General features: G+C 44.3%; 49 protein-coding genes and 1 tRNA gene (1 of these 50 running past the window's edge). 28 read left to right on the top strand and 22 right to left on the bottom strand.

From position 1 onward, the window contains the following. Positions 1–178, bottom strand: the start of a protein-coding gene (locus JHD45_RS16125) for a 4-oxalomesaconate tautomerase (RefSeq protein ID WP_199477547.1). 884 nt of this gene lie to the left of the window's left edge; the window shows 178 of its 1,062 coding nt (coding positions 1–178); its start codon is at positions 176–178; its stop codon lies beyond the left edge, outside the window. Between the two features lie 114 nt (positions 179–292). Between JHD45_RS16125 and JHD45_RS16120 the strand changes: the two genes are divergently transcribed. After that, positions 293–1,198 (top strand): LysR family transcriptional regulator, encoded by a 906-nt coding sequence (locus JHD45_RS16120; protein WP_199477546.1) that lies wholly within the window; start codon positions 293–295, stop codon positions 1,196–1,198. Between the two features lie 70 nt (positions 1,199–1,268). On the opposite strand, the gene ggt is transcribed toward JHD45_RS16120, so the two are convergent. Next, on the bottom strand, positions 1,269–3,026 hold the full coding sequence (gene ggt, locus JHD45_RS16115) for a gamma-glutamyltransferase (protein ID WP_199477545.1): 1,758 nt from the start codon (positions 3,024–3,026) through the stop codon (positions 1,269–1,271). 552 nt (positions 3,027–3,578) lie between these two features. Between ggt and JHD45_RS16110 the strand changes: the two genes are divergently transcribed. The 3 genes from JHD45_RS16110 (at position 3,579) to JHD45_RS16100 (ending at position 4,875) form a co-directional block, all read left to right on the top strand. After that, the gene (locus JHD45_RS16110) at positions 3,579–3,881 is read left to right on the top strand and encodes an antibiotic biosynthesis monooxygenase family protein (protein WP_199477544.1); all 303 of its coding nucleotides are present in this window, start codon (positions 3,579–3,581) and stop codon (positions 3,879–3,881) included. A gap of 92 nt (positions 3,882–3,973) precedes the next feature. Continuing rightward, positions 3,974–4,438, top strand: a complete 465-nt coding sequence (locus tag JHD45_RS16105) for a carbonic anhydrase (RefSeq protein WP_199477543.1) — start codon at positions 3,974–3,976, stop codon at positions 4,436–4,438. A gap of 227 nt (positions 4,439–4,665) precedes the next feature. Beyond that, positions 4,666–4,875: a cold-shock protein gene (locus JHD45_RS16100; protein WP_067013201.1), complete on the top strand. Its 210-nt coding sequence runs from the start codon at positions 4,666–4,668 to the stop codon at positions 4,873–4,875. 158 nt (positions 4,876–5,033) lie between these two features. Here JHD45_RS16100 and JHD45_RS16095 read toward each other — a convergent pair whose 3' ends face one another. Continuing rightward, on the bottom strand, positions 5,034–6,368 hold the full coding sequence (locus JHD45_RS16095; protein ID WP_199477542.1) for a YdgA family protein: 1,335 nt from the start codon (positions 6,366–6,368) through the stop codon (positions 5,034–5,036). Positions 6,369–6,523: 155 nt separating this feature from the next. Between JHD45_RS16095 and JHD45_RS16090 the strand changes: the two genes are divergently transcribed. Next, on the top strand, positions 6,524–7,366 hold the full coding sequence (locus tag JHD45_RS16090) for a hypothetical protein (protein WP_199477541.1): 843 nt from the start codon (positions 6,524–6,526) through the stop codon (positions 7,364–7,366). 8 nt (positions 7,367–7,374) lie between these two features. Here the strand turns inward: JHD45_RS16090 and JHD45_RS16085 are convergent, their stop codons facing one another. Next, entirely contained in the window at positions 7,375–8,124 is a 750-nt protein-coding gene (locus tag JHD45_RS16085) for an SDR family oxidoreductase (protein WP_199477540.1), read from the bottom strand. A gap of 101 nt (positions 8,125–8,225) precedes the next feature. On the opposite strand from JHD45_RS16085, the gene JHD45_RS16080 reads away from it, so the two are divergent. From JHD45_RS16080 to JHD45_RS16020, 13 genes are all read left to right on the top strand, one after another. After that, entirely contained in the window at positions 8,226–8,579 is a 354-nt protein-coding gene (locus tag JHD45_RS16080) for a winged helix-turn-helix transcriptional regulator (RefSeq protein WP_199477539.1), read from the top strand. A gap of 334 nt (positions 8,580–8,913) precedes the next feature. Next, on the top strand, positions 8,914–10,488 hold the full coding sequence (locus JHD45_RS16075; protein ID WP_199477538.1) for an L-lactate permease: 1,575 nt from the start codon (positions 8,914–8,916) through the stop codon (positions 10,486–10,488). A gap of 249 nt (positions 10,489–10,737) precedes the next feature. Further along, positions 10,738–12,306: a galactarate dehydratase gene (garD, locus tag JHD45_RS16070; protein WP_199477537.1), complete on the top strand. Its 1,569-nt coding sequence runs from the start codon at positions 10,738–10,740 to the stop codon at positions 12,304–12,306. A gap of 149 nt (positions 12,307–12,455) precedes the next feature. After that, on the top strand, positions 12,456–13,367 hold the full coding sequence (locus tag JHD45_RS16065; RefSeq protein WP_199477536.1) for a 5-dehydro-4-deoxyglucarate dehydratase: 912 nt from the start codon (positions 12,456–12,458) through the stop codon (positions 13,365–13,367). Between the two features lie 124 nt (positions 13,368–13,491). Continuing rightward, positions 13,492–14,817 (top strand): enolase C-terminal domain-like protein, encoded by a 1,326-nt coding sequence (locus tag JHD45_RS16060; protein ID WP_199477535.1) that lies wholly within the window; start codon positions 13,492–13,494, stop codon positions 14,815–14,817. Positions 14,818–14,911: 94 nt separating this feature from the next. Beyond that, the gene (locus JHD45_RS16055; protein WP_199477534.1) at positions 14,912–15,670 is read left to right on the top strand and encodes a FadR/GntR family transcriptional regulator; all 759 of its coding nucleotides are present in this window, start codon (positions 14,912–14,914) and stop codon (positions 15,668–15,670) included. Between the two features lie 76 nt (positions 15,671–15,746). Next, entirely contained in the window at positions 15,747–17,336 is a 1,590-nt protein-coding gene (locus JHD45_RS16050) for an aldehyde dehydrogenase (NADP(+)) (protein WP_199477533.1), read from the top strand. Positions 17,337–17,401: 65 nt separating this feature from the next. Next, a complete protein-coding gene (locus JHD45_RS16045) occupies positions 17,402–18,343 on the top strand; it encodes an AEC family transporter (RefSeq protein WP_199477532.1) in 942 nt (313 codons plus the stop codon). Positions 18,344–18,381: 38 nt separating this feature from the next. Further along, positions 18,382–19,332 carry a 2-hydroxyacid dehydrogenase gene (locus JHD45_RS16040; protein WP_199477531.1) on the top strand — a complete coding sequence of 317 codons (951 nt, stop codon included), beginning with the start codon at positions 18,382–18,384 and terminating at the stop codon, positions 19,330–19,332. Positions 19,333–19,522: 190 nt separating this feature from the next. Then, complete coding sequence (locus JHD45_RS16035) at positions 19,523–20,524, top strand: TRAP transporter substrate-binding protein (RefSeq protein WP_199477530.1); 1,002 nt, start codon at positions 19,523–19,525, stop codon at positions 20,522–20,524. Positions 20,525–20,631: 107 nt separating this feature from the next. Continuing rightward, positions 20,632–21,159 (top strand): TRAP transporter small permease, encoded by a 528-nt coding sequence (locus tag JHD45_RS16030; protein ID WP_199477529.1) that lies wholly within the window; start codon positions 20,632–20,634, stop codon positions 21,157–21,159. 1 nt (position 21,160) lies between these two features. Next, a complete protein-coding gene (locus JHD45_RS16025; protein ID WP_199477528.1) occupies positions 21,161–22,444 on the top strand; it encodes a TRAP transporter large permease in 1,284 nt (427 codons plus the stop codon). A 75-nt stretch (positions 22,445–22,519) separates the two neighbouring features. After that, positions 22,520–23,317, top strand: a complete 798-nt coding sequence (locus tag JHD45_RS16020) for an NAD-dependent epimerase/dehydratase family protein (RefSeq protein ID WP_199477527.1) — start codon at positions 22,520–22,522, stop codon at positions 23,315–23,317. Positions 23,318–23,441: 124 nt separating this feature from the next. Here JHD45_RS16020 and JHD45_RS16015 read toward each other — a convergent pair whose 3' ends face one another. From JHD45_RS16015 to JHD45_RS15990, 6 genes are all read right to left on the bottom strand, one after another. Next, positions 23,442–25,055: a TRAP transporter large permease gene (locus tag JHD45_RS16015; protein ID WP_199477526.1), complete on the bottom strand. Its 1,614-nt coding sequence runs from the start codon at positions 25,053–25,055 to the stop codon at positions 23,442–23,444. A 15-nt stretch (positions 25,056–25,070) separates the two neighbouring features. Continuing rightward, positions 25,071–25,751: a TRAP transporter small permease gene (locus tag JHD45_RS16010; protein ID WP_199477525.1), complete on the bottom strand. Its 681-nt coding sequence runs from the start codon at positions 25,749–25,751 to the stop codon at positions 25,071–25,073. Positions 25,752–25,907: 156 nt separating this feature from the next. Continuing rightward, complete coding sequence (locus JHD45_RS16005; protein ID WP_199477524.1) at positions 25,908–26,909, bottom strand: TRAP transporter substrate-binding protein; 1,002 nt, start codon at positions 26,907–26,909, stop codon at positions 25,908–25,910. Positions 26,910–27,236: 327 nt separating this feature from the next. Continuing rightward, entirely contained in the window at positions 27,237–29,474 is a 2,238-nt protein-coding gene (locus tag JHD45_RS16000; RefSeq protein WP_199477523.1) for a GNAT family N-acetyltransferase, read from the bottom strand. Positions 29,475–29,615: 141 nt separating this feature from the next. After that, positions 29,616–31,646 (bottom strand): methyl-accepting chemotaxis protein, encoded by a 2,031-nt coding sequence (locus JHD45_RS15995; protein WP_199477522.1) that lies wholly within the window; start codon positions 31,644–31,646, stop codon positions 29,616–29,618. Positions 31,647–31,909: 263 nt separating this feature from the next. Next, positions 31,910–33,940, bottom strand: coding sequence for a methyl-accepting chemotaxis protein (locus JHD45_RS15990; RefSeq protein ID WP_199477521.1), 2,031 nt, complete (start codon positions 33,938–33,940; stop codon positions 31,910–31,912). A 543-nt stretch (positions 33,941–34,483) separates the two neighbouring features. Here JHD45_RS15990 and JHD45_RS15985 point away from each other — a divergent pair. Both JHD45_RS15985 and JHD45_RS15980 read left to right on the top strand, forming a co-directional pair. Next, positions 34,484–34,744, top strand: coding sequence for a DUF5062 family protein (locus tag JHD45_RS15985; RefSeq protein ID WP_199477520.1), 261 nt, complete (start codon positions 34,484–34,486; stop codon positions 34,742–34,744). A gap of 166 nt (positions 34,745–34,910) precedes the next feature. Then, positions 34,911–35,579 carry a DUF1826 domain-containing protein gene (locus tag JHD45_RS15980; protein ID WP_199477519.1) on the top strand — a complete coding sequence of 223 codons (669 nt, stop codon included), beginning with the start codon at positions 34,911–34,913 and terminating at the stop codon, positions 35,577–35,579. A gap of 32 nt (positions 35,580–35,611) precedes the next feature. On the opposite strand, the gene JHD45_RS15975 is transcribed toward JHD45_RS15980, so the two are convergent. The 3 genes from JHD45_RS15975 to JHD45_RS15965 all read right to left on the bottom strand — a co-directional run bounded on the left by JHD45_RS15975 (position 35,612) and on the right by JHD45_RS15965 (position 37,434). Further along, positions 35,612–36,331, bottom strand: coding sequence for an SDR family NAD(P)-dependent oxidoreductase (locus JHD45_RS15975; RefSeq protein WP_199477518.1), 720 nt, complete (start codon positions 36,329–36,331; stop codon positions 35,612–35,614). Positions 36,332–36,533: 202 nt separating this feature from the next. After that, positions 36,534–36,929 carry a thiol-disulfide oxidoreductase DCC family protein gene (locus tag JHD45_RS15970; protein ID WP_199477517.1) on the bottom strand — a complete coding sequence of 132 codons (396 nt, stop codon included), beginning with the start codon at positions 36,927–36,929 and terminating at the stop codon, positions 36,534–36,536. A gap of 61 nt (positions 36,930–36,990) precedes the next feature. After that, entirely contained in the window at positions 36,991–37,434 is a 444-nt protein-coding gene (locus JHD45_RS15965) for a DUF3429 domain-containing protein (protein ID WP_199477516.1), read from the bottom strand. A 294-nt stretch (positions 37,435–37,728) separates the two neighbouring features. On the opposite strand from JHD45_RS15965, the gene JHD45_RS15960 reads away from it, so the two are divergent. Next, positions 37,729–39,105, top strand: a complete 1,377-nt coding sequence (locus JHD45_RS15960) for a glycine--tRNA ligase (RefSeq protein WP_199477515.1) — start codon at positions 37,729–37,731, stop codon at positions 39,103–39,105. Positions 39,106–39,188: 83 nt separating this feature from the next. Here JHD45_RS15960 and JHD45_RS15955 read toward each other — a convergent pair whose 3' ends face one another. Next, entirely contained in the window at positions 39,189–39,653 is a 465-nt protein-coding gene (locus JHD45_RS15955) for a DUF2867 domain-containing protein (protein WP_199477514.1), read from the bottom strand. 147 nt (positions 39,654–39,800) lie between these two features. Between JHD45_RS15955 and JHD45_RS15950 the strand changes: the two genes are divergently transcribed. After that, on the top strand, positions 39,801–41,432 hold the full coding sequence (locus JHD45_RS15950; RefSeq protein WP_199477513.1) for a tannase/feruloyl esterase family alpha/beta hydrolase: 1,632 nt from the start codon (positions 39,801–39,803) through the stop codon (positions 41,430–41,432). 223 nt (positions 41,433–41,655) lie between these two features. Next, positions 41,656–43,344, top strand: coding sequence for a carboxylesterase family protein (locus tag JHD45_RS15945; RefSeq protein WP_199477512.1), 1,689 nt, complete (start codon positions 41,656–41,658; stop codon positions 43,342–43,344). Positions 43,345–43,519: 175 nt separating this feature from the next. Here the strand turns inward: JHD45_RS15945 and JHD45_RS15940 are convergent, their stop codons facing one another. Continuing rightward, on the bottom strand, positions 43,520–46,063 hold the full coding sequence (locus tag JHD45_RS15940) for a plasma-membrane proton-efflux P-type ATPase (RefSeq protein ID WP_199477511.1): 2,544 nt from the start codon (positions 46,061–46,063) through the stop codon (positions 43,520–43,522). A 434-nt stretch (positions 46,064–46,497) separates the two neighbouring features. Then, positions 46,498–47,625, bottom strand: a complete 1,128-nt coding sequence (locus tag JHD45_RS15935) for an MBL fold metallo-hydrolase (protein ID WP_199477510.1) — start codon at positions 47,623–47,625, stop codon at positions 46,498–46,500. A 193-nt stretch (positions 47,626–47,818) separates the two neighbouring features. Here JHD45_RS15935 and JHD45_RS15930 point away from each other — a divergent pair, with 193 nt between their 5' ends. After that, on the top strand, positions 47,819–48,232 hold the full coding sequence (locus tag JHD45_RS15930; RefSeq protein WP_199477509.1) for a GNAT family N-acetyltransferase: 414 nt from the start codon (positions 47,819–47,821) through the stop codon (positions 48,230–48,232). A gap of 113 nt (positions 48,233–48,345) precedes the next feature. Here the strand turns inward: JHD45_RS15930 and JHD45_RS15925 are convergent, their stop codons facing one another. Genes JHD45_RS15925 through JHD45_RS15915 form a run of 3 tightly spaced genes read right to left on the bottom strand, consistent with a single transcriptional unit; the run spans position 48,346 to position 52,447 of the window. Beyond that, positions 48,346–50,241, bottom strand: a complete 1,896-nt coding sequence (locus JHD45_RS15925) for a methyl-accepting chemotaxis protein (RefSeq protein WP_199477508.1) — start codon at positions 50,239–50,241, stop codon at positions 48,346–48,348. 53 nt (positions 50,242–50,294) lie between these two features. Then, positions 50,295–51,596: an SLC13 family permease gene (locus tag JHD45_RS15920; protein WP_199477507.1), complete on the bottom strand. Its 1,302-nt coding sequence runs from the start codon at positions 51,594–51,596 to the stop codon at positions 50,295–50,297. 32 nt (positions 51,597–51,628) lie between these two features. After that, positions 51,629–52,447, bottom strand: a complete 819-nt coding sequence (locus tag JHD45_RS15915; RefSeq protein WP_199477506.1) for an amidohydrolase family protein — start codon at positions 52,445–52,447, stop codon at positions 51,629–51,631. Positions 52,448–52,684: 237 nt separating this feature from the next. Here JHD45_RS15915 and JHD45_RS15910 point away from each other — a divergent pair, with 237 nt between their 5' ends. Continuing rightward, complete coding sequence (locus tag JHD45_RS15910) at positions 52,685–53,416, top strand: GntR family transcriptional regulator (RefSeq protein ID WP_199477505.1); 732 nt, start codon at positions 52,685–52,687, stop codon at positions 53,414–53,416. A gap of 70 nt (positions 53,417–53,486) precedes the next feature. On the opposite strand, the gene JHD45_RS15905 is transcribed toward JHD45_RS15910, so the two are convergent. Continuing rightward, entirely contained in the window at positions 53,487–54,017 is a 531-nt protein-coding gene (locus JHD45_RS15905) for a peroxiredoxin-like family protein (RefSeq protein ID WP_199477504.1), read from the bottom strand. A 124-nt stretch (positions 54,018–54,141) separates the two neighbouring features. Between JHD45_RS15905 and JHD45_RS15900 the strand changes: the two genes are divergently transcribed. Beyond that, positions 54,142–54,984: an AraC family transcriptional regulator gene (locus JHD45_RS15900; RefSeq protein WP_199477503.1), complete on the top strand. Its 843-nt coding sequence runs from the start codon at positions 54,142–54,144 to the stop codon at positions 54,982–54,984. A gap of 1 nt (position 54,985) precedes the next feature. On the opposite strand, the gene JHD45_RS15895 is transcribed toward JHD45_RS15900, so the two are convergent. Further along, on the bottom strand, positions 54,986–55,939 hold the full coding sequence (locus JHD45_RS15895) for a GlxA family transcriptional regulator (protein WP_199477502.1): 954 nt from the start codon (positions 55,937–55,939) through the stop codon (positions 54,986–54,988). A 108-nt stretch (positions 55,940–56,047) separates the two neighbouring features. On the opposite strand from JHD45_RS15895, the gene JHD45_RS15890 reads away from it, so the two are divergent. After that, positions 56,048–56,569 (top strand): isochorismatase family protein, encoded by a 522-nt coding sequence (locus JHD45_RS15890; RefSeq protein ID WP_199477501.1) that lies wholly within the window; start codon positions 56,048–56,050, stop codon positions 56,567–56,569. Positions 56,570–56,752: 183 nt separating this feature from the next. Continuing rightward, positions 56,753–56,829: transfer RNA gene (locus JHD45_RS15885), tRNA-Ile, on the top strand. A gap of 63 nt (positions 56,830–56,892) precedes the next feature. Here the strand turns inward: JHD45_RS15885 and JHD45_RS15880 are convergent. Next, on the bottom strand, positions 56,893–57,671 hold a 779-nt coding region (locus JHD45_RS15880; RefSeq protein ID WP_199477500.1), incomplete at its 5' end, for a hypothetical protein.

Genomic DNA, 57,671 nt, shown 5'->3' with positions numbered 1-57,671 from the left:
TGCTTGTTAGGCTATTGCCCCCACCGATGCCATCTATCTGAAGTTCATGACCAGATCCCATTATTTTCAAAAGAACATCCGCACAGGCCTCTCTCTCTTTGGGTAGGTCAGAAATGTTCAGGTATGGGCCTCGAGAGGTGCCACCACGCATAATCATGCAGGATATGGTTTGTGACATTATAAAAAACCTTGTTGTTATTGGTACTGGCGCTAAGATCTCATAAGGTGGATTGGTGCATCAAATGCAAAAATAAGTTATAAATGATGCAAAATTGTTATCAGTGGTGAGATCATGCATCAAATAGAGTTCAAAGATTTGGTTATTTTTATTCGGGTTGCGGAGACGGGAAACTTTCATGATGCAGCGGAATTAACCTTTCTTTCGCAGCCTGCATTAAGCCGAAGAATGCAAAAATTAGAGTCTTTGCTTGGGGCACAATTGTTCGAAAGAACAACGAGAAAAACCTGGTTAACATCGGTCGGCAGAGAGTTTTTACCCAAGGCCAGAAGGATGGTAGAAGAGTTTGAAATGTCCATTTTGGGCATTAAAGACATGGCATCCCAGCAAAAAGGTAAGGTCATTATTGCGTGCATTCCAACTGCTGCGTTTTATTTTTTGCCCAGTGTTATTAATGTGTTTAACGAACGTTATCCTGGCATTCGTATTCAAATATTAGACGAAAGTGCCAATCAGGGGCTGGAATCCGTTATTCGAGGGGATGCCGATTTTGGCATCAACATGGCTATTGCACAGCACCCTGAGGTGGTTTTCACACCGCTTCTCGATGATCCTTTTGTGGTTTGTCTGAGGAAAGATCACCCATTGTGCGAGTTGGATGAAGTGTCTTGGGCTGATATGGAACCCTATAAATTAATCAGTGTTGGACGAGCCAGCGGTAATCGTATTTTATTGGATAAATCGTTAGCCAGAGATCAGGTGAAATTAAACAGTTTTTATGAGGTTCAACACCTTTCAACCTCATTGGGGTTAGTGGAAATGGGATTAGGCATCTCCATTGTACCGAAATTAGCCATGCCGTTGAGTTCGGCATCAACGCTGACTTTCAGGCCGCTCAAAGGGCAGAAAATTGATCGTTCAATTGGCTTGGTCAAGCGTAGTTCTACTTCCGTATCGCCTGCCGCTGAGCTATTTATCAATATACTGTTAGAACACTGGAAAGCCGTTGATCTTATTTAGAGATCACTCCCCCCATTATGACGGCTCGTCATTATGGGGGGAGTGTAAGTAAGGGAAGGAGCGTTTTTCATTAATCTCCTAAAACCAAGCCCTCACGTCTTGGGTCTGCTCCGCCGTAGAGCTTACCCGATTGGATTTCAATGCCTTGCGCCCCGGAATTCAAATCTTTTATGGCGACTTTATAGCCCATTTTCTCTAATGGCCCTTTTAGAGCTTCTGCTTTTGTGCCTTCCTCCAGTTCAAAAGTACCAAAACGATTGATGGCGTTGGGCAAAGAAATGGCTTGCTGAATGTTCATGCCCCATTCAAGATTCGCAATCAGCGTTTTAACGACATAACCAATGATGCTGGAGCCTCCTGGTGAGCCGATCAGCAAGTAAGGTTTATCCTCTTTCATAACGATGGTAGGCGACATGGAAGAGCGTGGGCGTTTACCAGGTTCTAATCGATTGGCGATTGGGTAACCATTTTCGTATGACTTAAAAGAGAAGTCTGTTAGCTCATTATTGAGTAAAAAGCCATCGACCATCAGCTTTGAGCCAAAGGCGCTTTCAATGGTGGTGGTGATAGAAACGGCGTTGCCATCTTTGTCGATAATGACAATATGACTGGTACTGGGAAATTCAATAGCGATATCGTCTGCCTGCTTGATCGGATGGCGCCATTCAGGTTCTCCCGCTGCAACGTGATCAAGCGCTTTGCCAGGGGTGATAAGTTGGGCACGGGCCTTTAAATAGCTCGGGTCTAGTAGGCCCTGTGGCATAGGGACATAATCCGTATCAGCCATATATCGACCTCGATCCGCAAACGCTAAACGTGACGCATCGCCTATAATTTGCCAAGCTTCGGGTGAGTTGGGACCCATTTTAGCGAGATTAAATTGTTCGGTGATGCCCATTATTTGTCCAACGGTTAAGCCGCCTGAGCTGGGAGGCCCCATGCCGCAAATATCATATTGTTTATAGGGCAGACACACGGGCTTTCTTTGTTTGACTTGGTAGTTAGCCAAGTCCGCTTCGGACAGAACCCCTGGATTATCCACCACATGGTTGACCTGCCGAACGATGTCCTTGCCAATTTTCCCATGATAAAAAATATCAGGGCCATGCATGGCTAATTCACTTAAGGTTCTGGCATAGGCCAAATTTTTCAGGCGTTGTCCTGCTTGGATGGGGCTGTTATCCAAGTTGAAAAAGTACGCTTTGGTTTCTGGGTAACGGGACAAGTGTGCTTTGTTGCTTTCAACAGAGTGGGCGAGTCGAGGCGAAACAATAAAGCCATCGAGGGCTATTTTTTCTGCCGGTTTTAATAGGTCTGACCAAGGTTTTCGACCATAGCGTTTGTGCAATTCGGCCATCAATTTAATGGTGCCAGGCGTCCCAACAGAGCGCCCTCCGACTACTGCATCATAGAATTTGAGCGGCTTGCCATTGTTGTCTTGAAATAGTTCTGGAGTGGCTTTCATGGGGGCGGTTTCGCGCCCATCAAAGGTGGTGAGCTGTTTGTTTTTGGCATCGTAGTAAACGGCGAAAGCGCCACCACCTAAACCAGAAGACTGAGGTTCTACAAGGCCCAATGTCATTTGCACGGCGACCAGTGCATCAATGGCAGAGCCTCCCGATTTGAGCACATTGTAACCCACTTGAGTGGCGATAGGGTTGGCGGTTGCTACCATCTCGTGTTGAGCTGTGACCAGTTTTTTTTCAGAGATGGCACTCGTTTGCTCTGGAGCAACGGCATCGGTCACTTGACCAGAGGCAAAGAGGCTCTGACTAAGAAAGAGTGATGAAAGCAGTAACAATCGTTGCGGTGTCTGTCGTTTGTACATTTGGCTGTCCTTATGTATACAGTTGAGAGAGTGTTTTTTATCTGTTTGTCATTTATTTGTTGATACACGTTTTTAAACCGTACTCAAATCAGAACAAATAATGTGGATAATAGAAAGACCATAAGCGCTCTTTTATGTTTCGTATATTTGATGAATATTGGGGCCAGGGAAGGTGTGAATAAGTCGTCTAAGACTCAGGCTTTAAGAGAAATCGTCAATTAAGGCGCGATACTGAAGGAATGTAGGCACCTTTCGAAGTATCGCAACGCAGAGTGACGTTTTCTCTTAAAGCCCCATAGGGCATGGTCTAAAACCCCGTATTCTTTGTTAAGCATCTCGTCAATAGGTTCACTATTCACATTCGATGCTTGCCGCAAATAGCAGGCTTTTATCTCCATGCTGAGTCAAGAGGACTTATTAACACCTTCCCTAATGGGTAATGAATTGGACTTTTGACTAGACAGTCTTGTCAGATGGCAGATCATTTTGTTAACTATAACCTTGGTAAGACTGATTACTTGATAGAATGCATTATGTTGCAGGAGAGTCACTATGTACGTAGCAATGAACCGTTTTCGTATTGCAGTAGGACGTGAAGAAGAATTTATTAATATTTGGCGTAGCCGAGATACCCATTTAAAAGACGTGCCAGGCTTTGATTCATTTAATTTATTGCAAGGCGAAACCCATGAGGAGTTCACTCTGTTCGCTTCTCATACCATTTGGGAAAGCGAGCAGGCGTTCCGCGACTGGACTAAATCTGAGGCCTTTCGTAAGGCCCATGCGAATGCAACGTCATCTAGGGGCCTGTACCTTGGTCCACCAAAGTTTGAAGGCTTTTCAACCGTTCTTTAACAAAAGTTACTTGGTTGCGTGTGTCTGGGGGAGGGGATTAGTTGACCGCTACAGCATATGTCTAAGGAGTAGGTGGTTGCATTCCCTCTAAAATGCTTCGGGTGTTATTGACGCTGGCGGGCCATCACTATGAATTAAGGCAATTTCATTTTCATGCGCCGAGTGAAAATACCATAGAAGGCCACTCCTATCCGATGGAAGCGCATCTCGTTCACGCCGATAAAGAGGGCAATCTTGCGGTTGTTGCCGTAATGTTTAAGCAAGGAAAAGCCAATCCCACCTTGGAAAAAATTTGGCGTGAAATGCCAAAGAAAATGCTACAAGAAAAACACTTACCGCAAAGTGTGAACGCGATGGGGTTGTTACCCAAAGACAAAACCTATTATCGATTCAATGGCTCCTTGACGACGCCCCCTTGCTCTGAAGGCGTTACTTGGTTAGTCATGAAACATTATATAACCGCATCCAAAGCTCAGATAGAGGCATTTGAACGTACCGTTGGCGTACCCAATAATCGTCCGGTACAGCCTATAAATGCACGGGTTATTCTAAAATAAAATTGGGTCAACGGAACATAAGATTACAAAATAAAAGGAATAAAGATAGCTATTCCTTTTATATGTCTATAGTATGCACTTTCCAGCTAGAAAGAAGTCTCTAATTATTAACTCTGATCTACGTAGTTTTATTCATAATTCTCGTCCTGAAAGTTTTTAAGTAACAGTCTATTTTTTGCATTTCCAGCCATCATATGTGGCTATTACTAATATATCAGGTGATTATTATGTCTACCCCTATTCAAGGTACTGTTAAGTGGTTCAATGAAACAAAAGGCTTTGGCTTTATCGAGCAAGAGTCTGGCCCAGATGTGTTCGCACATTTTAGCGCTATTGTCAGCTCAGGTTTCAAAACCTTGGCTGAAGGCCAAAAAGTAGAATTCATTGTGACGACTGGCCCTAAAGGCCCACAAGCAGAAAATATTACTGCGCTATAATATTTAGCGAATTTTATTTTAAAAAAGAGCAAGTCTTTTCAAGACTTGCTCTTTTTTTGTAAGGTTGAATTTGATTGAAAGGCGAAATGCATTTTGCCTTTTATAAAAAATGCCACTCATATTTTTGGGTGGCATTTTTTATTGAACTGCTTGCTGTATTACATCGGTAAAGGAATATTGTTAACGCTGAGCTGTCCATCTTTAATGGATATCTCTGTTCTATACTGGTCTTTCTCTTTTTTGATCAAACCTTGTTGTACGAAATTCCCTATTATCATCTGTGCTTGTTGTTTGACTTGTGGTAATTGGACTGGCACTTGCGCTTGCTTGGCGACAAATTGTTGCGCTAGTTTATCGGCAAGTGGTGCATCAACCAGAATATTTGCTGTAGAAATGGTGTAATACTTCCAAAATTGTGGGTTAAATAAGTCCTCTACTTTAGGATCATTAATATCGGCAAGCTTACTGGTTAGGCTAGATTTAAAACTGCCTTCGGGCAAAGTACCACTGAAATCAGAAATGTTGAATTCAGGCTTACTGGCTAAAAATGGACCAAGATTGTCTTGTAAAACCGCAATGGTTTTTTGGTTGGTAGGGTCCGTTCCGTCTGGAGCGTTATTAAGCTCTTTGTAGATTTTGGTTAAGACAGCGTTGTTTAAGTTTTTGAGCTCTGTAACAAGCGAGAGATTGGTAACTTGAACCGAAGGGAGACTAAACGAGTCTGCGCCATAGCTGATTTTTATGTCACCTAGCTGTGTTTTCTTATCCAGATCTGAGTGGGTGTTAATAGAGAGACCTTTTATTGCCATCTTTGATGCTACTTGGATGTCTCCGACTTTCAATGTCATATCGCTATCACGCAAACCACCATTATTCAGGTCGACACTGGTATCCATTGCTAATTTAACGGAAAGGTCTTTTAACGACGCCGGTTGTTGGTCATCAATATTGATATTTTTTAGTGCACCTTGATAGTGAAAGGTGTTGTTTTTATTCTCGCCTGACCCAGAATACCCGCTAAATAACAGGGTTTTTGCCTTGTCGGTAAAGCTTGGAATGGCATCCGCCATGGTTAAATTACCTGTTAAACCACGGGTTATATTAAGCTGATATAAGGGCTTGTTATCATCCCAAACCAAGGTGTCGCGTGCTTTGTCGGCTGGGATGCTGGCCTGTGTTGAATACAGTCCGATAAGACTTTGTTTATTGAATAATAGCGGGCCATAGTGTGTATCGAGAATGATATTGGCTTTTATGGAGCCGATTGGACTATTAGGATCAATCGTTGATGGATCAACTTCCACTGAAATATTGGCCTTTGAGCCAAACCAGGAGTTATCCATTGATTCGATTTTAGCATGATAACCTGCTGATTGATTTAGGTAGGCAATAAAGCTTTCTAGCTGTTTCTGATATTGACCCGCAATAATTTTGGGAGAAATAATACACACAGCGGCAAGCACAATAACGAGTATACCAAGTAGCTTTTTCACAAAGACTTCCTTTTCTAAATTAATGAGTTGATTGCCATTGTACAGAGAATCAGCAATTAAATGAATGCTAGTAGACTCTATCCCCCTTGTATTTTACAGTGTGTTCTTTGTACAACAGCTTACCTGTCGTACCATTTTTGTGGAGTGGTAACAAAATGAATCAAGCTATCACCCTTAGGGTTGAATTTGCGCGAAAATTGCTCTCTCGTCTGTGCGTTATGGATTACCATACGGCTCTTATTGGCGGTTCTGTCGCCAAGGGGTGGGCGGATGATTATTCAGATATTGAAATAGGTCTGTTTTATACAAGCTTACCTTCTCTTAGTGATAGACAGGAGATGGTAAAAAGGACGGCGGGCACCGATACTACTTTTTCAAAGCCTGATGGGAATGGTGTGATAACCGACTATTTTTATGTTGATGGCTTAAAAGTCGATCTTTGGCATTGCTCGGAGGAAGTCATTGATGGTTTTATTCGTTGTATCGACACGGCTCCACTGACCAACGCCATTCAGGAAACCTTATGGGTTATTCAAAATGGTATGGTACTAAAAACTTCCTCGCAATTAATACAATGGCGTAATGATCTGCATTTTCCACTGAAAAAACGCCAAGAAGTGGTTGCTCTACATTTAGCCGCTATTACTTCACCAGATTTGAAATTATATGCCCATCGTCAAGACTTACCCATTTATTATGGTTTGATCTCAGGTATTCAAAAACGCATTGGGCTTTTGCTCTTTGCCCTAAACGGTATGTTCTCTGTTGATTTTAAGAGCCTTGAACAGAGTTTAAAGGGGTTGCCTATTCAACCTGAAAACTGTTGGCAGCGTTTTGAGGCGATTTATAAAGCGCCTTTTTTAGAAGGCGCTGAAATGATGGAAAGTTTGATTGCCGATACAGTAGCTTTAATTCAACAGCATATGCCTGAAATGAGAGTGGAGAAAAAGCACGTTTTTGATAGGTATCGAAGACGACGTTGGGTCGGGCCTGTTTAAGTGGCTACTCAGACATTGCCAATGTCGCCATCCATCAATAACTCAGAGCCGAGCATATAAGCGGATTCGTCTGAGGCTAAAAACACGGCCGCTTTTGCCAGTTCGATTGCCGAACCCATGCGTTTTAAAGGAATAAGATTGCTTACCTCCGCTCGCAGAGCGTTCTCCTCTTCTTGTTCTAGACCAAATTTTTTAAAGGCATCGGTTTGTGTTGGACCTGGGCTAAGGGCGTTAACTCTGATTCCTCGATCTTTTAATTCGCCGGATAATGTCCTGGCTAAAGAGATGAGTCCGGCTTTGCTGGCTGCGTAAACGCTACTTTGTGGCAAACCTATTTGGGCGGAAACACTACCACAAAGAATAATGGAAGCAGAAGTGGAGAGGTGTGGCAAAAGTGACTGGATAAGAAAAAACGGCCCCTTTAAATTGGTATTGAGAACGTGATCAAAGGTATTTTCATCCCATTTTTCTAGTGGTTGATGAGTGACATCGCCGGCATTAATAAACACTATGTCTAATTTAGGGAAAGATACGCTGATCTGCTCAGCAAGACGCCTTTGTTCCGCGACAATACTTGCATCGCTTTTTAATATTAAGAGACGGTCAGCAAATTCTTCTTTTGCCGCTTTTAATCCGATGTCGCTACGGCCTGTAATAGCGACATGGGCGCCTTCTTGTAAAAACTGTCTGGCAGTTTCTAATCCTATTCCTGCGGTGCCACCCGTGATCAAAGCATGCTTGCCTAATAGACGTTTCATATAAATACCACCTTGTTGTATTGGTTGAGTGGTCGCATTATCTGTATATTAGTATGCTTTTAATAGTAGGTACCAAATGGGTACTAAAGAGGAAAATATTAATGACCACATTATTTGCTTATTATGATGAGCCTTGCCCCATGGTGGATTTTGTCAATCTTGTCTCAGGAAAATGGGCCATTCCGATTCTCTATCGTTTAATCGTAGTGGATGCTGCGATTCGTTTTGGCGCACTGCAAAGAGCGGTAGCGCCTATCACACAGAAAGAACTCACCAAACAATTAAGAGCCTTTGAATCGATAGGTTTGGTGACACGAACCATGTACCCAGAAATGCCGCCACGAGTGGAATATCAAGTGACGGAGCTTGGTAAAACCTTAAAACCAACATTGGATTCATTGGCTCAGTGGATGAGAGAACATAGGGGGGAGCTAAGCGCGCCTCTACCTCTATGATGTGGTGGTGATTTTTTTATAAGAAAATTTTATATAAAGTGTTTGTTGTTATTTCATTATGCACTAAGGAAGAATTCATTGATTCCAAAATTACACTAATAGTGAAGAGAGGTTTTTGTGAATAAAACTATAACATATTGATTATTATGAAATAAATTTTCTTATTAGTAGTGATTTTGTGTTTTGTCAAATTCTATTAGATTGTTTCTGAAAAAGTACTAGATGGTCTTTGTTTCTTCTCTCCCTAATAATTGGCGCATTCCCAATTGCAGCCATCGGTTGCAAAAAACAAAAATAATATTACGTCCATCAGGACATTGAGTGGAGAAATGCAATGGATTTACTGGTATCCATATTCCCTATTGTTTTATTAATCTATGCAATGACAAAAAAGCATCCTGTCCCTTCCTATATTGCGTTACCCGCCACGGCGTTACTGGTCGGCATATTTCAGGTTTTTTATTTTCATGCGAATCAAACCCTTCTGTTAGCCAACGCAATCTCTGGCGTGTTATCGACTCTCACCCCGATTTCAATTATCGCGGGGGCGATATTGTTGAACCGAGTGATGGTATTGTCTGGTGCTGAGAATATCGTGCGTCATTGGTTAGAGAGCATCAGTACGAATGCCGTTGCTCAGCTGATGATTATTGGTTGGGCGTTTGCCTTTATGATTGAAGGCGCTTCGGGGTTTGGTACGCCTGCCGCGATTGCCGCGCCCATTTTGGTGGGGTTAGGCTTTAACCCCATCAAAGTGATTTTGCTGACGCTAACCATGAACTCGGTACCGGTATCGTTCGGGGCTGTTGGCACGCCGACTTGGTTTGGTTTTGCACCGTTAAATTTAAAAGATGCGGAAATTTTAAGTATCTCTCAATATACCGCTCTTGTTCATACCATTGCGGCTTTTTTCATTCCGATTATTGCGTTGCGCTTTGTGGTGAGCTGGCAAGATATCCGTCGTAACATTATTTTTATCTTGTTGAGTGTGTTGTCCTGTACTTTACCTTATTTACTGATTGCCCAATGGAATTATGAATTCCCTTCGCTGCTAGGTGGTGTAATTGGCTTAGTCATCAGTGTGTTTCTGGCTCGTCATCATATTGGTTTGTCGAATGAGACGCGACATAACGAAAAGCGTAAAGGGGTAAGCGGTAAAGCTTTGGCGATCGCCATTAGCCCGATGATTCTCTTAGTGGGGATCTTGATTATTACTCGGATTAAGCAACTAGGCATAAAGCAGATTTTGACGGATATGACACCTTGGTTACACGGTAGCCTTGGTAGCACTCACGTAAGTGTAACGGATTCGTTAGCCATTTCTCTGACGCACATTTTTGGAACCAGTGTGTCATGGGCTTATAAGACGCTCTATGTGCCAGCCTTGATTCCATTTTTAGTGGTTGTGCTTATTTCTATTCCGATCCTAAAAATGTCTAAAGGCCAAGTGTTTGAGGCGTTTTCGGATTGCCGACGTCGTATTCTGTGGCCGTCTATTTCGTTAATGGGGGCCCTAGTCATGGTGAAGTTCATGATGCTGGGTAAGTTAGATTCTCCTGTGCTGGTTATCGGCCACTCCTTTGCCGAATTAACTGGTGATAAATGGACCTATTTTGCTTCCTATCTAGGAGCACTGGGAGCCTTCTTCTCTGGTTCGGCCACCGTGTCTAACCTAACCTTTGGTGCCATTCAGCAAAGTATTGCAGTGAGCGTTGGCTTGCCACAAACACTGATTCTAGCCTTGCAATCGGTAGGTGGGGCGATGGGGAATATGGTTTGCTTGAATAACATCATTGCAGTATCGACCATATTGGGTATTAGCCATAAAGAAGGCTTTATTATGAAACGTACGGTGGTGCCTATGGCGATCTACGGATTAATCGCAGCATTGGTTAGTGTGTTCTTATAAGGCCTATAATGCCGTAATTACATTAAAAACAAATAGATAGAATCAATAAAAATGCCGCTCAAATGAGCGGCATTTTTAGTTAAAAGCGAAATATCTAAAACTTCCTTGAAAAGACAATTGTATGATGTATGATTTTTGATGGTAAATATAGACAGTATTTACTTGATATTCTTGGCTGCTTTGAAAGCTTTCATTAGTGGCATAAAAATAATGATAAAACCAAAAGTTTGAATACAGTTGAGGGCAGGTATGAATGAATATGTGCTAATCAAAATCCACGCTAACGATAACGTGGCGATTATTGTTAATCAAGGTGGGGCCCCGGCGGGAGCAGAGTTGGAAGGTGGTATTGTATTAAAAGAAGCGGTGCCACAGGGTCATAAAGTGACGCTAACAGCGATTGAGCAGGGGCAAGACATCATTCGTTACAACGAGGTGATTGGGTACGCAAAGGAGCCATTGGCTGTAGGGCGTTGGGTGTCGGAAGCGTTAATGATTATGCCTACGCCACCTAAGTTGGACGAGCTACCATTGGCGACACGCGCTAAACCAGACATTGATCCCCTAGAAGGCTATACCTTTGATGGTTATAGAAATCCAGACGGTTCTGCAGGAACAAAAAATTTGCTCGGTATCAGCACGAGTGTGCAGTGTGTTTCTGGTGTAACAGAATACCTAGTAAAGCTCATTAAGCATACTTTGTTACCAAAGTATCCGAACGTCGATGGGGTGGTCGCTCTCAATCATAGCTATGGCTGTGGCGTGGCCATCAATGCTCCTGCGGCGATTGTGCCAATTCGTACCTTACAAAACATGGCGAAAAATCCCAATTTTGGTGGTGAGGTGATGGTCATTGGTTTGGGGTGTGAAAAACTCCAACCTCATCGTTTACTTGATATCGACGATGCGCAAGCGGTGAATATTTTGCCGAATTCTGATGCGGCTCAATGGTTAAAAGACAATGTGGTTAGCCTGCAAGACGAAGCACATCATGGTTTTCAAGACATGGTTGATAGCATTATGACAATGGCGGAGTCCCATCTTGAGCGTTTGAACCAACGTCGTCGCGAACCCTGTCCTTTGTCTGAATTGGTTGTGGGTGTGCAATGCGGTGGCAGCGATGCTTTTTCAGGTATTACCGCCAATCCCGCTGTGGGGTATGCCTCTGATCTGATTATTCGCGCGGGTGGTTCTGTGATGTTTTCTGAAGTCACTGAAGTGCGTGACGCGATTCATTTGCTAACGCCGCGTGCCCAAAGTGTAGAGGTAGCCAAAGCCTTGCTGCGTGAAATGCAGTGGTACGACGATTATTTGAGCTTGGGACAAGCGGATCGCAGTGCCAATACCACACCCGGTAATAAAAAAGGGGGGTTAAATAATATCGTCGAAAAGTCCCTTGGGTCGATTACGAAGTCTGGCAACAGTCCAATTGTTGATGTGTTAAGTCCCGGCGAACGTATTCGTAAGCGGGGTCTTAACTTTGCGGCAACCCCAGCAAGCGATTTTATTTGTGGCACCTTACAGTTTGCTTCCGGGATGAACTTGCATGTGTTTACCACTGGTCGTGGCACACCTTATGGTCTTGAGGTGGTGCCAGTCATTAAAGTCTCGACCAACAGTAATCTAGGTAATCGTTGGCATGATTTGATCGATCTAGACGCCGGTCGTGTTGCCACCAAAGAGATTACTTTAGAAGAAGCGGGTTGGGAGCTGTTTCATTTGATTATTGACGTGGCCAGTGGCCGTAAGCAAGTAGCGGCTGACCGTTTGGGGTTACATAACGATTTGGTGTTATTTAATCCTGCGCCAGTGACTTGATGAGCACCGTGAGTCGATATAGAGGTTGCCATTTGTTATCTTTGTTGTATGATGTAATACATTATATAGGTTAAATTACTACCTCCTAAATCATTTAAATAGCCTTTTAAGGCTTTACTTTCAACGATATAAATAATGAGGAAAAAAGCATGGCTTTTTCTGTAGAACAAATGAGATCGGCGTTGAGTGATGGGCTGTTGTCGTTTCCTGTAACGGATTTTGATGCCAATGGTAAGTTTAACGCTGAAACATTCCGCCAGCGCTTAGAGTCGTTTATTGAACATGGTGTGTCTGCTATTTTTGTCGCGGGTGGAACGGGTGAGTTTTTCTCACTGGATGAAGACGATTATCGCCAAATTGTTGAGTTATCCGTTGCGACAGTAAAAGGCCGTGTGCCAGTTATTGCTTCTGCAGGACGGAGTGTGTCAGACGCTAAGAAATTCGTTAGCATTGCTGATGAAGCCGGTTGTGATGGTATTTTGTTGATGCCGCCATTTCTGACGGAATGTCCTGAAGACGGTATTGTGGAGTACGCTAGTCAGGTGATGGCATCAAGCAAAATCCATTTTATCTACTACAATCGCGCCAATGGCAGTTTGTCCGCTGAGCGTGTAAAAGAGCTCGCGGCTCGTAACCCGAATATGGTGTCTTTGAAAGATGGTGTGGGTAATATTGCCGCGTTGAATGACACCATTAAAACTGTCGGTGATCGTTTGGTTTACATCGGAGGCGTACCAACGGCGGAAATTTTCGCTGAAGCTTACTTGTCTATTGGTGTGAATACCTACTCCTCTGCGGTGTTTAACTTTATGCCGGAGATGGCCAATAAGTTTTACAAAGCATTGCGTGCCGGTGAGAAAAATACGGTTACCGCCATTATTAAAGACTTTTTCATTCCTTTTTGTCGCTTGCGAGATACGAAAAAAGGTTACGCGGTAAGCTTGATCAAAGCAGGGGCGACCATCACTGGTCAGTCTGCGGGAGCTGTGCGTGCGCCTTTGACTATGCCCAGTGTGGCGGAGTACGCCCAACTAGAAGCGCTTATTAAGAAAAACAGCTAACTCCCTTAAGGAGGTTGGGGTTTTGTGCCAGCCTTCTCTTTTTTTTTATGAGAGACCTTTTCACAACGGCTGTGGATGCTAATACAGCGTTAAAAGGCCTCTATGGACAAAGTAGGCCCGTATTATGTTTACAACAATAAAAAAAATGCAGGTTGTTCCTGTCGCCGGTTACGATAGTTTTCTATTAAATTTAAGCGGTGGCCATGCTCCTTGGTTTATCCGTACGGTTGTTGTCTTAGAGGATAATGATGGCAATATCGGTCTGGGTGAAGTACCAGCAACCGATAAAATTATCAACACACTAGAGCAGTGTCGCGTCATTGTTGAAGGCCAGAACGTTGGAAAATGGAAGTCTATTATCAGTCAGGTTCGTCATGCCATATCAGGCCAATCTGACGATGTACGTGGTAATCAAACGTTTGATTTGCGCACCGCGGTCCATGTGATTACTGCGATCGAATCGGCACTGTTGGATTTGGCGGGGCAAAATATGGGATTGCCTGTTGTCGATTTGCTTGGCCAGTATGGTAAACAGCGTGACGATATAGAAGCACTGGGGTATTTATTCTTTCTAGGAGATCGCACAAAAACGGATTTACCTTACCCTGCCTACGATCACCCTATGGACGATTGGGATGTGGTTCGCGGTAAGGAAGCCACTACGCCTGAGGCGATTGTTAACCTAGCAAAAGCGGCTTATGCCCGTTATGGCTTTAAAGATTTTAAATTAAAAGGTGGGGTGCTGGATGGGCATAAAGAAGCAGAGTGTATTGCTGCCTTGTATGAGGCTTTTCCTGATGCCCGCCTGACACTTGATCCCAACGGAGCTTGGACTCTTCAGCAAGCGATAGACTATTTAACACCAGTGAAACACATGCTGAGTTACGCTGAAGACCCTTGTGGGCAAGAGGGAGCCTGGTCTGGTCGAGAAACCATGGCCGAATTTAAGCGTCGTACCGGATTGAAAACCGCCACCAATATGGTTGCCACCGACTGGCAGCAATTAAAGAACGCTGTGCGTTTGGACTCGGTCGATATTCCTTTAGCGGATTGCCATTTTTGGACCATGCAAGGGGCGGTGGCGGTTGGTGAGTTGTGTAACGAATGGGGCATGACCTGGGGCTCACACAGTAATAATCACTTTGATATTTCTTTGGCAATGATGACCCATGTGGCAGCGGCTTGTCCTGGTGAAGTGACCGCCATTGATACCCATTGGATTTGGCAAGATGGGCAGCGTCTCACCAAAGAGCCGCTTAAGATTCGCGCTGGCAAAATCAAGGTGCCGACAAAAGCGGGCCTTGGCATCGAACTGGATCGCGATAACTTAATACAAGCCCATGAATTGTACAAAACGCTCACATTGGGTCAGCGTGATGACAGTTTGGCGATGCAGTTTTTGATCCCAGGTTGGACATTTGATCCCAAAAAACCGGCATTGGTTCGATGAGTGGGGAGTAATGCGTACAGATAAAAACCTTTGCTTGTGGGAGCTGGAACCCTAGGGTAATGTTCTTATTTTCAGACAAAGATGCATGTTTATCATGAATAGCGAGGGCAAATTGGTAAATCGATTTCAAATTGAACGGGTAGGCAAAAGCGATAGCTTAGCCAGTAATGTGGCAAAACAACTGGAGCAACAAATTGCTGCGGGTGCCATAGCCGTAGGAGATAAGCTGCCGACAGAAAATGAGTTGTGTGATTTGTTTGGGGTGAGTCGAACGGTCATTCGTGAAGCGATTACACAGTTAAAGTCGTTAGGCTTGGTGGAGACTAAACGTGGTGTTGGGACCAGTGTATTGAGAACGCAAGCCGCAGAAACCTTGTTTGCCTATCAAATTGATCCAACCGCCATCGATGATATTTTGTACATTTTGGAAATGCGTATTAGCGTGGAAACCACGGCGTGTGAGCTGGCGGCATTGCGTCGTACAGAGGAAGAAGTCGCCCTGTTAGAAGCCCATTTTCAAGCATTTGATGAGGCATTAAGTCGTGGTGAACTGGCTCGCAAGGAAGACTATGAATTTCATTTGGCCATTTGTACCGCAACACGCAACCCGTTTTTAAAGCAATTTTATGAGCAGTTTAATAAGAACGTGATACCGAGAGCGAATTTAGTAAACAGTGATTTAAAACAGGTCGCAACGGACAATTATTTACAGCGTGTGCGCTCAGAGCATCTTGAGATACTTAACTGTATTAAAAACAAAGATGCAGAAGGGGCCAAGCAAGCCATGCACAATCATTTGTATCGTGCTTACCATTTGTATCAGCGATACCAGGACAACAATAAATTCGATTAGAGTAAGCCAAACTCACTTTAATCGAGGTGTGGCAACTAGGTATTAGTGTTTTCATAACAAAAACTAGGGGAAGAGCATGCAAAGCAATACCATCCTTAAGGGAACATCACTCATCGCAGGCCAAGCAGTATTAGGCTCGGACAAGGCGGTCCATGGCATTAATCCAGCGACCAATGAGGTTCTTGAGCCTGGCTATTTAGGGTGTAGCAAAGCGCATGTGGATCAAGCGGTTGATGCGGCTTGGCAAGCCTTCGACCTATACCGTGCTTTGGACATTGAAAAAAGAGCGAGCTTTTTAGAATGTATTGCGGATGAGATTCTTGCTCTAGGGGATACCTTAGTCGAGCGTGCTGTTGCCGAGAGCGGATTACCAAAGGCGCGTATTGAAGGGGAGCGAGGTCGTACGATGGGGCAACTTCGTTTGTTTGCTTCGGTCATTCGCATGGGAGGATTCAGTGATGCTCGTATTGATCCTGCGATGCCGGATCGCACGCCGCTTCCTCGTGCTGATTTACGTTTGCAAAAAATTCCCTTAGGCCCTGTTGCCGTATTTGGTGCCAGTAATTTTCCATTGGCCTTTTCCGTGGCGGGTGGCGATACTGCGTCAGCACTGGCGGCGGGTTGCCCAGTGGTAGCGAAAGCCCATCCGGCTCATCCTGGGACATCGGAGCTGATCGGTCGTGCGATTCAAAGCGCTGTGGAAAAATCGGCTATGCCAGCAGGCGTCTTCTCTTTACTGTTTGTTTCAGATAACCAAATAGCTGGTGAGCTTGTGGCTCATCCTCATATTAAAGCTGTTGGTTTTACTGGCTCGCGCAAAGGGGGACTGGCGCTGGTCAATATTGCTCAACATCGCCCTGAACCGATTCCGGTTTACGCGGAAATGAGCAGTATTAATCCGGTTTTTGTGATGCCAAGTAAATTGGCGACCCAGGCGAAAAAAGTGGCCTCCGGTTTTGTCGCCTCATTGGCCATGGGGGCAGGGCAGTTCTGTACTAATCCTGGTTTGGTGGTTGCATTAGAAGGTGACGGTTTTGATGACTTTTTAGCGCAAGTCGCAGCAGATACCCGTGCATTGAACAGTCAAACGATGTTAACGGGGGGGATTTACGATGCTTACTGTGCCGGCGTTGCCGCCCTTGAAGCCAATAATAAGGTGACATTAGTGGCGAAAGGGCAGCAAGCCGATACGCCAAACCAGTGCCAAGCCCATGTGTTTGTAACGGAAGCGAGCGCTTTTCTTGCCGATCAGGGGATGGAAGATGAAGTATTCGGTTCGACTTCTCTGATTATAAAATGCCGTAGCTTAGAAGAATACAAAGCTGTTGCGGAGCATGTGGAAGGTCAGTTGACGATCACTATTCAGATGAATGATGAGGATGTGGAAGCGGTGCGTACTTTGTTGCCAGTGTTTGAGCGTAAAGCGGGCCGTTTGTTGTGTAATGGCTATCCGACGGGAGTGGAAGTATGTCAAGCCATGGTGCATGGTGGCCCATTCCCTGCTACCTCTGACAGTCGTTCAACGTCGGTGGGCAGCGCTGCGATAGACCGCTTCTTGCGTCCAGTTTGTTACCAAGATTTTCCTGAAGCTTTGCTTCCTTGTGCGATTAAAAACAGTAACCCTATGTCTATTCCTCAGCTAGTCGATGGTAAGCTCATCGTGTAAAGTAATCGTTTTACAACGAGCTGATAGGGCATGCATTGAAATGCATGCCCTTTATTGAGAGAAATATGTTACTAGAGACTAAAAGCGTTATTTTAGAGGTGGCGGCCCCTGTTTTATTAATGATTGCTGTCGGCGCTTTTTTGCGGCGGATTCGTTTATTAAACGATGATTTTATTCTCATTAGCTCACGTTTTGTTTTTAAAGTGGCTATGCCGACCTTGCTGTTTTTAGGCATGCTGTCGAATAATTTAAGTGGCTTGATCAGTTTGGATTTTGCCCTTTATTTTGCCTCGTCGATCGTTCTTACCTTTTTATTTGCCTGGTTTCTCGCGGTAAGGCTTGATTTGCCTTCTATACAGCGAGGGGTATTTGTGCAAATTGCCTTTCGTGGCAATTGTGGCATTTTTAGTCTCGCTCTTGTTGTGAATATGTTTGGTCAAGAGGGTGTGGCGATAGGCGGTATTATGGCGGGTCTGAGTATTCTGCTGTTTAATGTGCTGGCAGAAGTGATTTTGACGCGCTATAGCAAAGGGCATTTGCATCTGGTTCCATTGTTGAAAAGCCTCGTAAAGAACCCGCTGATTCTTGCGATTGTTTTGGGAACGGTTGCGAATCTTATGGGCTTAAAGCTGCCTTTGTTTATTCTCAAAACGGCACATTTAGTGGGTAACCTTTCTTTGCCTTTGGCTCTAATTTGTATTGGGGGTGCACTGGTGACCAGTGGCTGGGCGTTACCAAAACGTTTTCCGATTGCTTTAGCCTGTAAGGTGATCATTAGCCCAGCGTTGTTTACCTTGGTGGCTTTTCTCTTTGGTTTTTCGCAAAAAGAGTTACTGTTTTTGTTTGTCTTTTTGGCTGCGCCAACGGCGGCATCCGCTTATGTGACGGCGGTGGCAAAAGGCGATGATGGCAAGTCGACCGCCAATGCGATTGCCACCTCTACTGTCTTCTCGTCAGTGGTGATCGTGGTTTGTATCCCTATGATTATTGCCATGACTGGCGGTTAACATCGTACTTTTATGGCTGAACGAAACAGGAGGTTACTATGGGGAAAATAGAAGTATTGGTTGTGGCACCTGGCTACCCAACTCAAATGGCAGTGCTAGCAGAACGTTATCAATTACATCGTTATGACTTAGCGGATCAAGCTGGTAAACAGCAGATAATCAAAGCCCATGGAGAAGCCATTCGTGCGGTTATGACAACGGGAGGCGGTGGTTTTTCTGAGTCGTTGTTGGACCAGCTCCCTAAACTCGAAATCGTTGCCTGCGGCAGCGTTGGCTTTGATTCTATTTGTGTTGAGAAGTGTATCAAGCGAGGCGTGGCAGTAACCAATACGCCGGATGTCTTGACCAATGATGTTGCCGATATGGCCTTGATGTTAACGCTTGCTACGGTACGCCGTCTGGTGCCAGGTATGGACTGGGTTCGTCAAAGGAAATGGCAACAAGATGGTCCGATCCAGCTTAATACTAGGATCGAAGGCAAGCGTATGGGGATTATCGGTCTTGGACGAATTGGTAAAGCCATTGCGAAACGAGCAGAAAGCTTTGGCATGGAAATTGGTTACTTTGGCCGGCGTCCGCAAGCTGATGTGAGTTACCCATACTTTTCGAATCTAAAGGAGATGGCGAACAATGTGGATATTTTGGTCGCCGCCGTTCCTGGTGGTTCCGAAACACAAGGTATGATTACCCGAGAAGTGCTAGAGGCGTTAGGTGAGCATGGCTATTTTATCAATATTGCTCGTGGTTCGGTGGTCGATGAGCAGGCTTTGGTCGCACTTCTCGAAGCAGGTGGGATTAAAGGGGCGGGATTAGACGTCTTTGTTGATGAGCCAAACGTCCCAGAAGCCTTATTCACATTAGACAATGTGGTTCTACAGCCCCATTGCGCGAGTGGTACCCATGAAACCCGAGCGGCTATGGCACAGCTGGTGGTGGACAATTTGGCGGCCCATTTTAGTCAAAAACCACTGTTAACCCCCGTCGGTTAAATTCAGCTATTTTTCGCTATTACTTCTATTGTTCTAGAGGTGTGAGGACAGACTTCACCTTTTTAGTAAAATAAAACATATGATGACTGTTGTATGATGAATTACTTTTGTGTTAAAAAGACCTGTGCTTGTATGACAAACTCGCTTTTTGGATAAGCTCGTTATCAACGACATATTAGGGGATAAAATAATGATAAAAAAATGTTCCATTAAAAAACTGGCTTCAGCATTGGTGTTAACTGGCTCCATTGCCGCGACTTTTACCATGGCGCCATTAGCTCATGCTGATTGGAAAGGTTGGAATATTCACCCGGCTGGTTATCCCGTCACGGTGGGGATTGAATCTTTTATGAAGCATGTTGAGAAGGCGACGGACGGACGCGTTTCTGGGCGTGTATATAACGGTGGCATCTTGGGGGATCAAAATGATGCGATCCAAATGCTGCAAGTAAACGGCATTCAATTTGCTGAGTTTAACCTTGGGCCAATTGGTACCATGGTGCCAGAAGTCAACGTGGTGTCATTGCCTTTTATTTTCAAAAATGAATCCCACATGTTTCGTGTAATGGATGGTCCTGTAGGGAAAGAGTTGGCGAAAGCCATGGCAAAACAGGGGATTATTGCCTTGGCATGGTATGGCTCCGGCTCTCGTTCTTTTTACAACACTAAACATCCGATCACGAAGCCTGCCGATATGAAGGGCATGAAATTTCGTGTCATGAACAACGAATTGTATGTCGACATGGTCAAAGAGTTGGGGGGGAACGCGACACCCATGGCGTACTCTGAAGTCTATCAGGCCTTGAAAACGGGTGTTGTAGACGGCGCAGAAAATAACTGGCCTTCTTATGATTCGAGCAATCACTATGAAGTGGCTAAATATTATTCTTTAACGCAGCATCTGATTCTTCCTGAAGTATTAGCCGTGAGCAAAGCCGCGTGGAATAGCTTGTCGCCAGCGGATCAAAAGGCGGTGAGGAAAGCTGCCCAAGACAGTGCTCTGCTCGAACGTAAATTGTGGGCAGAGCGGGTACAGGAAAGCCGTGCCAAATTGCTTAAGGCGGGTGTGATTGTCAATGAGATAAAAGACAAAGCCGCTTTCCAGGCGAAGATGAAGCCTGTCTACGCTGAAGCAGAAAAAGCCACCCCCGCTCTCATTCCTCTAATTAAACAAATTCAAGAAACACCTTAAGCTATTGAAGCCTTTACTCGGTATCACTGGTAAAGGCTTCTCAATGTTGGGTGCCACTGTCTTTTACCGGTCAGTGGTGATCATTGATTTTGTAGAAGAGTAATGTGATGACTGCTTCAATTAAGGCCTCTTTTGTTAAGCGTTTTTTGGACGCACTTGCTTTTTTAGCCATGACGATCTCTGGCCTATGTATGATTGTACTGGTGGTGTCGTTTGGATGGCTTGTCTATGGTCGATACGTATTAAACAACACGCCTACTTGGGTGGAACAAATGGCCATGCTATTGATCATCACCATTACCTTTTTGGGGGCTGCTGTCGGGATCCATGAAAGAACGCATCTTAGTGTTGATATGGTCTCTTTACTGTTGCCAGAAAAGGCCAATCGTTTGATTGATATATTGATTGATACCTGCCTTGCCGTGTTCGGTGCGGCCATGCTGTATTATTGCCAAGAGTTGATGACGTTTGGTTGGTACCGATTAATTCCCTTATTAGGTATTCCCGATGGCCTTCGTTATGCCCCTGTTATGGTAGCGGGCGGCCTTATCTTTGTTTTTTCTCTATACCGTATCTTGGTTGGTATTCAAAAATTGTTTGTTAGTCAATCGGCTATTGTTAATGGAGGCCAATAATATGGGCTTAGCATTGTTATTGGGAGGATTTGGCCTCTTAACAATTATTGGCGTACCCGTTGCTTTTGCGTTAGGCATGGCGGCCCTAGGAGCCTTTTGGTATGAAGGTATTCCAATGATGATTGGCTTTCAGCGAATTATCTCTGGTATGTCATCCTTCTCATTGTTAGCGATTCCCTTTTTTATTTTTGCCGGTGAGTTGATGCTGCATGGGGGCATTGCTGCACGACTGATTCGTCTAGCATCCGCTAGTGTGGGATGGATGCGTGGCGGCTTAGGCCAGGTTAACGTGTTTGCTAGTATGCTGTTTGGTGGTATCTCTGGCTCTGCGGTGGCGGATACCTCGGCGTTGGGATCGTTATTGATTCCTGTGATGAAAGAAAAAGGCTACGACGACGATTACGCGGTGAACGTGACGGTGACGTCCTCCATTGCGGGTATTTTGATTCCCCCTAGCCATAACATGATCTTATACGTGGTCGCTGCAGGTGGTGGGATTTCGGTGGCCAGTCTGTTCATGGCCGGTGTGGTACCTGGGGTGTTAATGTGTTTGTTATTAGGCTATGCCGCACGTTGGATTTCAATTAGGAAGAACTTTCCAACGGAAGAGTTTGCTGGTTGGAAAGTGATTTTCATCTCCTTCTTGGCTTCTTTTCCGGGGTTAGTCACCGCGATTATTGTCGTGGGGGGCTCTTTATCCGGCATTTTCACGGTAACTGAATCTGGGGCCATTGGGGCGATTTATGCCATTGTCATTACTGGATTAGTCTACCGTTCTCTGAGTCTAAAAGACTTTTGGGTGGCCGTGGTGCGTTCTGTTAGAACCACCGGTATGGTGATGGTGTTGGTTGGTTGTGCTGGGGCATTTGGTTATATGCTGGCCTTATATGAAGTCCCCAAAGTATTGGCACATGCGCTAACATCTGTCTCCAGTAACCCCGTTGTTATTTTGCTATTAATGAATCTGATCTTGCTGATATTGGGCATGATTATGGACATGGCGGCCTTAATTCTGATTTGTACGCCGATCTTTTTGCCTGTGGCAACAGGCTTGGGGATGGATCCGATTCAATTTGGTGTCATGCTAATGATGAATTTAGGGTTGGGGTTGTGTACGCCACCTGTTGGGGGATGCTTATTTGTTGGTTGCGCTATTGGGCAAGTGCCGATTCAACGAGCCGTGAAAACGATTTGGCCTTTCTACATCGCCATTCTGGTTGCCCTGCTATTGGTGACCTTTATTCCTTCGGTATCGTTGGCTTTACCTAATTGGATCACCAGTTAATTTTACATTTTTACGAGAGGACGCGGTCCATTTTCGCGCTCCTTTTTAGATGAATTTTGCTTTAAGGAGTCGTCCATGAAACGTGTTTTAATAACAGGCGCTGCCGGAAATTTAGGGACTGCTATGCGTAAAAAACTGGCGGGTTGGGCGGATGAATTCGTGTTGTCGGATTTAAACCCAGTCACCGAGTTGGGGGCAGGTGAAACCTTTGTGCAATGCGACCTTGCTGATTACGATAGTGTGATGGCGTTAGTCGAGGGTTGTGACGGAATTGTTCATTTTGGTGGTGTGTCCACGGAAAATACGTTCGATAATATTCTCAATGGCAATATTAAAGGCGCCTACAACCTTTACGAAGCGGCACGTAAGCACGGGATTAAGCGCATTTTCTTTGCCAGCTCCAATCATGTTATTGGTTTCCATAACAGAGAGACGTTGCTGGATGCGCAAAGCGAGATGAGACCGGACAGTTTATATGGGGTTTCGAAAGGTTTTGGGGAGTTATTAGCGCAATATTACTTCGATAAATTTGCGATAGAGTCGGCTTTGGTGCGTATCGGCTCATGCTTCCCGAAACCTTTGAATCGTCGTATGTTGTCGACTTGGTTAAGTGAGGGAGATTTAGCAGAGCTGATTAAAAAGGTGTACGCTGCTGATCGCCTTGGTTGTACTGTTGTGTATGGTGTATCCGATAACCCAAGCACTTGGTGGGACAACAAGCATGCAAAATTTCTAGGGTGGACGCCAAAAGACTCTTCAGAGGTGTTTGAGAAGGAAGATTATCTCCTAGAAGAAAATATCGATTCGAACGATCCGGCGGTGCGTTTTCAAGGTGGTCCATTTGCCAAAGCGGGTCATTTCGAAGACGACTAAAACTGGCTTGTTGGCTTTTACATCTCGCGTTGACTTCACAATGTTCTAGCATTTTCATTGTATGGAGTTAAGAACAAAAAAAACGCCCGATTTGGGCGTTTTTTAATGCATTAAAACCGTTTTATTATTTCACTAGCTCTGGCCCCATGACGCTATAAGGTAAAACCGTGGAAAGCTCTGGGATGTAAGTCACCAGAACCAAGAACACCATTAATACCAACATAAAAGGCGTAGCGGCTTTTACGACGCGGGCTAAACTCATGCCTGTGATGCCTGAGGTCACAAAGAGGTTTAGACCAATCGGTGGCGTGATCATACCGATTTCCATGTTGACGACCATGATGATACCAAGGTGAATCGGATCCACCCCTAGCTTCATCGCGATTGGGAAGACAACTGGGGCAACAATGACCAGCAAGCCAGATGGCTCCATAAACTGTCCACCAATGAGCAGAAGAATATTCACCGCAATCAAGAAAGTGAACCAGTTAAAGCCGACACTTAACATCCATTCTGTGATCATTTGCGGAATACGCTCTGCTGATAAGGTATGAGCAAACAACAGGGCATTGGCGATGATAAACATCAGCATGATGGTGGTTTTGGTGCCTTCCAGCATCACCTTGCGAGATTCTTCACCAAACAGTGCAGGGAAAAAGCCTCGTAGCATCAATGAAAGATTACGCCCCCAAATAGGCAAGCCAGCAAGCAAACAAGTTACTATGGACTCCTTTAAATGGGAAGAGCGCTTGTAGACATAGAAGATCGCGAGTAATAGCGAGAGGGCGCAACCCCAAAGAGCGCGATCACCACCAGTCACGGTTTTACTGTCCGCAAAGGCGAAGAAGGACAAAATTTCCCAGACAAGGAAGAAAGACACGCCATACACTGTGCCGTTAAAACCAACACGAGCATGAGGTGCGTCGTTATCATTTGTCCAAGTTTGGCCTTTTAATGGCCCCATATCACGATACACAAACAGGGCGATAAAAATCGAGTACACGGCCGCTACCACTGCCGCTTCTGTTGGTGTGAACACACCACCGTAGATACCACCCATGATAATAACGACAAGAAATAATCCCCAGCCAGCTTCTTTACCGCCACGGATAAGATTACCAAAGCCTTTCCATTCTTCTGCTGGTAGGTTTTTAATACGGGCAACCACATAGATGGCGAGCATTAACATTACGCCAGCCAATAAGCCAGGAATCACCCCTGCTAAGAACATGCGACCAACGGATACATCCGTTGCTGCTGCGTACACCACCATTACGATGGAAGGGGGGATTAGGATACCTAATGTGCCTGCGTTAGCGATGATGCCAGAGGCGAACTCTTTTGAGTAACCGACTTGGCGCATCCCCACAATGGCAATCGAGCCGATAGCAACCACAGTGGCTGGGGAAGAGCCTGACAAGGCTGCGAACATCATACACGCCAAAACGGATGCCATGGCCAAACCGCCACGGAAGTGTCCAACGCTGGCAATGGCGAAGTTAATCAAGCGTTTTGCGACACCGCCAGTTGACATATAAGACGAAGCGAGAATGAAAAACGGGATGGCCAACAGAGTATAATGTTGACCCGCACCAAACAAAGAAATCGCTACCGACGACAAGGAGTCGTGGGAGAAAAAGGTAATAAACAAGATGGACGATAAGCCCAACGAGATACCAACAGGTAGGCCGATAAACAGCAGGGTCAGTACGAGACCGAATAAAATAATAGATTCCACAATAAAGCTCCTGCGTTAGTCTTTTAAAGAGTCTTTGTTGGCGTTGACGAGGTCTTGCGCCTCGTGGCCGCTGATCAACATGTCACGTTTTCCTCGTGCAATATCGATAAAGGCCTGCAGCGAGCGATACGACAGCATGGCTAAACTGATTGGCAAGATAATAAGCACTAGCCAGCGTTGAACACGGGGTCTTAGGTCAAACATTTCTTGCATAAAGACTGGGTAACGCAGTTCTTCAGTACCAATACCGATTTTGAACATTTTCGTCCAATACTCGATAGCCCCACCACGAGCATCGATGCCTAACATCGATAGCCAGGTTGAATCTAACAGGATTAAGCCGTACATAATGGCTGCAAATGCGCCAAATAGAGATAGGGCTTTGGTAACAGGTTTAGGTACAGCGTTTATTACGATGTCGACCCCTAAATGGATACCCGTTTTAATGCCATAACTCATACCCAGTAGAATCAACCATGAAAATGCGACGGTATTGAATTCCAATGCGGCGTCCCAGCCAGTATTAAATCCGTAGCGCGCAATCACCTGACCAAAAGACACTGCCATAATCGAAGAAATGACGATGATTAATAGGTTTTCTTCAGCGCGTTCCATCGCTTTGGGAAAGCATTTTTCCAGCACCCAAATGATGACGATAAAAAATAATAAATATAAATGTGGCCAGTAGTATGCCATGGTGGTCTCCTGAACAAGTGGACCTGTCTATCTAAAAGCACAACGCAGACACAGCAAGACGAATCTCGTTATATATGAATAAGAGATAGGTAAACTGTGAAGGGAAGGCCCTAATGTTGGCTCAATAGAGCCAACATTCTGCATAACACAAAGGGTTTATGAGTTGGCTGCGGCATTAATTAGGTTTTCACCAATGTCATTTTGGAATTTCTTCCAAACCGGTTTCATCGTTTCAACCCAAATTTGACGCTGCTCTGGTGTCAACGTATTGATTTTGCCGCCGGCTTTTAAAATATTGGCGCGGTTTTCAGCTTCTTTCGCTTTCACAGACTGGTTCGCTTCCTGTGTTACTTCATCCGCAATTTGCAGGAACTGTTTGCGATCCGCTGGGGATAAGCTGTCTAAGAAGTCTTGAGACGTCATGAACAAGTAAGCCAACAATTGGTGGTCGGTTTCTGTGATGCTGTCTTGCACTTCGTAGAATTTCTTGGTGTAAATGTTAGACCATGTGTTTTCCTGCCCATCCACAACACCGGTTTGCAGTGCGCCGTAGACCTCGGAGAACGCCATCGCTTGTGGTGACGCGCCCATGGCTTCGATCATGGCTTTGGCTACATCTGAGGTTTGGACACGGAATTTTAGGCCTTTCGCATCGCTTGGTAAGATCAGTTTTTTGTTGGCAGAGAAGTATTTCATACCTGACATCCAGTAACCTAGACCAACGAAGCCAACATTGTCTTTCATGGCGTAGAGCAGATCTTTACCTTGAGGGCTGTTAGTAAAGCGGATAGCTTGGTCCATGTTTTTAAAGATGAAAGGTAGGTCGAATACACCATATTTAGGTGTGTAAGAACCAAACTTAGAAAGAGAAGGGGCAAGCAATTGAACATCGCCTAAAAGCAAGGCTTCTAATTCTTTTGAGTCGCCAAATAATGTTGAGTTCGGAAAAACTTCAACACAGAGTCTGCCATTCATTTCTTTGTTAACACGCGCAGCAAAATTATTCGCGGCCACCACTTTAGGGTGAGTTGTTCCCCCTGTTACGTGACTGAATTTTACAACGCGCTCGCCAGGATCGCAGGCTGAAGAATCAGCAAAGGCGGCGTTGGTAGCAAAGGAAAGGGCGAGAGTGGTCAAGGCTAGACTGATTTTTTTCATTATTTTAAAACTCCAAAACGAGATAATTATTTTTATTATCGCTTGATCTTAGCCAAACGAGTGAAGCACATTTAATTGTTGCTATCTTAGTGTTTACACAATCTATGCCAACTCTTTAATTTTTTGTCTAAGTGATTGAATTTGATTGAATAAATAGGTTTTTTCCAGAATTTGACGAAAGCTGGTGGCGATATTAAGAGTGGAAACTCACACATAAAATAATGGCTATGGGTGGATTTCCGCCAATTTTTATTGCGATCTAAACCCGAGTGGCGAGAGATCAAGAAAGATTGTCTGGCAGATCAAGAAGAGGACACCAAGGCTTAACTAGGATTGAGTTGTATGAGGGGCAAATATTTCCTGTTTGAGTGTCTGTTTCAAAGCCAAGTGAAGGTCTTTCCGCCCTGTCAGTTTGGCTGCTTTCAATTGAGACTGCGTTGTTCTACCTAATACGGCATCAAACAACAGAGTATCGAATGATGAATGTGCTTTGAGTTTACCTTGGTAGGCTAACTGAAAAAACGCGCTATAAAGGGCCGCTCGAACACTATCAAAAGGGCGATGAGTATGGCAAAACAAGAGCAGATCCTGCTTATCCTGTTCGCTTATTAATACATTAGCAGGTGAGGTTGACTGAAGAGTCCATTGGACAAGTTGAATAATAAGCGCTGCGGATAAATCCTGATAGCAGAGCAGTAAATTCGTCTGGAAACGCTTCAGAAACAGACTGTACCACTGTTTGGCTTGTTGCTCGGCAATTGAGTTAAGAGGTTTGACCATCATCAAAGAGTAGCTGCCGCTGGCTTTGTCTTTGCTCGTACCCAGTCTCACGCTGATAAAACCATTTTTTTGCCAAAACGCAACGATATCAGGACTGGCGGCAAAGCTGGTACAGAGAAAATCGACTTTGCTTCGAGCAGCTTCTGTTATTTGTTTGAGTAAATGGCTCGCTAGCCCTTGGCCTTGAAGATTAGGCTGAGTGGCAATACGGCTGATGCGCCAATAGTGATAGCGTCCCGCTTCGATGAAGCCCTCATGGGCCATTAATGACTGAGGAACAAGGTGGCCTCTAGGGCGGCGGGAGCCTTCTAGCACCGCTTGGCTTAGATCATCTGGAAGCTCACCTTCTTCGGTAACAATTGCCACACTGTTAATGGTCATATTGCTCATTACTTGGGGGTTATTTATTACCATAGGATTTGTCGTTATCGTAGGGATCCCTGTCTGCGCTGGTTTAGCGGCTCTGTTGGGGGAACCTGATTGAGATAACCATGTGGTGACACTTGGGTCATCCAACATCCATCTTATATTATCTGGCGAAGTTTGATAGTGAGCATTTACTAATAGCGAAAAAGTCACTTTTAAATGCTCAGGTTCCTGTAGCCATGCTTTTCCTTGTAACGTGGTGACAAGCGGTGTGGTATTTGTTGACGAAAGGTTGGGAGTTGCCTCAAATGGTGGGCATAAGAAAAATGTCTCATTAACCCATTTTTCAAGTGGGTCATTTTCCCCCCATCGAATCGGTTGGGTTAAAGAGAGCCTTTTTAAGGGCGTTGATTTTCCTTGGCGTGGTGTTTCTAAAGTGTGACAGAAACGAATGCCAAAGCCGCGCCCAGCCCCCTCATAGCCATAATCTGTTGTGCTAAATACACATTGCTTAGACTTATCCAACAGAGCGGTTAGTACGGGAATGGGAAGACGAGCGGCTTCATCAATAATCAGATGTTCCCATTGATCTTCCATCAATAGCAGGGTGTCTGGTGCATAAAAGGGCATCTCTGGCACCATCTCTTTGTGATCAGATGACACGTTAAGTGAGGTGAATTGATCATCATATTGTTTGCGAAGGGCAACCAATGCGTCTGGCGTGGCAGCAGTAACGGCGACTTTCTTTCCCGCTTTTACCCACTTGGCTAGGGTGTCTCCAAGCAGAGTGGATTTGCCTCGACCCCGTGATGCGATCAATACATGAGTCTCGTTGGAAGAGGTTAATAATGACTTTTGGGCGGCTTCTTGTTCTTGTGTCAGAGTGATTTCGTGCTGGGGGGCACCCACTGTATGGCTTTGTGGCGGTGTAAGTCTATCAATCTGTTGGGGACGGATGTATTGGAAGGGGCTGTGTGGATGGATAAGCTGATTAAGAATATAGCGTTTAAAGTGTGACTCGATTTGATCAGGATGATAAGGCCAGGGTAGATAGCGGGCCATTTCCTGGTCTTCTTGGTTTAGCCAATTTTGTTCAGGTTCTTCCGGTAAGCCGATGGCAAAGGTACCATCGCCTCTTACTGCACCTGCTAATATGGCGATCACACTAGCAGAGATCCCCCGTGTTATATCAATTAATATGGCGTCATAGGTTTGCCCAAGGGTATTCTTTATGTGTTTAAATAAACGAATGTCTGCGTTTTCGTGTGGATTGAAGTCGCGATAATGTGCTTCATCGTGGGTACAGATGAGGATTGAATCTTGTCCATTGGAAACGCAGGAAAAAGCCGCGTAAATTTGCGAAGTATTTCCTGTGAAGAGATAACAATGGCGGTGTTTTAAATTGTTTGGATTCGGCATAATCATTCCTTGCGATCAAGGTATGATACTGTGACCATGGGAAATAGCCAATGTTCGCTAGAATCGAATGCTACAGTAAGCCCATAATTTGTGGACGAAACATAAGGAAGGTCTTTTACAACCTTCCTTAATATTTTTATCTTACTTTAGTTTAAAGGCTTTGAGATCATCTTGAAGATCGTTAGCCAATTGGTGGATGTTGTTACTGTGATCTTGCGACGCATCCGCTTGCTTTAACGTGCTGCCAGAAGCTTCTTGCAGTGTTTCTGTATTCTGACGAATTTGTGTCGCCGCAACACTTTGCTCCTCTGTGGCTGTGGCAACATTGGTGATACCAAGAGAGACTTTTTTCATCGATGTGAGTATGTGAGACAATATGTTACGTGTTTCAGATACTTGGTTGACACTATTATCTACTTGGCTTCTCCCTTGTTCCATTTCTTTCACGGCAGAACGGCTGTTTATTTGTAGCTCATCAATCACTTTGCGAATTTCTTCTGTGGATTGTTGTGTACGTTGTGCCAATACTCTCACTTCATCGGCGACCACGGCAAAGCCTCGTCCTTGCTCACCAGCACGAGCTGCTTCAATGGCAGCATTCAGCGCCAGCAGATTGGTTTGCTCGGCTATCTCATTGATAGCAAGGGCTACTTTGCCGATTTCCGTTGAGCTTTTTTCAACATTTTCGATGGTCTCTGAGGCCTGAGTAAACGCATTGGCAAGCTTACCAACGGTTTCCTCAACACGTTGCATCGCCTCATTGCCGTTTTGTGTAACGCTTTGAACCTTGTCTGATTCAGCCGAAACATCGTTAGCATTATGTGCGACGTCTTCTATGGCGGTCGAGATCTGAACAATGGCAGAGGCCACCTGAATGCTGACGTCTTGGCTGTAGTTTGCACTATTGATTAATGTTTTATTGACGTCAGAAATGGCATTGCTTGAGTGGAGAAGCTCAATGCTAGAATCTTGAACCTTTTGAATAAGATGAATCAAGCTGTCACGCATATGAATGGTATCATTACGCAATAAATCGATTTCATTATTGGAGTCTTTGCTTAATTTATTATGAAAGCGAAAAGCCAAATTGCCTCTTCCTAATTCATGCAAGCCTTGAGAAATTTCTTTTATTGGCGAAAGTGCGCGACGAATAAACAGCCATAACACGGTTGCCAGCATCAAGCCAAATACAGCCGACACAGAACTGACAATCCATAAGGTTTTATTGATTTCGGCTTGATATTCATCGTCATAAGTTTTTAACACCACTACCCAGTTCCAGCCTTTTACTCGTTTAAAGAGAGCAATTGCGGGGCGAGAGGTGGTGGTTTGACCTTCTACTTTTAATGAGTAGTGGATGATGCCTGACTTTTGTTGATAGAGTTTCTCAAACGTATTCGCGAGTTGCGGATTACGACTCAGCATATTTTGCCCGACTAAGGCCTTACTCGGGTGAATAAGAATGTCCCCTTTATGCTTTCCAGCTGCCGTGACATAGACATACCCTGTTTTGCCAAACACCATTTTATTTAGTGTATTAGCAATTGGGGATGTGATGTTTTGAATAGGAATAAGCAGTTCGTAATAGAGATTGCTCTGCCCCGATACTTTCTTATAGTAAGTAAAGTAGGAGGTGTTTCCGAGAGTGTCCACCCCCAAATAATCGGAGTTATTTTGGATGGCTTTGTACCCCTCTGTATTGTTTCCTAAATCAGTACCAGCAGCCAAGGCATTGTTCATGGAGCTAGCAACGCGAATGATCTGATCTCCTTGCTTGATTAGCAAACTTACTTCAGATTCTGTCGATGTGGCGAACTGTTGAATAAAACGACTATTTCCATTAATAACTTGGTTATTTAACTTAATTGAGGGAGTTTGAGTGCCGTTAATGCTGAGTGGCGTATTCGAGTCGACAGTTACCTGTTCCAGCATATCATTAAGAAGAGCGCCGTTGCGCATCATAACGCGTTGCATTAAGTGGTACTTGTCCTCAAGTTGGTTGCTGACCAACTCGACTTCTTTTTTTTCATGACTGATAACGATGTCATTGATTTGCTGTTTTAGTTGCACGTTGATGATAAAAGTTAAAGCAACGAAGATGATAATAACAAAAGCGAGTGTCCCTAGACCGAGTTGCCTTGGTAGCGGGTATTTTTTGAAAAATGCGAGCATCTCATGGATCCTTAATTCAGGGGATATAGTGGTTGAGTTATTTAAAAGGGAAGAAATTCTATAACGATATGTTATGAAAGCAGCAATTTTTTATTGCTTTGTTTTATTTTGTAATACTTTGTTATTATAGTGATAGATTTGTATACGGCAATGATATTTAATTAAATAAGGTGAATTCATATAAATGAATTTATTTGCTAGGATTGAGCATCAAGTGGATTCGGGTTGCCCACTCTAGGTAAATAGAGTGGGCAATAGTGGTATTATGGTAGTGTGAAGGCTTTGAGATCTTCTTGAAGGTCAGTGGCCATGTGTTGGATATTTTGGCTATGACCCTGTGAGGTGTCTGCTTGAATTAATGTATTGCTTGAGGCTTCGCGTAATGTTTCTGTATTCTGACGAATTTGAGTGGCAGCAACGCTTTGTTCCTCTGTCGCTGTGGCCACATTTGTTGTTCCAAGCGAGACTTTTTTCATCGATGTCAGTATACGAGACAAAATGTTGCGTGTTTCTAGGACTTGACTGACACTATTGTCAACTTGGTTTCTTCCTTGTTCCATTTCTTTAACAGCAGAACGACTGTTCAGTTGTAGCTTATCAATCACTTTGCGAATTTCTTCTGTTGATTGTTGCGTACGTTGTGCCAATACTCGCACTTCATCCGCAACCACGGCAAAGCCTCGCCCTTGTTCACCAGCGCGAGCGGCCTCAATAGCCGCGTTCAGCGCCAGTAAATTGGTTTGTTCGGCAATCTCATTGATAACAGAGACTACCTTACCAATTTCAGTTGAGCTTTTTTCAACATCCTCGATGGTTTCTGAGGCTTGACTAAACGCATTAGAAAGCTTGCCAACCGTTTCTTCGACGCGTTGCATCGCCTCATTGCCGTTTTGTGTAATGATTTGGACGCTGTCAGATTCGCTAGAGACATCGGTCGCATTGTGTGCGACATCTTCTATGGCTGTCGAGATCTGGACAATAGCAGAGGCCACTTGGATGCTGACATCCTGGCTGTAGTTCGCGCTGTTGGTTAGTGATTTATTGACGTTTGAAATTTCGTGGCTGGAATGGAGGAGCTCCATGCTCGAATGCTGGACTTTTTGAATGAGACGAATCAAATTATCGCGCATACGGATCGTATCATTACGCAATAAATCGATTTCATTATTAGAATCTGGAATCAAGGTGTCATGAAAGCGAAAAGCCAAATTGCCTGTTCCTAATTCATGTAAACCTTTGGATATTTCTTTTAACGGTTTAAGTGCACGGCGTATGTATAGCCATAGGCATAGTACGAGTAAAAGACCAAAAATCAGGGAAGCGGTGCTGACAACCCATAAGATCACGTTAATTTCTGCTTGATATTCATCGTCGTAGGTCTTTAACACCACTACCCAGTTCCAGTCTTTGACTCTTTCAAACAGAGCAAGAGCGGGGCGAGGAATGGTGGTCACCCCAGGGATTTTCAGGTCGTAATGAATGATACCGCGATCTTTTTCATACATTTGGGAGAAAGTCGTTTTAAGGCCTGGGAAAACAGAAAAAATATTTTTTCCAACCATTTGTTTGTTGGGATGAAGAACAAATGTGCCAGGGTGGTCACCTGCTTGTGTGATAAAGATATAGCCACTTTTGCCAAATGTCAGTGTATTTAATGACTTGGCTAAGCCATCAGTTATCTCATTAAGCGGGATGAGTAGTTCGTAATATAGATTGCTTTGCCCTGAAACCTTGTTGTAATTGGCAAAGTATTGTTGGCCATTTATGCTGTCTACGCCAATAAAATGTCCGCCGTCTTCTAGCGCTTGGTAGCCCTTATTACTCTCATTTAATAAAGAACCTACAGGGGAAGAATTCGCTGATGAGCTGGCAATTCGAATAAATTGATTGTTTTGCTTGATCAGGAGGTTTGTATCCAATTCGGTAGAATGAGCGAACTGCTGAATGAAAGGGCTTTGACCGCTGATGGTGTCACCATGTAATTGCAGCGATGGAATCGTCATGCCATTAATTGTGTCGGGTTTGTTTGCGTTTATCCTTGCTGCTTCAAGCATTGTGCCCAAAAGTACGCCATTGCGTTGAAGGCGATCCTCTAGAGAATGGTATTTTGCTTCTAATTGCTTACTGACCAGTTCCAGTTCTTTTTGCTCATGATTCGTCACAATGGTATTTATGTGTTCATTAAGCTGGGCGTTGATAATAAACACTAAGATGGTAAAAACGATCGTAACAAAGAGCAATGTGGCGATGCCAAGTTGCCTTGGTAAGGGGGATTTTTTTAGAAATGACAACATAGATTGCAAGATCCTTAACAGTGGAAGTGTTAACTTTTGTTTCTTTTTTTGCCGTATAAAGCCCTTTTAAGTATAAGAAAATACTCTAAAGAGACTTTTTAAATAAAGTAAAAAAAGAATGTTTTTTGATTTTTATTTATATAAATCAATTGTTTAAACTCATACTTATTGAGTTTTAGTTCACACGGCCATGTGCAAAAATCTCTTAATGTAAAATTTTGTTGTTTTTGTTTATTGTAAAAATGAACAATAATATAAAAAATATCTTAAATTGAAAGTATTAAAGTTTGATTACTTGTTTTTTTAAGTGGTTAACAAGTCATCTTAGGGATTCAAAGCTGTCAATGGCCTCTCTATCTAGCTTTTTGGCTTTATAAAGCAAAAAGCTAGGTAGAAGCTTGTTCTTTAAGGTATTTATTGCTTTCATGCTTATTGAAAGTAAATGATGGAGAGAGTCACGCTGTTTATAGAGGCTCTTGCTTGAGATATCAGGTAGGGGATCCAATGCTCTCTCCTCCTTCCATGTTGAGAAAGGATCGTCATATGAAGAAGATCAAGAATGAAGCGGCTCTGAGCAAGAGAGCATTACAAGTGGGAGAGAACTACGCTTTAAAAAGAGGTTATGCTGGTTTTTCTTCCACTATGTCAGCCAATGAAAAAGTCGAGGCGATTTATCGCTTGTTGGTACTGGATAAGCTTGTGGTTGGGTTACCAGCGGATAAAGAGAATCTTCCTGCCATGAAGCACAAATTGGCTTTATGGATTCAAAAGCACTTGCCTAAAGATGATCCTCTGTTGAAGTAGATCAGTCTTGTTCATGTATACAGGGCTCTAATGAACGCATGAATTGCCGTCTTTATGACGGCATTTTAATTGCTGGTTACTGACTTTTTTACATTTTTATGGACAAATTGTTTTTTATTATTGTAATGTTATATCATTTCAAAATACAAGATAGGTTTAAAGCAATATGAACACGGCACGGCAAGCACCATTGGAATCGTTGGAAGCTGGTAGAACATTACTGTCTGTTGTTAAATCGAAGGAGCCAGATGTTTTTGGGGATATTTATCAAGACTCGTTCAATATGGTGGTATGGAAACGCTCGCTTAAGGAGGTTGATACTTACTGTACAAGCTTAATATCCTCCGCGCCGCAGCTGAATATTAAAGACCAAGGTGCGCCTGAGCGCATTGAAAAGTTATTAATTCGTATCCTACCCGACGACACCAATAAAGAGGTCTTTATTAAAGATGTGCGTACGTTAATGGATATGTTTGCCTGTTTATTTGACCTGTCAGAGGTGGGGCTGAGATTGGCCGTGCTATCCAAAGCCATGTGTCCGCGCTTTCATGTGGATAATATTCCGTGTCGGCTGATTACCACCTATTTAGGGCAGGGCTCTGAGTGGCTTCATGATGCGCATGCGGTCCGCGCCGAGTTAGGTCATTTGGTTAAATGGACTGAGAAAAATACGGGATTGGCTTCTTTCGGTACAGTCAACCAATTAAACGCTGGGGATGTGGCCCTTATGAAAGGCAATACTTGGCCTACTGCTATGGGGAGAGGAGTGGTTCATCGGTCACCCAGTGCATCGGTGGATTCGCCAAGGTTGTTTCTCAGTCTGGATATGATTTAGCGATTATCTTAATGATGCGGAAATGAAGGTTGTTACCATTCGATTTTTTTATTATCCCAGTCGATAAAACTGGCCTGATTATCCATCTTGGCGTTGTCCATGATGGATAATAGTCTTTGTGCAACAAATTCCGGTGTAAAGAGTTTTCCTACTGGCACGGATTTCTGAAAGGGCTTGGATAAAGGGGTATCGGTTGTTCCCGGATGAAACGCAATCAGTTTGACATTCTTTGCACGTCTAGCATACTCGATAGCACTGGTTTGTATAAGCATATTTAGTGCTGCTTTTGAAGCTCGGTAAGCGTACCAGCCCCCCATTTTATTGTCTGATATGCTACCTACCCGCGCGCTAAACAGGGCTATCTGTGTGGCTTTTTCTCCTTTAAGTATCTGAATCAGCCGACTTAACCAAAGCATAGGAACGATAGCATTGCTCCTATACAAACCTGCTAATTGCTCACTTTGAATGTCTTCCAGCTTTTTCTCCGGAGTGTATTGCGTGTTATGTAGTACACCGTTACAGATAAGAACCTTACTTAGGTTCTTGGTATTGGTCAGCAGGTACTGGCAAATCTCTTCTATGCTTTTTTGGGAATAGTCACACAATAATGGTCTGATTTTTCGACTGAAAAAGCGAGGAGGAAACTGGCTAACGGTATAAACCATTCGGCAATCATTCTGATGAGACAGTTGTTCTATAGCGGCTTGAGCGATACGGCTACTGGCTCCTATCACGAGGGCATCAAATGACATGACGTATTTTCCTTAATAACAGACATGATGTGAGAGGGATGCATTCGTGGCTTATCATAGACAAGAGCGCCGTGTTCGAACACGTCGCTAAGCTTTGCAACTTTCCTTGTGCGATTGACTGTCGGTGATTATAAGCGGACAAATGCATCCTAATCCAGTGTACTTTATGTTCCACTAAAGTTTAAGAGGGGATGTATTTTTGTCACAATAGATCACATTCGCCTTTGTCACAAGAAGTGCAACGAGGTTTACCCGTAATAAAAGAAGAGATTGAATGGCGATATTTTGCAAAGCCTTGATAACCAAGATCTGCAAATAGGCGAATCACAGGCCAACGTAATATTTGCATCCATCGATGTTTCCCCACGAGTCTCCATGCCATGCAAGTAACGTCTAACCCTTGAATGACTTTGCCATTTCCTAGCTGTCCATGAAGAATGCGATCTGCCTTAATGGGGTCGATGTGAGGATACCGCTGTGTAAAGTCCTCATGATGAATGTTTTCCAGCGTGAGTCGATGGTGTACATCGAGTTTTTTTAACTCACGCATTTCCGCAAGGCAAAGTGGGCAAAGGCCGTCGTAAAATATGATCAACATAAGAGTGTCTCCTATTGACTAGGACGATCCGCTCTTCCCTAGGGAGGGCTAATAAACAGACCTAATACACAGGGAAGAGTACAATAACATGCATAACACTCAATACGACAGTAAGTGCAAAACGGATCTTTGAATAGGCTTTATAAGATTGAGAAACCAGCCGTAACCAACGTCCATCCAGCCAAAAGGTGGTAATAAAGCCTAGTAGCAAAATACCAATAGACAGTTCAGGGACTTTCATAAACAGACTTCCCCAAGCAACCAACATAATAAGGTGGTTAAGTACCATTGTCCGGTTGCTGTACTTTTGTGGCTTGCCCTCAAGTACCTGTCCAGATAGTACCCCATTTACAAAACTCAACAGAATGGCGCTATAGGACGCAAAAAGCGCCTGTCCCGAGTATCCCATGATGTGTATGTCTGTCAGTGTAATGATGGTCAATACAACAAAAGGAGCCAGGGCAAATAGACCTAATAGAAGCATGGGGGTGGCAGAATATCGCATAAAAAACCTTTAGCCGAAAACACAAAATTTTTGTGTAAAAAAAAAGAATTATCTAACAAAATGACAAAAAAAAATACGCAAACTTCCGAATAAATTACATATTCTTGTCATAACTCGTGGTTATTAAGGAAGTTTGTACGGCTTTAGTTCCGTGGTAATCATCATTCGCCATTGAGCGAAATTCAGGCTCAGAGTACAATGTCTGGCTAGAATTTAACTTTCCTTCAGATGTACGCGAACTGTTGAGCGTGTATCTAACTAACCAATTTCAACTTGCTTAAGGTGTGTTTAGAAATGCCAGCTAAAACAATGGATGAACTCGTCTCCCTGTGTAAACGTCGTGGATTTATTTTCCAAGGCAGTGAAATCTACGGTGGTATGCAAGGTGCTTACGATTACGGTCCGTTAGGCATTGAATTAAAAAACAACCTAAAAGCGGCTTGGTGGCGCGCCATGGTATACGAGCGTGATGATGTTGAAGGGTTGGATGCGGCGATTATCCAAAACAAAAACGTCTACAAATACTCTGGTCACGAAGACACCTTCACCGACCCAATGGTTGATTGCCATGAGTGTAAATCGCGTATGCGTGCCGACCATATGAAAGACATTAAAGTCTGCGACAACTGTGGTTCAACCAATGTGACCGAGCCTCGTGACTTCAACCTGATGTTTAAAACCAACGTTGGTCCAATGGTGAACGAAGAGTCTTACACTTACCTTCGTCCAGAGACTGCACAAGGTATCTTCACGAACTTCAAAAACGTCGTGGACTCAACTTCTCGCACCTTGCCTTTCGGTATTGCGCAAATTGGTAAATCTTTCCGTAACGAAATCACACCACGTAACTTCATTTTCCGTGTACGTGAATTCGAACAAATGGAATTGGAATTCTTCTGTAAGCCAGGTGAAGATGAAAAATGGCATGAGACTTGGGTTAAGCTGCGTAAGCAATGGTGGCTGGATCAAGGGTTATCAGAAGAAAACATCCAGTTCGAATATGTAACAGGTGACGATCTGGCTCATTACTCAAAAGCCACTGTGGATATCTTGTACAAGTTCCCACATGGTTTTGAGGAGTTGGAAGGGGTGGCAAACCGTACCGACTACGACTTGGGTTCTCACACCAAAGCGCAAGAAGAGTTTGGCTTGTCTGCTAAAGTGAAGAAAAACGAGCATTCAACGGCGAAGCTTGCAATTCGTGATCTTGAAGAAAACAAATGGGAAGTGCCTTTCTGTATTGAGCCTTCTGCGGGTCTAGACCGTGGTTTATTGGCGGTGATGACAGAAGCTTACACAGAAGAAGAATTGCCAAATGGCTCAACTCGTACCGTACTGAAATTCAAGCCGCACCTAGCACCAATCAAGGTGGCTATCATGCCGCTTAAGAAGAACAAACCCGAAATCGTAGCGCTTGCCAAAGAGTTGAAAAACAAGCTTCAAAAATTGGGTCTGGGTCGTATTCTTTATGAAAACACAGGTAATGTGGGTAAAGGCTACCGCCGCCATGATGAAGTGGGAACGCCAATTTGTGTAACGGTCGACTTTGACTCTATTGAGAAAGAAGGTGCGCCAGTGACGGTTCGTGACCGGGATACTATGGAGCAAATTGTTGTGCCAGCGGCAGAGTTGCCTGCTTATGTAGTAAATTACTTTATTAACCAAGATTAATAGCGGTTAATAAAATGTCATTGTCTTTATTATAAGACAAATACCGAAAGCCGTTACGCTCAGTCGTCGCGGCTTTTTTATTTTTATACGGTTTTACTTGCCGTTTTGATTCGGGTTAAAGCATTAAAAACAATAAGCACATGAAAGGGAAGAATTGCTTTTAGGTAGAGTTGGCCCGCTAGGTTATTGGGATGCACCCAAGTGGCTAAAAAGACACGTCCATGTTGTGACATAACAGAAATTCTAAAGTTTAAATGTGTGTCGTTAAACCCAGCGATAAGTTCATCACTATTTTCAGATTCCACTGGGAAAAATCCCACTTTATTTAGCGTTTCCGGTCCCTCTTTTAACAGCCCAAAAGGGGCGGTGAGAACATTTCTCATACCAATCAAACACTGAGCCCACCCAGGAAAATTAGTAATAATGTCTGCAGCTTGACGTGGTGATAGATTCGATTCAACCGAGTAGCAGTCAAGAAAGTCCGTTGCCTTTAATCTATTGTGAAGCGCACTTTCTAATGGCAGTGCTGATGAGGTGACGTGCTGCATATTGATTACCCTTCCTTATGGCTTCACTCATATCTTTCTACCATAGAGGCGTCGCTTATTCATTGAATATTTTTAGTATGCAAAATATTCAAAACAGTATTAGTATTTAACTGTTTCCAACAATAACAATTAATAAGGAATATTATAATGAATAAAGCATGGTTACTTTGTTTGGCCTTACCTATGGTTGCCAAGGCGGGTGTGATGGCCTGTGATCCATCAACCTTTCATGCACCAGGGCTGACCATCAAGTCTGCACAATGGGAATCACCAACCGGTGATGCGTTGGTTGAGAATTGTCGAGTGGAAGGGGTTTTAGACCCCTATAAAGGCATGGATGGCCGGAATTATGCCATTGGCTTTGAGCTCCGTTTGCCGAAAAACTGGCACCATGATTTTGCTTATCAATTTAATGGTGGAAACGATGGTATTGTCGTTCCCGCCTTAGGGAATGCCTCCAGTCTTACCCCTAAACAGTATGCCTTAAACCGAGGAATGGCGGTGGTGTCCAGTAATGGGGGCCATGATGAGCAAGAGTTTAAAGATATGGGATTAGCAGGGGGGAGCGGTTTTGGATGGGATGCTCGGGCAAGGTCACTTTATGGCTACAAAGCCGTTGAGCTTTTATATCCTGTTGCGAACCAGATGATTACTCAGTTTTATGGACAAGCGGCGAAATATCGATATGGTATTGGTGCCTCAAATGGTGGTCGTATGGCCATGGTAGCAGCCTCCCGCTTCCCTAATTTCTTTAATGGCATTCTTGTCGGTTACCCAGGTTTTAATTTGCCCAAGGCGGCGATACAACATGCTTGGGATATTCAGCATCTTCACGCGGTAAACAGCGATCTCAAGCAATCTCTTACCCCCAAAGACATGTCGTTAGTGAGTCACTATATTCTAAAACAATGTGATGACCTTGATGGTCTAAAAGATGGTCTGATTTTTAATCCTAAGCAGTGCCAAAAGCTCGTTAATTTGCAAGATTTAGTCTGTCATGCAGGGCAAAAAGATTGTTTGAGTCAAAGCAAAGTCAATGCTTTAGTTGCGATTCATAATGGTCCCCATAATAGCCAAGGTAAAGCGTTATACAGTCGTTGGTATTATGATGCTGGTATGAGTTCAAACAATTGGCGCTTTTGGAAGGTAGAAAGCCCGATTCCTGCCTGGGGTTATAACCCTCTCATTGCTGTGATGGGAGCGTCTTCATTGGCACAAATCTTTACGACACCGCCAACTCATGTGAAGGGGACACCAAAGGCATTGGTTGATTATTTGTTGAAGTTTAATTTCGATACAGATGCGCCCAAAATCTATGCCAAAACAAAAGCCTTTCCTGAGTCATCAATGGAATTTATGACACCGCCAGATGCTGCGAACCCAACCATGTCTGCTTTCAAAAAAGCGGGTGGAAAAATGATTATTTACCAAGGGGACAGTGATCCGGTATTTTCTATTGTGGATACGATTCATTGGTATAACAAATTGAACCAAAACCACAATGGTAAAGCCCGTGACTTTGTGACCTTTTATGAAGTCCCTGGCATGCCGCACGGAAAAGGTGGTCCATCTTTAGATCAGTTTGATGTGTTATCTCCTTTGATTGCTTGGGTGGAAAAAGGGAAGTCTCCAGACCGTGTGATTAGCCAAGCGAGAGCAGATAATCCAGAAGTGCCTAAAACGTTGTTAAAGGCAAAACGCCCGCTGTGTCCATACCCTACGATTGCGGTTTATGAAGGGGGAAATAAGGATAGTGCCTCGTCATTTATTTGCCATTAATATAGAGAGGAAATTTTGATCATTGCCAAATGCAGTCTAGCTAGATTGTATTTGGCACACTTCTTTTTTTAATAAAAGAAAAACAATGAGACCTTTGCACGATGTCACGAGCAACGCCAAGACGCGGCAAAAACAGACGAGCATTTTGAGTCTGTTTTTAACAAAGTATTGGCAAGCGCAGTAGTCGTGCAAAAGTCTCACAATAAACATGGAAGGATAAAATATGCGCATTCAATACGTCCTTAAGCGCGGGCTATTCATTGGATTAACGGCAATGTTTGCCGCCACGGTACTAGCAAACCCCGTCGTTTCGCTCTCAGACACGGCTAAAGTGGTTGGTAAAAGTGAGCAAGGGGTGGATGCTTTTTTAGGCATTCCTTATGCACAAGCTCCTATAGGGGCATTGCGTTGGCAATTACCTCAGCCAGCTAAACCCATTCAAGGTACCTTTCAAGCAACACAAGAGGGGGCAATTTGTCCCCAGTGGCAACAAGGTAAGTTTGAAGGAAAAGAAGATTGTTTGAATCTAGATGTTTATCGCCCTGAGCACGCTAAGCATGAGCTGCCCGTTTTAGTCTATATTCACGGCGGTAATAACCAAACGGGCGAAGCCCATGAGTTTAACCCTCAAGCATTGGCCAAAGCATTGAATGCGGTCATCGTACAAGTGAATTATCGATTAGGGGTATTAGGGTTTAATCCGCTCAAAGCATTAAAAACAGAGCAGCCAATACAAGCCTCAGGTAACTTTGGTTTGTTAGATCAACTGGCAGCCCTACAGTGGGTACATCAAAACATCCAACACTTTGGTGGCCGAGCCGACCAAGTGACCGTTGCTGGATTTTCGGCGGGCGGACGTGATGTGATGGCAATGTTGATTTCGCCTTTATTCAAAGGGAAATTTCAGCACGCCATTGTCTTTAGTGGCGGTATGACCACTGCCCCCGTTGCACCAAGCCAGCAGGTCTTTCGTCAGGCATTTGCGCCATTGGTTGTTCGTGATCATATCCAACCAAATATCGCTTCTGCCCAGGCATGGCTCGCCAGTGGTGGTAAAGCGGTCCGTGATTATCTACAACAATTGCCAGCTGAGCAATTAGCACCATTAATGAAAGGTGCAGGGATCCGCATGAGTCATTTCCCGCATTTGTATCGAGATGGGGCGGTGATCCCTAAGCAAGGTTTTGCAACCACAGATTACAATAGTGTGCCAGTGATTATGTTATCGGGACAAACCGAGTTTTCGATCTTTGCTTTGACGGATCCCTATTTTGTTAAAGCATGGCATGATGGCACCTTAATGAATGATCCTGATATGCTCACGAAATATCAGTTCGTTTATCACTACGGCGGAAAACTTTATAGTTTATTTAATGTGCAACAGTCCGCTCAGAGAATGTTTGCCCATTATAAAGCCCCCATTTACGCCACAGAAGTGGCCTTTGGAGATGATCCTTTGGTCACCCGAAACGAACAGATGGCATTGCTGGGAGCATTTCACGGGGTGTTCATGCCATTACTGGATCGAACATGGCGTCAAGCATTACTTGGTAAGGTGTTCCAGCAACCCGGTGCGGTGGATTTATCTAAGCAGTTTCGTCGCTATTTAGCCCATTTTATCCGCACGGGGAACCCCAATGGTCAGCATTTGGTACGCTGGCTGCCTTGGTCTCCTAAGCATGACAATCAAGGTCAATCCTTATTGGTCCTGAATGCTAATCGACATAAAGCCTTGATCCAGATGTCTTCCAAATCCTATGACGAAGCCGTTTTACTGGATGCTATGGCGAAGGACCATCATCTTTCCGATCAGGCAAAGCAGGAGATGATTGATCAAGTATTGAATGGTCGTTGGTTTAGCAACTCATTGGATAAACGGTTCCATGTACCTTCTTTATGGCCTAAGTCGTAATCGTTTAATGGCCTAGGGAAGGGGGATAAACCGTCTAAGTCTTAGGCTTTCAACATATCGCAATGATAAGAAATGTTTTTAATAAAAGGGAGCCATTACGGCTCCCTGGATTGTAATGATTTTCAGCTTTTTAACTGTGAGCAGGCTGTAAAGCCCGTTTCAAGTCGTACACCACTCAATGATTGAGGGGTGTATTAACATATTTAATGGATCGGACGCGTCGAGCGCTGCGGTTATCCAGCACATGGTCAATGGCGACTCGCACCCCACCCATGATAAATAACCAGACCAGTAGATAAATCCAAACCAGGCCAATTAAGGACCAAGGGATTTGTGGCACCAGTATGCCGAAACCGCACATGAATACCGCCACCAGTTGGGTCAAGATAATGGCAATCAGTAAAGGAGTGGCCGGATAAGGCGGTTTCAGAAACCAGTCGTCTTTGCGACTTACCAGCATGAGTAAGTGGCCACCAGCGACCAGCTGCAGGAACATCATGGATTGCAGATGAGCCTCGTCGATTAAACCCAATGCCTGGGCATGGGGCCCATGCATTAAGGCCATACCAATCAGCAGCAAACCAAATGACTGTACCACGGAGAAAAAGCCCAACACTGCGGATACGGTCAACAATCTGGACATACGCCAACGGATCGGACTGGGCGAGACTTTATTATTGTCATAGGCCACTGTCATGATTGGAATATCATCAAGTAACGACATAATGACGATCATAATCGGTGTTAACGCCCGAAAATGCAGGAAAATAGTCGCCAGTACTACTAGAAACATAATATCCATGGTCAGTGCGACCCGGTAAATGGTGTAACTGGTAATACGCTCAAAGATGCGCCGAGCTTCATCAATGGCATTTTGTATCACCGACAAACCGGGAGCTGTCAGAATCAGCGCCGCTGCGCCGCGAGCCGCGTCGGTGGCACCGGATACGGCAATCCCGCAATCGGCCTGTTTCAAAGCGGGAGCATCGTTGACGCCATCGCCAGTCATGGCCACCAGATGGCCATTTTTCTGAAAGGTTTTCACAATGGCGTATTTATGTTCAGGAAATACCCGGGCAAAGCCATCAGCGGCCAGAATCTGCTGAGCAATCGGGGCTGGCACATGATCTGGGTCCATATCAGGGGGAAACACATCCGCCGCCGTCAGTATATTGGTTCCCAATCCCAGCTGACGGGCGGTTTCTTTTGCAATCGCGGTATCGTCGCCAGTGATCATTTTCACCGCAACGCCTTTCTCGCGCACACTTTCTATGGTGGATTTGGAGTCGTCCCGTGGCGGATCAAACATCGGCAGGATACCCAGCAGCGTCCAGGCACCGCTCTCATCCGAGCGAGCTACACCAAGAGCCCGGTAACCTTTGGCCGCTAAAGCAGAGACTTCTTTATTGACCGTTTCTTCGATCTCTTTGGTAGCTTGGCAAAGTTCCACAATGGCCTGGGGAGCGCCTTTGGAAACTGAAAAATGCCGCCCCTCAGAATCCACGACTTTTGCCATGGTACGTTTAGATACCGGATCAAACGGGGTAAAGGATTCAACCTGATAAGACGCTAATAATGATTTATCGGGTAAAGCATTCATCACAGCACTATCGATGGCATCCCCGTCTTCTGCGTGGGAAGCAAGCACTCCAGCCAGAATAATCGCCTCAGGGGCCGTTCCATTCATCGCAATCGGATCGCCAAGGGTCAGAATATTTTTCGTTAACGTGCCGGTTTTGTCAGAACAGAGAATATCGGCCCCTGCCATTTCATCGATGGAAGAAAGCTGCGAGACAATGGCCTTTTCTTTGGAAAGTGCTAACGCACCAAGTGCCATGGTAATAGAAAATACCGCTGGCATGGCCACCGGAATGGAGGCTACCAAAAGCACCAGCACAAATTGCAAGATACTTAAGACATCTTTCACATCCCAAGTGCTGGTTACCACCACATCATGATATACCTGCACCGCCACCATAATGAGCGCTAAAATCACCGCCACCACGATAAGGAAATTACCAATCTGAAACATGGCGGTTTGCGCCTGACTGACTGAGCCAGCACCTGCTACTAATTTCGCGGTGCGGCCAAAGAAGGTATTAAGCCCGGTGCCGATGACCACAGCGGTCATCTCCCCTTGTTTGACCACACTGCCCGAATAGGCGCTGTCGCCCACTTTTTTGCTGACGGGTAAGGATTCCCCGGTCAGGGCCGATTGGTCAATAGAGGCGTAATCCCCACCGACCAGTCTTAAATCCGCTGGTACTATGCCTCCTATACGGATTTTTACAATATCTCCGGGCACCAGAGTCGCCGCATCGATTACCTGAAACCCACCATCACGCAGCACAGTGGCTTGGGGCGCTAGAGAGTTTTTCAGTACTGCTAACGCATTACTGGCCTTACTGTCCTGATACAACTCAAGACCTGCATTAAATAGCAGTAGGCCAAAGATAATGAAAAAATCGGCCCAATCGCCCAAAAATAAAGACACCAGAGCAGCGGCTTCAATCATAAAAGCAATGGGGCCAACAAAGTAGCCGATGATTTTTTTCCAGAAACGAGTTTCTTCCTCAGGAAGCGCATTGGGACCATAGGAAGACAAACGTTGCTGCGCTTCCTGCTGAGTCAATCCTTGATCAGGATCCACATTCAGTTCGCTAAGAACCTCTTCTATAGGCAGTTTGGTGAAATCTTTGGAGGCAGGTGTCTCTGTCATGGCAAATACACCCCCGCTTTTTGATTCGTACCACTTTCCGATACACAACTTTTCATCTTATCCATCCTTACGAGCTGAATTCAATTTCTTGAGACGTTTGCACGATCATGCAAAGGTCTCTTCTTAAGACAATGATGAATTAGATAGCTACCACAATTTATGCGCTAAAGTTAGTAACCTAAGAAATCCAACAACTTGGTATTAAGAGCGTCCGTTCAATACCTATAATCAGTATCCTCGATTAAAATAGTACTCAGATCAGAAGGAATAAAATTGACCGACATCAATCATTACAAATTTTTATAGGGAAGAAGTAAGCATACAAAAAGGATAAAAACAGGCACGCATACGGCGGCCCTTACGGCTTAACCGCATACAAAAACAGAGAGTAGACCCTTACAATGTGAGACATGGGGCACTAAGTTAGACTTATACTAGGTGGGATTGTCGGACATTTCCCCTTTATTGTTTATTGTTGCAGTCCACCACATCTGAAGTTTGGCTGGGTCATTAATCGAGAATATCTGCCCAAACTCGGGTGTGGTTAAGTCCACATCCTGTTGTTTTGCGGCGGCAACGACACGGTCAAAAGGGTCATGCCAAGTGTGAAACGCCAGATCGAAGGTGCCATTATGAATCGGCATCATCACCTTTCCTTTAAGGTCGATATGTGCCTGAACACTCTCTTCTGGTTTCATGTGAATAGTGGCCCAGTCTTTGTCGTAGGCGCCCGTTTCTATCATAGTGAGATCGAATGGGCCATAGGTCTCACCAATCTGTTTAAAACCCGCAAAGTAACCTGAATCTCCGCTGAAATAAAGGCTGTGTTGTGGGGTTTTTATAACCCAAGACCCCCATAACGTGCTGTTACTATCGCCGATACCGCGACCAGAAAAATGCTGACAGGGAGTAAAGGCAACCATACCCTGGCTGGTTTGTTCCTCTTGCCACCAGTCGAATGTCTTGATTTTACTGGTCGGGACGCCCCATTTTTCTAAATCCCCATCCACACCAATTGGCACAAAGAACCGCTCTGTTTTCCCTGCTAGCAGCCTGATACTGGCTTTGTCTAAATGATCATAATGATTATGGGAGATGAGTACTTTATCCAGTTTAGGCAATTCAGCTAAAGAGAGTGGTGGGGTATGAAAGCGCTGTGGGCCAATAAATTGAAAAGGAGAAGCCCGTTCAGAAAAGACGGGGTCTAATAGCCAATATTCACCATACACCTTGAGCAAAACCGATGAGTGACCGAGTTTGACGATATGTATGGTGCTGTCACTAAGGCTGGTTAAATGCTGTTGGCGCAGTGGCCGAACAGGAATTTTGATATCGGGTTTAGTATCCACTTTTTTCTCTGTGAAAAAGCGAATCCACAAGCGAACGGCATCCAACAAAGACCGAGGCGTGGATGGGGCGTGATTGCGAAAACGTCCCTGCTGGTAAGGTGCAGCCGTGTTCGCGTTTTGCGGTTTGACCTTGGCAACAAGGGTTATATTGACCACGTACACTAAAATAGCAAAGAGTATGAGTAAGGAGAAAAGCAGTTTTAGTAGCAACATAAATACCCTGTTTCTTCAAAGAAAGGACATCTAATAATATTTGGATCAATGAATAAATTACAATACAGGGCTGCTTTTGTATGCGCTACTCTTTTCTAGACCTGTCTTCGCTCATAGCAAGAGTTTACCCGTATCACTAGTGCTAAAAATCTTCTATGCTGTGACTTTACATGCTGCTGCGAGGGCGTCTTTAATGACCATTAAATACAAGGTGAATCAGGCTATTACCGCTGCTCAGTTTATCGAACTGTTATCCAAAACGACCTTAGGTGCCCGTCGACCGATTCAGGATGTGGAAACGGTTGAAACCATGCTCAAATATGCCAACCTTTTAATTACGGCCTGGCAAGGGGAGCAATTGGTGGGAGTGGCGCGTTCCGTAACGGATTTTGCATTTTGCTGTTATTTATCCGATTTGGCGGTGGATGAAGCAGTCCAAGCGTCCGGTATTGGTAAAACCCTTATCCGCATGACCAAAGAAGCGTTACAACCGAAATGTTCACTGATTCTGTTATCGGCGCCTCAGGCTGTTAACTACTACCCTAAAGTCGGCTTTACTCAACACAACAGTGCTTGGGTGCTAACGAATATTGAGGATTTAACCTAGAGAGGTTGCTAATAAAAAGCTGTCGCCAATAAAAAAGCACCATGACAAGCCAGTCATGATGCTTTGGGGATCTATTGTTTAATACGCGTGCTTAGTCCGTTTAGGGCCGAGCATTAAATCTGAAACTGTCCGACTTCGTGATCTACTTGGCTAGCTAAGTGGTTTAAACGTTTAGACTGATCTTCACCAAACTTGCTTTCTTGTGCCAGTTGTGTGGCCATTTGACGAATGACTTCACTGTTTTGGCTGATCTCATTTGTTACGGCGGTTTGTTCTTCCGCTGCGGTGGCAATCTGAGTGGCCATGTCAGAAATACTTATTATGGCGCTGGCGATTTCTTTCAATGATTCCGTGGCTGCATCCGCGTCTTGTACACTGGTTTGTACTTTTTTACTGCTGTTTTCCATGGACTTCACGGCTTTCGTGGTTTGCTCTTGCAGTAGTTCAATCATTTTCTGAATTTCTTCTGTCGACGCATGGGTGCGCTGAGACAGGGTACGTACTTCGTCCGCTACGACGGCAAAGCCACGGCCATGTTCCCCAGCACGGGCCGCCTCAATGGCTGCGTTAAGTGCCAATAGATTGGTTTGCTCAGCAATACCTGTAATGGTCAAAAGAATGCCACTGATTTGCTGGGCATGATGATCCAAAGCGGCAATTTGTTCTGTCGCGAGATTGACTTCATTAGCCAGTTCGTAAATCGAGTTGCGACTTTGTTGAACCTGTTGGCTGCCCATTTCACCTAATTTAACAGAGTCGGTAGCAGCTTTTGCGGTTTGTTCGGCATTGCCAGCAATTTCGTGCGTCGCGGTGGCCATTTCAGTAACCGCAGACGCAACCATATCAATTTCTTGCTGTTGCGTATTCACTCGAGAGGCGCTTTCTGTTGCAGAATGAGCAACGTGTTTCGCTTCTACAGCCAGATTATTAGACATGCCTTTAAGGCGTTCAACTACCCCATGCATATGGCTAACAAAGTCATTAAACCCAGTAGCAAGTATACCGATTTCATCCATGTGTTTGACTTCGATACGAGCCCGTAGATCGCCTTTTCCTTTTGATATTTCTTGCAAGGCAGTAGAGACACGATTCAAATCACTGAATAATACTTTAAATAACCAATACAAGAAGACGATAAAGGCGATGATCAAGATCGCGGCAATAACTAACTGACGCGTAATAACACTGTACACATGTTCCATTAGCATCTTCTTGTCCATGCTAAAGACCAACAACCAATCAGTATTGGGAATTCTATGGACATAGGTAAAGACGGTTTCACCATTGAGATCCGCTTCTTCCAATGTGTTTTCAGCGTCCATCTTTTCTAAAGAAGCAGAAGTAAAAAGAGGAGAAATGGATGCCGCTTTTTTCATCACCTGCTCTAGGTTAGGGTCAGCAATAATGTCATTTTTAGTCGAGACAATCATGGCTTTACCATTGCCTGGAATGGTCATTTCTGCAAGCTGTTGGGATAATTGGTTCAAGGTTAGATTGGCACCAACGATACCAAATAAGGTTCCTTGTTTATAAACGGGTGCGGCCAAACGAATAGAGAGCTCTTTCGTTGTTGAACTCATCGTCGGGCCATAGGTCGCCGCTTTACCAACACTCATGGCTTCTTTGTACCAGCTTTTTTGTCTTGGGTCGTAATCTGGACGCTTTGCATCTAATGCTGGGTCTTGGCGATACATTTTTCCATCATTGTTACCATAGTAGACGATGGAAAATCCCCCAGACTCATAGGCTTGATGGATGGCCGGATAAGGAGATAAATCAGGATGGTTTTCAAGTGTATGTGCGAGTGATGCAGCAGTTTTTTTGTGACTGTCCAACCAGTCACTTACATTGTTACCATAGGCATTGGCCGTATGGCTAATGTCCGACAGCAGGGTGTTGTGCATTTGTTCCGTTAAGGATGAGGCAGTTTCTGATACGAGATACCCTGTAGTGATAACCAGTGAGAGTATACTGACACTCAATAGGCGAGTGCGTAGAGAAAGGGACATTAAAAAACTCCAGATAAAACATGACGCAGATAGCGTCATGTTTTGTCGATAAATTAAATTACGAAGGTGATGACAAGATTATAAATTAGGGCGGCAATAAAGCCTATTGGCGCCGCACGAAATAGTAACTGTGGGAACAGTTTGCTGCGACTTTCTTCATTTGGACAAGCACCCAAAATAAGGCTGCCACCTGAAGAAAAAGGCGAAATAGCGGTTGCTTGTGCGCCCACAACGATACAGATAAACAGCATCATAGGATCAATGGATAAGCTTTGCGCAATAGAGGGCACAATAGGAAACAAGGCTGGCGTAACCACCCCTAGTGTGCTGGCAAATAGTGACATAAACGCGGCGACCACACCAAAGGCAACAGGCACTAAATAAGCCGGTATAGAAGTACCAATCCAAGAGGCTAATAAGTTGATGGTGCCCGCTTTGATGGCTACAGAAATCAGCATGCCTACACCACAGATCATAATCAAAGTGCCCCAAGGAAGCGAGGCAATCGCTTTACGCTCGTCGCCTAGCTTGAGTAATAGAGCAATCACAGCAAAGACGCTGGCGATTAAGCCAATGTTCATTTTTGAATTAATGAAGGTAATCGTATGGTTGGCAGGTGCGATCAAATGTGCGATTGGAGCAATCAATACCAAGGCCATCATCACAAGGGTCAACGTTAAGGTTTGACGTTGTACGCTATTAAAGGGCGTTGGTTTTTCTACTTGGTAGTCTGAGCTTGCCATAGATGAGCGATGTTTCGTAAAGAAAATCAGCGCCGTGATAACGAAAAATGGAATGATCAAAGTACTTACGAAAATACCAATGGAGTTCACAAAGGCTTTGTTATCAGTGACGCCAGCGTTTGCCATGATGCTACGGAAGATAATTCCACTCTGGCTAGACATAAAGTTGGCACCCGTTAGTGCGCCGTAACCGACTGACATTGCGCCAATAATCATGCTCATACCTGTTCTTTGGCAAAGTAACAAGGTTATCGGAGCCATGAAGGCTAAAACTGTGTAATAGCCTGCGCCCAACGCGGCAATAATGGATGTTGTAATAAAAATAGCGTAAGGCAAAAGGTGAGGGAATCGACGGCAACGATACATTAAATGCTCCGCTAACTTTTCTAGTGTGCCGTTGATGGTGGCAAAACTGTAGAAAAGCGAGACAGAGAAGATAATAAAGAAGATTTTTAAGGGCCACATTTTGATAATGGCCGTTGGCGATAAGCCCATGCCAAAACAACCAATCAAATAAGCGAAAGCAATTGCGAAAAGGCCGATATTAATTCGAGTTTTATATCCAAGGACGATGGCAAGCACGATGCTGCCAACCACTAATAAGCTTATCATTGTTATAATTCCTAACTTTTTCTATCGAATGTTTAAAACTTAAAACAGCGTGTCGGGTTCTCTACAAGAACTTTTCGGCGTTCGTCAGGATCGCTTAGCAGTGCATTAAGGATATCGACTTGATCACTGTACTGAGTTCGTGTTTCAAACTGTGTATGTGGCCAGTCGCTGCCCCACAAAAAGCGGTCTGAATGACCATAAGCTTTTCGCAATAGACTTAACATCTCCTTGGCTTGTTCAAGTGTGGCATTCGCCCGATAGGTAGCAGACAGTTTGATCCAAATGGGCGCGTGTTCCAACAACTGTAAGAACGCGAGATGATTTGGATTATCAACATGAATACCATGGGTAGGGCGGGCGAAGTGATCGATGACGACGTCCACGCCTGAGTCGAGGATAATGGGTAAAATGTGGTGAAGATCATCAATTTCACGCTGTATCTCGACTTGCCAGCCTCTTTTTTCCAATTTACCAAACAGGGTTCGCCACACGGGGGTGGTGTACTCTGCTAGTGTTTTCTTTATCAGGTTTAGTCGAATACCGACGACGCCAGCATCCGCTAATTCATCTAATTCGCAGTCGCTTATATTGGGTTCAACAACAGCGATGCCTCTTAACTTCTCAGAGTGTGCTTTTAGTGCTTCAACCATGAAATGGTTGTCGGAACCCAAAAAACTTGGCTGAATCAAAACACCGTGTGAAAAGTGATGGCGCTGAAAAAGTTCGATAAATTCAGTATCCAGAGCATTGTACTCGGGAGCGTAGCGACGGTTTTTCGTTAACGGTAAGTCGCTACGAAAAATATGTGCATGGGTGTCTATACCGGTAATGGGCAAAGAAGAGTGACTCATAAAAGGGCTCATTTGGTAAAAATAACGTATGCTATGTCGTTTTTCTATAAACATATATATGAATTAGGCTGTGACTATAGGTCTGTGTTTTGATCAAGTCAATATTCATATATATGAAATAGATGATTTATTATTCGATGAAGCGTTAATAAGGTGAGTGTCTGAGATAAGATTTAGTCATAGACGCTTATCGGCTCTAAGACTAAAATACACAGATTCAAGGTCGTAGGTACGGTTATGGCATTTATAAAGCGTGATGAGCGACTACCGCTCTACCGACAAGTTCGTGAAGAAATTCTTGAGAAAATCAGTCGAGGAACGTGGTTGCCTGATACCGCGATTCCAACAGAAGCAGAGTTAACCAAACAATATGGTGTTGCCATTGGTACCATTCGGAAAGCGGTGGATACCTTAGTGAACGACGGATTGCTCTATCGCAGTCAAGGACGGGGAACCTTTGTGCGACGCCCCGATTTTAATACCTCTCTATTCCGTTTTTTTCGACAGCAGCCTGCTGACGGTAGCTTTATTGTCCCTGAGAGCCTTATTCTGTTAAAAGCACTACAAGTTCCGCCTGCAGAGGCGAGCACTGCTCTGAACTTACAAGCGAATCAATTAGCGATTCACCTGAAGCGACTGCGGTTTCTAAAAGGCGTGGTCGTACTAACAGAGGATATTTGGTTGCCTGAAATGTTGTTTGCCAATTTAGTGGATATTGATAGTAATGAGATCGGCAGCTTGCTCTATCCGTTTTATGAAAAGCACTGTGGCTTACTGGTCGCATCGGCAACGGAAACCTTAACCATAGAATGTGCGGATGACGATACGGCAAGTGCTTTAAAAATTGAAACAGGGCATCCTGTTGCGGTGATTGAACGTCTTGCTTTCGGGTTTGATAAAACCCCCATCGAATATCGTGTGTCGCGAGGCTCTGCCGATACGTTTCGTTATCAGATAGAAATCAATTAATACTGACTAATTGTTATGAGAGACCGCCACAATAGGCGGTCTTTTTATAACAGTGAAAAGAGTTTAGAGGTTAAACAAGCTCACCACGTGCTGGGTAGTTATTGCTAACGGCAAATTCAATTGCACCAAGTACTTCTTTGAAGTGTGGGCGAGCAAAAGGCATGGTGCTGATGTTGCTCCAATAGAGAGTGTGATCAGGTCGAATTAAGAATAAGCCTGGTTCAGTGAACTCACTAGGCTCTTCAATGCCAATGCTGGTGATGCCTCGTCCAGCACTTCTGTGTAATCCCCAAGCTTGAGACTGTTCAGCGGTAAGGCCGTAACCCATCGTTAGGTTTTCAATCTCCCATTCACTTGATGCCTGTGCAGCCCTTTCTTCTGTATCGGAACTCAGTACGAGAATATCCACCCCCTTCGCGCTAAAGTCATCCGCTAGGCGACTTAGCTCTCTCAGATAATTTTTACAAATAGGGCAATGTAAACCACGATAAACAACTACCATGGTGAAGTTTTCTGGCGCTTGTTGTGCAAGCGACCAAGACCCTTTTAGAGTATCAATAGTGAGATCTGGTGTTGCTGTTCTTGGTTTTAGGACGACCATTTCGCTTACCTCATAATTTGATGTTGGTTTTGATGAGGACAGTCTATGATGAAATGTGATACGGTTGATGATTGATTATGTTTTAAATGTTGCAGATCGTATTTTATTTTAAAGGTAAATCATTATGGATCGTCTTTCATCGGTACTAAGTGCTTTTCGCCCTAAGGCGACTTCGATAAGTGTTCTTCATTTCATTCGTCAAAAGGAACACTTGGCCTTATCTGCTGATTCAAGCTATTGGCTTTACCTAGTGACTGGGGAGATTTCGTTAACCGCGCAAGGGGATAGCCGAACCGAGTTGAAAGAGGGTGATGGTGTGTGGCTTGCGACGGGGCAGGATCTCAGTGTATCCCTTATCCAAGGTATACAGGGTGAAAGTACATTATTCGTTTGTGAATTTGATTTCGCCACAAAAGCACTTAATCCATTGTTGGACTTAGAATGGCAATGGGTGAAAATCGACAAAGGCGATGAGATTGCTCAGCAGTTGTCGCCCTTGAAAACCATATTACTCACTGAAAGTTTACAGCCTCGTTGTGGCTCCCAAGTGGTGACGGAAAGATTAGCCGAAGCCTATTTAGTGCAAATGCTTAGACTGTTTATACAATATCAAAAAATCGAATTGGGCTTATTAGCAGGCTTAAGTGATGCCAGGTTGGCACGGGCAATCGTTGCCATCCATGAACAACCTCAGCAAGCTTGGCAGGTGGCTAGCCTTGCCGATAAAGCTGGTATGTCCCGCTCGGTATTTAGTGGCTTGTTTAAAAGTACGATGGGCATGTCGCCCATGGCTTATTTAACATCATGGCGTATGCGTCTCGCAGCGCAACGGATAAAAAATGGCGACAGAAACCTCGCTATTTTAAGTGATGAATTGGGCTATCAAAGTGAAGCGGCTTTTCGTCGGACCTTTAAAAAAGTCATTGGCGTAACGCCGGGTGATATTGGTCGCCAAGCTCGCCTTTGAGTCAATGGGGTATTGGCGATACAAACCGCTGACGAAAGGCACTAGGTGTTAACCCTGTTATTTTGCGAAACGCTTTGCGGCAACTACCAACGTCGTCATAGCCAACTTGTAATGCAATGGTCTCAAACGGTAGCGTGGTTTGTTCCAAGGTATCGCAGGCCACTTGAATGCGCAGACGCTGTAAGTACTCATTTGGGGTCAGTCCGGTGCACTTAGCGAAACGACGTAAAAAAGTTCTGGGGGTAAGGTTAGCCAGCTGTGCCATAGTGTCCGTACGCTGAACGTGCGCATAATGTCCTTGTAAATGGTGCTGGACTGTTAGAATCGCCCCATCACCATGATCAAAACTTGGCTGAAACTGCTGATAATAGCGTTGTTCTCTTTTGCCCGTGTCGATGACCAAGGTTTTGCCAAGCTGACGTACGATATGTGTATTGGTCAAGGCTTGCACCAATTCCAAAGCCAAATCGAGCCAAGACATCATCCCCCCTGCGGTAATAACATCCCCTTGATTAATCAGAATCTTAGAGGCATCCACTGGTTGCTTAGGAAAACGTTCTCTAAATGCATTTTCCAGTGCCCAGTGAGTTGTCATCACTCGTTTATCCGTGATGCCTGTGTCCGCTAAGAAAAACGCCCCCGCACAAGCGCTGCACAGTATGGCGCCATGCTTATGCTGGTGGATTAAAAAGGCCTTAATCAGTGGGTTCGTTTTACTGTAGCTCGTTTGCTTCAAGCTGGGTGGCAGCAAAATAGCATGGAAAGCCTCCTTATGCTGCAGATCCTCCGTTGCTACGAGGATGTCGTTTTCATCTAGGCTATGGGTTGTCAGATGAATCGGAAGGTTGGCAGCCTCGCAGGCCTCATTAGCTAGCTCGAATATTTCAGCAAAACCGTACGCAGCGGATAAGAGGCAATCTCTATAGACGATCACCGCAATATGATACTGTGTCATAGGGAAAAGTCACTTTGTCATTTTAAGCCCTTAATATGGCAAATTTGACACTGCAATGGAATCCATCTTTTTGAGATCCTATGAATTCACCATCAATAGGAGAGTAAAATGAGCCGTACTGCCTTATTAGTTATCGACCCACAATACGATTATTTCGACAATGGAAAGTTTCCACTTTGGAATGCTGACAACACACTAAACGAGATAGTAAGCGCTATCCATGCAGCAAAAGAACAAGATGCCGCTGTTGTACTGGTTCAGCATGTATCGGATGAGGAATCGCCTTTTTTTGTGGCGGGGACGCAGGGCGTTAAACTTCATCAAGCCATTCTAGACGCCGCGCCAGATGCCCCCATCGTCACCAAAGAACATGCTGACGCTTTCCAAGACACCAACTTAACCGAGTTGTTAAACGATTTAGAAGTAGATCGTCTGGTGGTTTGCGGCATGATGACACAAAACTGTGTGACACACACCGCGATTTCAGATGATGCCGACCCTTATCAAGTTAGCATTCTGTCGGATGCCTGCACGACTCGTGAAGAGTTGCTGCATCTAATTGCTTTGGACGCGATCAAGACAAAAGTAAAATTTACGGATCTGAAGTACGCCTTCGAACGTCCTAACTAATATCACAGCATGAAGCACTTACAAGCGTTTTAGACTGTGTGTAAACCGGCATTTTCTAATGCAGAAAAGCGAGTGGTTAATAAATCGCCAGAGAATCAATGACTTTCGCAGATTTATTGCATAAAAATGTCAGTTGCTCCTTGGCAAGGTCGACGCATGTCGATATAATCTGCCTCGCATTTAGGGCCTGTAGCTCAGTTGGTTAGAGCATCCGACTCATAATCGGCAGGTCCCCAGTTCAAGTCTGGGCAGGCCCACCATATAAAATAAGCCTCTAGAGAGTTAGTATGCACTAATTTCTAGAGGCTTTTTTATTTGTTGTGCTACATGGGTGCTACAAAATAACGAGCTTGTTCCGTTGAGTAGTCATTATCAAGCATCTTACCTATGACTTTTTTAATGTTTGATGTGGATGGTGGCTTCTTGTTCGTGCTGTAGCCATCATTGATCTCTGATTGTTGTACCTCTTTATAAGACATATTCAGCTTTACTTTTTTGTAAAACCAGCGCTCGTCCCTTTCTTTGTTCCTATCTTTTGTGGATAGCCTCTCTCTTTGCTCAAACATATCCTCAAGATCGATAGCATATAGTAGCCATAAGGGATGTTTTGATGACTCGTATTGGTTATCTAATATTTCTTTTGAGTATACTTTTTCAATTAAGCTTTCTAATGAATCCGAGGTTAGGGTGGCTTCTACTACTTTTTCTCTTGTTTCAATATTAAATTTTGAGAAATAGTTAACTAGCTTTGGGATGACTTCTTTTTCCCAGTTTTCATTTTCCATTGCTATAGAAAGTTCATGCTTTTCATAATCAATTGAAAATGCTTTCGTTTCAGATCTTATGTTACCTTCATTATATTGGCTTATAATAGTAAAAATACCATTGCTAGCGAGTCTTCTCTTTAGCTTATATTCGCTAATCTTTTCTTTCTCTAACAAGGTAAGGTTTTTAAAAACCGCTTCTCCAGTTCTGTATGTTTTATTGCTAAATGATGTGTCGTGTTTTTGGCATAGCTCATTATTGTTCGCGACTCTATAGCAAAATTTACAAAACTTGAATTCTCTTAATTTTAAGTTGTTTCTATCTGCTCTCGATGAAA

This window comes from Marinomonas spartinae, assembly GCF_016461715.1.
GTDB classification, from domain to species: domain Bacteria; phylum Pseudomonadota; class Gammaproteobacteria; order Pseudomonadales; family Marinomonadaceae; genus Marinomonas; species Marinomonas spartinae_A.
This window is presented reverse-complemented; position numbering and strand designations above follow the sequence as displayed.

Coding starts and splice junctions, on each gene's coding strand:
- JHD45_RS16005 (WP_199477524.1), bottom strand. CDS start 26,909: ATGAAAAAAATCAGTCTAGCCTTGACCACTCTCGCCCTTTCCTTTGCT.
- JHD45_RS16100 (WP_067013201.1), top strand. CDS start 4,666: ATGTCTACCCCTATTCAAGGTACTGTTAAGTGGTTCAATGAAACAAAA.
- JHD45_RS15995 (WP_199477522.1), bottom strand. CDS start 31,646: ATGCTCGCATTTTTCAAAAAATACCCGCTACCAAGGCAACTCGGTCTA.
- JHD45_RS15890 (WP_199477501.1), top strand. CDS start 56,048: ATGAGCCGTACTGCCTTATTAGTTATCGACCCACAATACGATTATTTC.
- JHD45_RS16040 (WP_199477531.1), top strand. CDS start 18,382: ATGGGGAAAATAGAAGTATTGGTTGTGGCACCTGGCTACCCAACTCAA.
- JHD45_RS16065 (WP_199477536.1), top strand. CDS start 12,456: ATGGCTTTTTCTGTAGAACAAATGAGATCGGCGTTGAGTGATGGGCTG.
- JHD45_RS15955 (WP_199477514.1), bottom strand. CDS start 39,653: ATGCAGCACGTCACCTCATCAGCACTGCCATTAGAAAGTGCGCTTCAC.
- ggt (WP_199477545.1), bottom strand. CDS start 3,026: ATGTACAAACGACAGACACCGCAACGATTGTTACTGCTTTCATCACTC.
- JHD45_RS15905 (WP_199477504.1), bottom strand. CDS start 54,017: ATGGTCGTCCTAAAACCAAGAACAGCAACACCAGATCTCACTATTGAT.
- JHD45_RS15975 (WP_199477518.1), bottom strand. CDS start 36,331: ATGTCATTTGATGCCCTCGTGATAGGAGCCAGTAGCCGTATCGCTCAA.
- JHD45_RS15945 (WP_199477512.1), top strand. CDS start 41,656: ATGCGCATTCAATACGTCCTTAAGCGCGGGCTATTCATTGGATTAACG.
- JHD45_RS15965 (WP_199477516.1), bottom strand. CDS start 37,434: ATGCGATATTCTGCCACCCCCATGCTTCTATTAGGTCTATTTGCCCTG.
- JHD45_RS15910 (WP_199477505.1), top strand. CDS start 52,685: ATGGCATTTATAAAGCGTGATGAGCGACTACCGCTCTACCGACAAGTT.
- JHD45_RS15940 (WP_199477511.1), bottom strand. CDS start 46,063: ATGACAGAGACACCTGCCTCCAAAGATTTCACCAAACTGCCTATAGAA.
- JHD45_RS16000 (WP_199477523.1), bottom strand. CDS start 29,474: ATGCCGAATCCAAACAATTTAAAACACCGCCATTGTTATCTCTTCACA.
- JHD45_RS15990 (WP_199477521.1), bottom strand. CDS start 33,940: ATGTTGTCATTTCTAAAAAAATCCCCCTTACCAAGGCAACTTGGCATC.
- JHD45_RS16060 (WP_199477535.1), top strand. CDS start 13,492: ATGTTTACAACAATAAAAAAAATGCAGGTTGTTCCTGTCGCCGGTTAC.
- JHD45_RS16045 (WP_199477532.1), top strand. CDS start 17,402: ATGTTACTAGAGACTAAAAGCGTTATTTTAGAGGTGGCGGCCCCTGTT.
- JHD45_RS15950 (WP_199477513.1), top strand. CDS start 39,801: ATGAATAAAGCATGGTTACTTTGTTTGGCCTTACCTATGGTTGCCAAG.
- JHD45_RS15900 (WP_199477503.1), top strand. CDS start 54,142: ATGGATCGTCTTTCATCGGTACTAAGTGCTTTTCGCCCTAAGGCGACT.
- JHD45_RS16090 (WP_199477541.1), top strand. CDS start 6,524: ATGAATCAAGCTATCACCCTTAGGGTTGAATTTGCGCGAAAATTGCTC.
- JHD45_RS16120 (WP_199477546.1), top strand. CDS start 293: ATGCATCAAATAGAGTTCAAAGATTTGGTTATTTTTATTCGGGTTGCG.
- JHD45_RS16085 (WP_199477540.1), bottom strand. CDS start 8,124: ATGAAACGTCTATTAGGCAAGCATGCTTTGATCACGGGTGGCACCGCA.
- JHD45_RS16110 (WP_199477544.1), top strand. CDS start 3,579: ATGTACGTAGCAATGAACCGTTTTCGTATTGCAGTAGGACGTGAAGAA.
- JHD45_RS15935 (WP_199477510.1), bottom strand. CDS start 47,625: ATGTTGCTACTAAAACTGCTTTTCTCCTTACTCATACTCTTTGCTATT.
- JHD45_RS16055 (WP_199477534.1), top strand. CDS start 14,912: ATGAATAGCGAGGGCAAATTGGTAAATCGATTTCAAATTGAACGGGTA.
- JHD45_RS15985 (WP_199477520.1), top strand. CDS start 34,484: ATGAAGAAGATCAAGAATGAAGCGGCTCTGAGCAAGAGAGCATTACAA.
- JHD45_RS16080 (WP_199477539.1), top strand. CDS start 8,226: ATGACCACATTATTTGCTTATTATGATGAGCCTTGCCCCATGGTGGAT.
- JHD45_RS15895 (WP_199477502.1), bottom strand. CDS start 55,939: ATGACACAGTATCATATTGCGGTGATCGTCTATAGAGATTGCCTCTTA.
- JHD45_RS15960 (WP_199477515.1), top strand. CDS start 37,729: ATGCCAGCTAAAACAATGGATGAACTCGTCTCCCTGTGTAAACGTCGT.
- JHD45_RS16105 (WP_199477543.1), top strand. CDS start 3,974: ATGCTTCGGGTGTTATTGACGCTGGCGGGCCATCACTATGAATTAAGG.
- JHD45_RS15915 (WP_199477506.1), bottom strand. CDS start 52,447: ATGAGTCACTCTTCTTTGCCCATTACCGGTATAGACACCCATGCACAT.
- JHD45_RS16075 (WP_199477538.1), top strand. CDS start 8,914: ATGGATTTACTGGTATCCATATTCCCTATTGTTTTATTAATCTATGCA.
- JHD45_RS16025 (WP_199477528.1), top strand. CDS start 21,161: ATGGGCTTAGCATTGTTATTGGGAGGATTTGGCCTCTTAACAATTATT.
- JHD45_RS16030 (WP_199477529.1), top strand. CDS start 20,632: ATGACTGCTTCAATTAAGGCCTCTTTTGTTAAGCGTTTTTTGGACGCA.
- JHD45_RS16050 (WP_199477533.1), top strand. CDS start 15,747: ATGCAAAGCAATACCATCCTTAAGGGAACATCACTCATCGCAGGCCAA.
- JHD45_RS15980 (WP_199477519.1), top strand. CDS start 34,911: ATGAACACGGCACGGCAAGCACCATTGGAATCGTTGGAAGCTGGTAGA.
- JHD45_RS16035 (WP_199477530.1), top strand. CDS start 19,523: ATGATAAAAAAATGTTCCATTAAAAAACTGGCTTCAGCATTGGTGTTA.
- JHD45_RS15920 (WP_199477507.1), bottom strand. CDS start 51,596: ATGATAAGCTTATTAGTGGTTGGCAGCATCGTGCTTGCCATCGTCCTT.
- JHD45_RS15930 (WP_199477509.1), top strand. CDS start 47,819: ATGACCATTAAATACAAGGTGAATCAGGCTATTACCGCTGCTCAGTTT.
- JHD45_RS16010 (WP_199477525.1), bottom strand. CDS start 25,751: ATGGCATACTACTGGCCACATTTATATTTATTATTTTTTATCGTCATC.
- garD (WP_199477537.1), top strand. CDS start 10,738: ATGAATGAATATGTGCTAATCAAAATCCACGCTAACGATAACGTGGCG.
- JHD45_RS16020 (WP_199477527.1), top strand. CDS start 22,520: ATGAAACGTGTTTTAATAACAGGCGCTGCCGGAAATTTAGGGACTGCT.
- JHD45_RS15925 (WP_199477508.1), bottom strand. CDS start 50,241: ATGTCCCTTTCTCTACGCACTCGCCTATTGAGTGTCAGTATACTCTCA.
- JHD45_RS15970 (WP_199477517.1), bottom strand. CDS start 36,929: ATGTTGATCATATTTTACGACGGCCTTTGCCCACTTTGCCTTGCGGAA.